A 57,671-nucleotide genomic window follows, 5' to 3' on the forward strand; every position below is an offset into this window, starting at 1 on the left:
AAATCCAAGTTATAATTTATAGTTGCAGAGGTTAAAGCTAAATTACCAGCATTTACTAAAGTTACTTGAGGTGTAAAATCTTCATTACATAATGTGGTACTATTACCAGAACCAGCATTCACGGTTGCATCGATATCAAAAGTTTCCACAGGTGGAAATTGACCCAATACCGTCGCACCAGAATTTGTAGGATCTAACCATTCTCTTAATCTTGTAGACGTAGAACTACCAAAATCCCAAGCTACTCCAAAACGACCATAAAAATCAACACCACCATTATTGTTAGTTCCAGAACATGCGGCAGATCCACCAGATAACATACCTATTAGGTGACCGTTTTCATTAAATAAACCAGAACCTGATGAAGCTGGTTCGGTAACACCTAATTCCCATTGATCTATAAACCACATTTGGGTATTATTGTTCCCATTAAAAGGTACTACAGTTCTGTAAGCGCCATCATCTTCTCTACATACTTTTTGTATATCTCCTCTAGGGTGATGGATTCCAAAGTTTATAACCGGTACATCTGTAGTCGATCTGTTCCATCCTGCCCAGACTACATCGGGATTATTGTTAAAAAATGTAACATCATTAATTTGTACTAATTCCATATCTGATTGAGAACTCGCTGCCCTCAAGGTTGCACCACTTACGGTCTGGTTAAATGTACCGTTGGTGCTATTTGTATTTGTACCACATGATGGATTAGGACTTCTCCAGTTAAATCTGAATGCCCATCCGGCTTCACCTCCACCGCAGTGATTTGCTGTTAAAAAATAAGGTGTACCATCATTACTGGTATTATTAACTAAAGTACCAGAACAAAACCCACCGCCGCTCACAAGCATACCTACAGATTTTTTAACCTCTTCTTTTCTGGTATTTATCTCAAAAGGATCTGCTCCCGTTGGTGTAATATCACAGTCAACATCGTGGTTACAAGCTCCAGAATCATTTAAGGCTTTTTGATAAGTTTCTGCTGTTCGGTATCCGTGAATCACAGACCCAACAGTTATTTTAGCGTTTCCTACAACACCAGCAGGTTGATAGTATTCAATCCAAGCTGTGTCGCCTTGCACCAACCAGGTACCAAGAACTTCTTCAGGATTATTGTTATGGTGTGTGAATGGTCGTAACAAATCTGTTTTATCGTTATTATAGACGTAGAGTTTAGCTCCCACAGGTATCTTAAATACATCGAACATAAAATTCAAAGTCTGAGCATTTTTAGACGTATAGGACATTCTCCAAATCTTGTCTCCGTTTTCAAAAGTGGTCCATTTACCTACATCATTAAAATTATGATCTACGTAAATATCGTGACCAAATCTCCAAGGCTTGGATTTATTTTGGTCATTGATCTTATCTTCGTCTTGTAGCTTTTTAAGATCAAAACCAGGTAGCTTAAATGGTTTTACGCTTTTTAAGTTGTCTTTATTCCAACTTGGTGGCTTTACATTTTCGGGTATTGTTTGACCAAAAACTGCAAAGGTCAAAAGGAAAAAAGTAGATTGTAAAATTCTTTTCATGGTTTTTTAAAGGTTACGTAATTAAAAAGTATGGTAAATTACAATCTTTACTTCATTATTTATAATAAAATGAATTTCGCCGATTATTATTCGGCGAAATTCATTTAACATCGATAAAATACACGAAAACGATTGAATTTTAATTCTATTTTTATTTAATCTTAGTTAAGCGCTTTTATTCCAATAAAAAAAGCCAGTATAAAACTGGCTTATTAATGCATGAAATTATAGTAATTAGGAGACTTTAATTTGTTTTAAAGGTTTCTGTTTTGCTTCATCACGTTTTGGCAATAGAACTTTTAACAAACCATCTTCATATTTGGCTTTAATCTTATCAGTTTCTACAGTTTCTGGCAATGAAAATGTACGTTTGAAAGACGAATAACCAAACTCGCGTCTTGTATAGTTTTCGTCAGTATCCTTATGCTCTGTGCTTCGCTCAGCAGAAATTGATAACATTTGATTATCTAAACTGATATCGAAATCAGATTTTTTTAAACCTGGCAAAGCCATTTCTACAATATAATCTTCTGCGTTGTCCAATACATTAACTGCCGGTAAAGTGATACCAGTATTAAAATTTGAAACGAATTCGTTACCAAAGCTTTTGTTAATCATATCATCCATCCAAGATGATAAACTCGGTAGTGATCTAAAACCTAGATTAGAATTTCTTTCACTACCATTCTTTACAGTCGGAATTAAATTATTCATAAGTTTTAAAATTTAAATTAAACATTAATTTACTTATGAAAATGCAAAATAAATGCCAATTGAAAACAACTGAAAATTTTTCAGAAATACTGATATTTTTTCAGCTAAATAACTTACTGTTAGATAAGTACATATTAATAGTTCAGTAATTCCCTTAAAGCGTCTTCAAACTTTCCTTTAGCTAAATACTGATCTTCTAATTGTCCAATAAACGGAATAGGTGTTTCCATACTCGCCACACGTTTTACTGGCGCATCCAAATATTCAAAACAATCTTCCATAAGCATAGCTGAAATATCACTTGCTATGCCTCCAAATAAAGAATCTTCTTGTAAAATGATAGCTTTACCTGTTTTCTTAACTGAATTATAAATAGCATCCTTATCTAAAGGTTGTAGAGTACGTAAATCTATTAAGTCAGCAGATATGTCTGCATTATTCTCTATGGTCTCTAAGGCCCAATGAACTCCAGCTCCATAGGTTATGATTGTTACGCTTTCACCTTCTTTTAAAAGTGCAGCTATACCAAAAGGTAAGGTGTAATAATCTGTTGGCACCTCTTGCCTAATGCTTCTGTATAAAGCTTTATGCTCAAAGAACAGTACAGGATTAGGGTCATTGACAGCAGTTGCCAGTAAACCTTTGGCATCATACGGGAACGCTGGGTATACTACTTTTAAGCCCGGTGTTTTGGTAAACCAAGCTTCATTGGTTTGTGAATGAAAAGGACCAGCTGCAACACCTGCCCCACATGGCATTCTCACAACCACATCCGCATGTTGTTCCCAACGATAATAAGACTTAGCTAAGTAATTGACTATAGGATTAAAACCAGAGCTAACAAAATCTGCAAATTGCATTTCTACAACAGCTTTCATACCTGCTATAGACAAGCCCATACCAGCTTCGACAATTGCAGATTCACAAATTGGTGTATTACGTACTCTGTCTCTGCCAAATTGTTCTACAAAACCTTCTGTGATTTTAAAGACACCACCATACTCAGCAATATCCTGTCCCATAATTACCAAGTCTTTGTGCCTTTCCATAGACTGTTTTAATCCTTCAGAAATTGCATCAATCAATCGTAATTCTTTTGTTTCTGAGCTTGGATGTATTTCTTGATAGTCAAATGGTTTGTAAACATCATTTAATTCCGTAGTCGGATTAGGTGTGATATCATCTTCAGCATAAGCGGATTCCAAAGACGAGTCAATTTCTGCCTTGATTTCTGCAACATATTTTTCATCAACTTCAGCAGATAATATCTTTTTGCTGAACAGATAACTTCTAAAGTTTTCGATTGGGTCTTTGGCTTCCCATTCTTCCATTAAAGCTTTAGGAATATATTTAGTACCACTAGCTTCTTCATGCCCGCGACGCCTAAAGGTTTTAAACTCAATTAAAATTGGTCTAGGTCGCTTTCTCACGCTTTCTACTAATTTTTTAACTTTAGAATAGGTCTCTATAATATCGTTTCCATCTAAAATAAAAGATTCTATACCATAGCCTTTTCCCCTATCCGCCAAATGCTTGCAATTATACTGCTCGCTTGTTGGCGTGGATAGACCGTAACCATTATTCTCAATACAGAAAATTACTGGCAATTGCCATACAGAGGCAACATTTAAGGCTTCATGAAAATCGCCCTCGCTCGTTCCCCCTTCACCTGTAAAAACAGCAGTCACCTGTCCATTTTTCTTCAATAAATTAGCTAAAGCAATACCATCTGCTACACCAAGCTGTGGGCCCAAGTGTGAAATCATACCTACAATATTATACTCTTGTGTACCAAAGTGAAATGAACGATCTCTACCTTTAGTAAAACCACTAGCTTTTCCTTGCCATTGACAAAACAAACGATGTAAAGGAATTTCTCGCGTAGTAAAAACCCCTAAATTTCTATGCATCGGCAGAATGTACTCGCTAGGTTTTAGTGCCATAGTAACACCAACAGAAATCGCTTCTTGGCCAATACCAGAAAACCATTTGGATATTTTCCCCTGGCGTAATAAAATGAGCATCTTCTCTTCAATGAGTCGAGGCTTCAACATGTTATAGTACAACTTTAAAAGTGTCTTATCGTTGAGATCTTTCTTATCGTAATCGATATTGCTTTTGGTTATGGTAGGCATAAGTTCTTATTAAGTAATACTTCAAATGTAAATAAAAATGTATCAAAATTGCAGTGTTTGCGGTCAAGTTATCAAAAATTACTATCCAATTTTTTAACACTATTTTCGTTACTTTTGTATATTGATTAAAATTTAAACGAAAACTCCAATGGATAGAATACCTAGTGTAGATTTAAAGGATTTCCTTTCAGATGACCCAAATAGAAAACAAAAATTCATCAATGAAATAGGCAAAGCATACCAAGATATTGGTTTTGTTGCATTAAAAGGGCATTTTTTAGATGATGAATTGGTAGATAAATTATATGGTGAGGTTAAGAATTTTTTCAATTTACCTTTAGAGATTAAAGAAAGTTATGAAATTCCTGGCATAGGTGGTCAGCGTGGTTATGTATCTTTTGGTAAAGAAAGTGCCAAAGGAAAAAAAGAAGGAGATTTAAAAGAGTTTTGGCATTTTGGTCAGTATGTAGAAGATGATGAAGAACGCAGAAAAGAATATCCAGAAAATGTTGAAGTTAATGAGCTTCCCGAATTTAATAAGGTGGGAAAGCAAACCTACCAGATGTTAGAAAAAACAGCTAAATATGTTTTGCGGGCTCTAGCACTTCATTTAGATTTAGAAGAAACCTATTTTGATAATTATATCCATAATGGAAATTCAATTTTAAGACCTATCCATTATCCGCCTATTACCCAAGAACCTAAAAATGCTGTTAGAGCAGCTGCACATGGTGATATTAATTTAATTACACTTTTAATGGGAGCTCAAGGTCGTGGCTTGCAAGTACAGCGGCACGATGGTGAATGGTTAGATGCTATTGCAGAACCAGACGAACTTATGATTAACGTTGGTGATATGCTATCGCGACATACCAATAACAAATTAAAATCTACAATACACCGTGTTGTAAATCCGCCTCGTGAGCTTTGGGGAACATCGCGCTACTCTATTCCGTTTTTTATGCACCCAATAAGTGAAATGAAATTAGATGTTTTGGAGAGTTGTATGGATAAGGATAATCCAAAACAGTTTGAAGACATCACTGCAGGAGAATTTTTAAATCAACGTCTTATTGAACTGGGACTTATTAAGAAGTAGTTAGTCTCTGTCTCAGTTTTAAGCCTTTTAATGGCAAACTGCGACTGCGAACTGCAATTGAAAATTAAAAACAATGGATTTACAAGACCAGTTAAAGAATTTATTTCCAGATCATGTATCAGATGAATCTACAAATGATTCACAAAAAGTTAAAAATGGCATTTGGCTTCAAGATGAACCCATTGTTTGTAAATACGAAAAACGAAAAGGAAAGCCCATAACCATTCTAGAAGGTTACAATGGTGCAACAGAAGACTTTAAAAAATTAGCAAAAGAGTTAAAGACCAAACTTAGTGTTGGAGGTAGTTTTAAAGACGATAAGATTATTATTCAAGGGGATTACCGTGATAAAATTATGGAAATGCTAAAAGAAAAAGGATTCAATGTAAAACGTGTTGGTGGTTAATTTATGACAAAACAAATTCTTCATATTACCAATGGCAATGCTTTAACCGATTATTTAAGAGAGTTAGATTTTACGGAAGATATACTGACTTGGCAAGAAATGCTTTGCGAAGGGCCAACGATTCCTGCCATAGCATCAGACAAATTTTTTGAAATACGACGGAAGTTTCTCAAAGAATATTATAATATTGAAGTTAACAGCGAAGAACTTAAAAGTGAATTATCAAAACTAGATGAAGCTGAAAAATATTCAGAAATTCACCTTTGGTTTGAGTACGATTTGTTTTGCCACATCAATCTTATAGGTATCATCAATCTTTTACATCAGAAAAATATCAGCAAACCACTTTATTTGATTTGTAGTGGCCGTGTTGAAGGAGAGAAAAACTTAAAAGGACTCTGTGAATTGTCCTCCGAGCAACTCATGGAACATTACCATGAAAGAACTTTGCTAACTAAGGACGATAAGGAATTGGCTACAACGCTTTGGAGAACATATTGCGGTAAAGATCATAATATTCTTAAGCCTTACATTGTTACTGAGTCTAACTTTAAGTACATGAGCAACTGTCTTAAAGCGCATCTAAAACGCTTTCCGCATCAAAAAAGTGGACTTAGTGTATTAGAAGACAATATTTTAAGATTGGTTAGAGATCATCAAATAAAATCTATACACCACCTTTTAGGTTACAGTCTCAATTATCAAGGATATTATGGTTTTGGCGATACGCAATTGCGACGAATCATTGATAAATTATCCATATTCTTAGATAAAACCGAAACAGGTATTAAGCTCAACAGAAAAGGTCATGAAGCGCTTTTAAGGCAATATAATTTTGCTTCAGAAATAAAAAATAATATGGTCTATGGAGGTGTTGACCGCTTGGGCTTTCAATTTAGCATAGATCAAAATAAACTTGTAAAGACCGTATTACATGTCAATTAAAAATTCAGAGTTAATATTGAATCCAGATGGTAGTGTTTATCATTTAAATTTAAAACCAGAGGACATTTCTGATACCATAATTTTCGTAGGAGATCAAGATCGTGTAGAGAAAATAACGAAGCATTTTGACAGCGTTGAGTTTAGTACTCAAAAGCGTGAATTTAAAACCCAAACCGGTTATTACAAAGACCGAAGAATTACAGTGCTTTCTACAGGAATTGGACCAGACAATATTGATATTGTTCTTAATGAACTCGATGCACTCGTTAATATTGATTTAAAAACACGCCGACCAAAAACAGAGCTAACAAGCCTTAATATTATTAGAATAGGAACCTCTGGATCCTTACAAGCAGACATTCCTGTAGATGCTTTTTTAGCAAGTACACATGGGCTTGATGTAAATGGTATGTTGCATTTTTATCAGATTGATGGTATAAGTAACCCTGAGATTGAAGATGAGTTTATTAGACATACTCGTTGGGATGAGAATAAAGCACGACCAATAATTATCAACAACAGTAAGTACTTAGAAAAGTATTTTGAAAGCGATAAGATATTTAAAGGTATGACGGGAACAGCTGGTGGGTTTTACGGCCCACAAGGTCGAGTATTACGACTTCCTCTTCACGACGCTGGTTTAAACGCTAAGCTAGATTCTTTTAGTTATAGAGGTTTTAGAATTACAAATTTTGAAATGGAAACCTCAGTTATTTATGGTCTTTCAAAATTACTGGGTCATGAAGCTTTGTCTCTAAATGCCATTATTGCCAATAGAGCTACAGGCGATTTTAGTAAAGATCCAAAGAAAACAGTAGAGAAACTTATAGTATATGCTTTAGAACGTATTGTTAATATTTAGAATATAATGCTAAGCTCAAGAAGCGAAATAAATACTGAAACAAGTTCAGTACAAGCAAATTCAGCATAAATGAAAAAAGTAAATATAGGTGGTGTACCAGAGCATTTTAATTTGGCTTGGTATTTAACCCTTAAAAATGGTGAATATAAAGCCGAAGATATAAATCTACGTTGGCATGACTACTATGGTGGTACCGGAGAAATGTGTAAAGGTTTACGCTCTGGAGACATAGATATGGCAGTAATTCTTACTGAAGGTATCGTTAAGGATATAATAGCTGGCAACCCCTCAAAAATAGTTCAAACTTTTGTCGAGACTCCTTTGATATGGGGAATCCATGTTGCTAAAGATTCAAAATTTAAAACTATTGAAGACATTAAAGGGACTAGAGCAGCGATAAGTCGTTATGGTTCTGGCTCACATTTAATGGCGTACATCAATGCAAAAAATCATGATTGGAATTTAGAAAAAGATCTCAACTTTGAGGTTATTAAAAATCTTGATGGTGCCGTAAAAGGTCTTACAGATGGTGATGCAGACTATTTTATGTGGGAGAAATTCACTACAAAACCTTTAGTTGATGATGGTACCTTTAGAAGAATAGATAATTGCCCTTCACCATGGCCTTGCTTTGTTATTGCAGTGCGAGAAGAGTTCATTGAGAACAATAACAATGATTTAATAACTATTCTACAAATTATCAACCAAACAACTACAGAATTTAAATCCATACCAAGTATTGACAGAACAATTGCAAATCGCTACGAACAAGAATTAGAAGATGTACAGGAGTGGCTTTCACTCACAGAATGGTCACAAGATATAATTGATAAAAAGACAATTGAAAATGTGCAAAAACAACTTTTTGACTTAAATATCATTCCAAAAAAAATTAGTTATAAAGACTTAACTCACATCCTTTAGTCAAGAAATCGATTGGTAAAACAGTCATTAATTAACATTTTAAATGTGATTTTCTCATTTTTTTTTAGGGTACAAAAAACGCCAAAGTACCAGTAAATATTGATAAAGCGTGTTAATTCTTCTTAAAACATTTAAAGTTAAATCTTACAGTTTATGTTTATAACTTTCACTATTTCAAATTTTTAGTTACATTTGTTTTAACCAAGTCTTAGCTATTAACAACACTATTAAGAACAAATTTATGATTATAACCATTACCTTGATTTTGTCTTTTTTGGTCTGTGTTAACTTTTTATTGCTAATTTTTAGTTGCAATAAAACTCCTAAAAAAGCTGAGAATAAAAAACCAACTGTGATACGCAATCAAAAACCTACGACAACTACTTTAGCTGCCACTCGATTACGGACACGCCAACTTGCTGCAACAGGGAGTTAGTTTTACTAAAATGTTTATTGCCAAACCAGTAACCTCTATTTGCACTCAGCGGAGATGGATGACCTGTTTCTAAAATAGAATGAATAGCCGTGTTTATAAGTTTCTTTTTCTTTTTGGCAAATCCACCCCAAAGTAAAAACACTACGTTTTGTTTTTTTTGACTAATAATTTGAATGACAGCATCGGTAAATTGCTCCCAGCCCTTGTTTTGATGACTACCAGCTTGATGGGCTCTCACAGTTAATGTAGCATTTAATAACAGTACACCTTGATCTGCCCATGGTATTAGATTTCCACTTTTAGGATAAGGAAAACCTAAATCTTGCTCAAGCTCTTTAAAAATATTAATAAGTGAAGGTGGATGAGCTATACCATCACTAACAGAGAAGCATAATCCATTTGCCTGACCCATTCCGTGATATGGATCTTGACCTATGATGACGACTTTAACATCATCAAAAGAACAATGATTAAAAGCATTAAAAATATCAGATCCTTTTGGAAAGCACTTATGTGTTGTGTATTCCATTTTTACAAATTCAACTAAATCCTTAAAATAAGGCTTGTCGAATTCAGCCTGAAGGTAAGGTTTCCAACTCTGATGTATGTCTACATTCATACCATAGATTTTACATCAAAAATAAGGATTTATTGTCGTTGGTCATATCATATTATTTAACCTAAATTTGCAACTTTAGAAGTTATAACATTCCATGATACGAATTCATGAAAAAACCTTAAAAGACTTAGAGTTTTATACGGTTTTAGAACAAATTAGCGAGTATACTATTACAGCTTTGGGAAAAGAGGCTTCCTTAGCCACACGCCCTATTGAAGTTGAAGCTCAGCTTATTCGAGAATTGGATTATGTCAATGAATATCATTCTTCATTTGACAATGAAAATAGAATACCTAATCATGGTTTTGAACCCATCTCAAAAGAACTCAAACTTTTAAATATTGAAAGCACATATCTAGAAATTTCCAGTCTTCAGAAATTGGTAAGTATTTCGCTTACGGCCAACAGTATTGTTAAGTTCTTAGAAAAGTTTAAAGACTACTACCCAAAACTGCAACAATACAGTAAGTATATAGAAATAACTACAGCCATAATCGAACAAATAGACAATGTTGTGGATCGTTTTGGTGATATAAAAGATAACGCTTCTCCACAACTAGAGGAATTGAGACGTGAAATAAACAAGCTAAAAGGGAAAATAAACAGTAGTTTTTCTTCGGCCTTAAATCGATATCATGGTCTAGATTATTTAGATGACATTAGAGAATCTGTGGTAGACAACAGACGCGTACTAGCGGTTAAAGCCATGTACCGTCGTAAAGTTAAAGGTGCTATAATGGGCGGCAGCAAAACTGGCAGTATTGTTTATATAGAGCCAGAAACTACACTACAACACACCCGAGAACTCAATAACTTAGAGTACGAAGAAAAAGAAGAAGTTATTAAAATCCTTAAAGAGCTTACAGATTTTGTTCGTTTGTTCTTACCCCTTTTAAATGACTATCAAACATTTCTAACCAAAATTGATGTTATTGCCGCTAAGGCAAAATATGCTCGCAGTATGGAAGCCATTCTACCAGAAATATCCAACGAGCGACACATTTTTATAAAAGATGCATATCACCCACTGCTCTATTTAACCAATAAAGAAAAAGGAGAAAAAACGTTTCCGCAAACTATTGGACTAAATGAAGAGAACCGAATCATCGTAATTTCGGGACCAAATGCAGGTGGAAAAAGTATTACCCTAAAAACTGTTGGTTTATTACAGGTAATGCTACAAAGTGCTATGTTGATTCCTGTACATGAGCGTAGTAAAGTTTGTTTATTTGAAAGGGTTTTGAGTGACATTGGCGACAATCAATCTATAGAAAATCATTTAAGTACGTATAGCTATCGCTTAAAACAAATGAACTATTTCTTAAAAAAGTGCAACTCTAAAACCTTATTCTTAATTGATGAATTTGGAACCGGTAGTGATCCTGAGCTTGGTGGTGCATTGGCTGAAACTTTTCTTGAAGTTTTCTACGATAGAAAAGCCTTCGGAATTATTACAACCCACTACTCCAACCTAAAATTATTGGCCAACGAGTTACCACACATGCAAAACGCAAATATGTTGTTTAACGAGCGAAGTTTGGAACCCATGTACAAATTGGTTACGGGACAAGCAGGTAGCTCTTTTACGTTCGAAGTGGCTCAGAAAAATGGCATTCCATATAGTTTAATCAATAAATCTAAAAAGAAGATTGAACGTGGCAAAGTACGTTTTGATGCTACTATTGCCAAGCTCCAAAAAGAACGCAGTAAACTAGAACGCACTGAGCAATCTTTAAAAGCTAATGAAAAAAAGAAACTTTCTGAGGCCGAAAAACTTGAAGAAACCAATGCTAAAATCCAAAAGAAATTGGAAAGCTTTCAAGAATTGTACGATACTAATCAACGCTTAATATATCTAGGCCAGAAAGTTAATGACTTAGCTGAAAAATTTCAGAATAATAAAAAGAAGCGTGAGTTAATGGCAGAATTATTTCGGTTGGTACAGATTGAGAATTCCAAACGCAAAAAGCTTTCAACCAAACAGAAGCGTGCTGAAAAAGCGAAAGAAAAACAGGTGAAAGCAGAGGCTGAAAAGAAAGTTGCAGTGATCCGTAAAAAGAAAAAAGCTGCAAAAAAGAAGGAAGTTGTTGTCGAAAAACCAAAACCTGTGTTAAAAGTTGGCGATCGTGTTAGGATGTACGATGGTAAAGCCGTTGGTAGTATTGACAATATAGAAAAAGGAAAAGCCATAGTAAACTATGGCGTTTTCACGACTAACGTAAATTTGGATTTATTAGAATTGGTTGAGGCTAAAAATAAATAACCTTAAATTATACTGCTTTAAGCTAAAGTTATCTTGATTTTTTTGTTTTCTAAAAAATACTTGAAATCCGACTGGCCCCGTTTTTACGTATGAATCTATCTACTAAAGAAATTGCATCAATGCTCAATGTACTACCGGATAGCGTATTAAAATCCAAATACCGCTTAAAGAAAAAATTGGTGTTAAGCAAAGAAGAGTATTTAACGCAATTTTTAAATACACTATAAGCATAAGGCTTATCTTTGCATTGTGATAGATAACATACCAAAAGATAAGCAATTAATTCTGTTTGATGGTGTTTGTAACTTATGCAACAGCAGTGTTTTATATGTTATAAAGCGCGATACAAATAATGCGTTTCTATTTGCTCCGTTACAGAGCGAAATTGGTGAGTCAATCATTAATGAGTTTAACATAGACACTGCTAAAACAGACTCAATTATACTTTATAAACCTAAAGAAAGAAAGATATATCACAAATCTAGTGCAGCGCTGCAAGTAGCAAAGCAGCTAAGTTTCCCAACTAAACTAATGGCTGTATTTTTCATTGTACCTAAATTGATACGCAATTGGGTATATGACTACGTGGCCAAAAATCGCTACAAATGGTACGGCAAAAAAGATGCGTGCATGATACCAACACCAGAATTAAAATCTAAGTTTCTTGAATAAAAAAAGCCTTTTAGTATCCATTCTAAAAGGCTTCTTAAATTAACAACTTACTTAAAACTAATTTAACTTAAACAAAATTCAATTCGTATAGAGGGATGATAACGAATTGGTTAATAGCACATGGTTTTGTTTGTTCAAAAATAAAGTACCATCTACTACTACATAAAAAAAATCGATATAAGTCCATTTATAATTGTTTTAAAAGTTAAAAGTGCAAATAATATCCATAAGGAGCATCAAAAGTTCAAAGCTCGCTAATTGAAACGTAGGGTTTACCTTTTATATTCAATCGTATACTCATTTTAAGTTTTGAGTTTATATACACCATAATAGTTTTGATAAAACTAAAACTCTAAGCTATTATGAAAAACGTATTAAAACTTCTATACTTTCTTTTGAGTATACAATGGATAAGTGCCCAAACAGAAAGTAAAATTACAAATGTAACTGTCTATCTCGATGGTGCAGAAATCAACCGAACAGCTCGCGTAAGTTTAAAATCTGGTACTTCAGAATTTACATTTAATGCTTTGTCACCTCATATTGAAGAAAGTAGCATACAAATTTCTGGGCTAAAAAAAGCTTCTATACTATCTATTAACTATGGCATAAATTATTTGTCTAAACAAAAGCAGAATGACTCCATCACAGCTTTAAAAGACGAACTAAAAGTACTTAAAGGTAAAATTCAAAATCAATACGATTCAATTTCTGGCTATAATGAAGAAGTGAGCCTTATTCAAAGTAATAAAAAACTTGGCAATGCAACTAAAGTGGTAAGTCTAGAGCAGTTAAAAACTTTTGCCACCTACTACAGAGAAAGAATTACCGAGCTAAAAATGGCGATTCACAAATCTAATCGTATGATTGAAAGTTATGAAAAAAAACAAGTAAATATAAAGCAACAACTCGTAGAATTTAATGTTGATGAAAAAGTGCAAACCGGAGAAATAACCCTAAAACTAAACAGTGACAAACCAATAGGTTTAGACCTAAAAATAAGTTACAATATAGAAAATGCCGGATGGTTTCCTATTTACGATTTAAAAGCCGATAAAATCAATGAACCAATAAACTTAGAATACAAAGCGCACGTTTATCAAAATTCTGGTTGCGATTGGAATGGTGTAAATCTAGTACTCTCTACTGGAGACCCAAATACCAACAATGAAAAACCAATAGTTAACCCTAAATACTTAAACTTTGTTAGTGCATATAGTAATTACCAATCGCAGCGTGCCACAAGAAATTATAATTATAAATATAATCCGTTGGTAAAGACGGTTACTGGTGTCGTAACAACTTCGAGCGATGGGTTACCTTTGCCTGGTGCTAACATTATTGAAAAAGGGACTTCTAATGGTGTACAAACAGATTTTGATGGGCGTTACACCTTAAAAACTTCTACTGGTAACACATTAATATTTTCTTATGTAGGTATGAAAACCGAAGAGCTCCCTATTCACTCCAGTACAATGAATGTAGCGCTAGATGAAAATAATACATTAGAAGAGGTTGTTGTAGTTGCTTATGGCATCAAAAAAGAGAAACTTAACGGCACCAACGCAGTACAGCAAATGATAGATGAGGATGATTTTGAAGAACAGCCTTACGTAGAACCCATAAACTATACGTTTAATGGCAATATAATTGAAACAGGAATAACAAATACCAACTTTAAAATCGATAAAACATATAGCATACCGTCCGATGGTGATGTAACCGTTATTGAAGTGGACAGGTTCAGTGTACCAGCAAATTACGAGTACTTTACAGCACCTGTTTTAAACGAAAATGTATTCTTAACTGCAAAAATCGGTAACTGGGAACAGTATAATCTGTTACCTGCAGAAGCCAATGTATATTTTGAAGGTAGTTATTCTGGTAAAACAAATATAAATCCAGGAGCAACTACAGATAGTTTAACAATTTCTCTTGGAGTGGATCCGAATATCATTGTAAAACGCACACAACGTAATGACTTTAAGAAAACCACATTTATTGGAAACAATAAAGTTGTTTACAAAGGTTTTGAAGTTGAACTTAGAAACAACAAACAATCAAAAATTCAATTAACACTTATGGATAGAGTTCCCATTACTCAAAATAAATCTATTAAACTCGATGATATTGAAACTGGCACCTCAGAATATGATAAGGAAAAAGGTATTCTGAAATGGGTTTTTAATTTAGAACCAGGTGAAACCGATAAGGTTGAGCACTCATATTCCGTAAAATATCCAAAAGGAAAACGGGTTAACCTTTAACTTATTAAAACATCACGTTTACTTATCCAAAAAAACCAGTACACTCAGTATTGGTTTTTTTGTTGAAACAATTGTAGTACCTTAGATTTAAGCTTATTTTTAAGTTAATGGTTTTTAAGCTTAGTAATTCTGAACCTCAAAGCAAAATGATGTTAATTTAACCCTAGCTTCTGTTAGTTGGGAACGAGTTAAATTCTATAAAGAGACTTGTCTAACCTCTTCTATGGTGTCAGCTAATGATAAACGGAAACATTTAGCTTTGGGGTTTTTACTCTAAAATTGAAGTCTAAACACCTAATGAGTTCATTGGCATATTTACTTTAAACTCTTCAAGATAAAATCTAAATTCGGGTTGGTGTTATCATTGGTATCATAAGCATCTGTAAAATATGTTGGCTCAAATGCTAATCCCAAATCTTGTAATTTTTTTATTGTTGGTATATATTCCTGACTTACTTTTCCTGTGAGCAATATACCTAAATCATATTTTGCTTTGGCGTATTTGTATATGTTGCGTAAGCCTCTTAGGTACAAATGATCTTTTGTAAAACCACCTCCTCTATGGACTCTAAGTGTAATTCCAAAAGCCTTATCTCTATTCAGTTTATGCTGATTGTGCAATAAATGAAACGTATCAGAAAAACTGTAACCTTTATTTAGGCTATCTACCGCAATGACCCTAAATGCCAACTCTTTTAAACGCTCAATGGTTAAACAACCACTCATAAATTCGGCATAAACAGCTAAACCTTCTTGTGTCTCAACGTTATTTGGCAATCCATTAGAAAATATATTTAGGGGTTGATCCAAGGCATTAAATGTCGTGACCATGTGTACGCCAATCTCGTGATTCGTAAGTACTTTTAGTTGATTTAAGCTATACTTATGGCTCTTTTTGAGCACCAAAGTTTGTATATTATTAAGCACCATGGCTGCTGCAGAAAGATTATTGGATATCTTTATGTTATATTTAAAACTGTAACGTTTAGAAAATTCTTCAAAATAATCTTTGGCCTCACTGGCATTGTACATAGGAAGCATTTCTTCATCAAATTCAGAGTCATCAAAACGAAAAATAAACTTCGCATTTTCAATATCCTTTTCAGTTGGTGTACCAAAGCTCTTTAAACTATTAAAGTAAAATTTTCTGCCTTGACCAATTGTCTCTACACACTCAATTAAACCCGAATATTCATAGATAATGTCTTCATACAACTGCCGTATATCTTCATCTTCTATGCGTTCCAAACGTTGCGAAAAAAACAAACGATGCAACTTATACCCGTTGAATCGTACTTTTTTATATTTAAATGCTGGCTCGTAATTATATTTTGAAGCAAAGAATTTTTTCTTTTCTGAAGCTATATTTAATGGATTGATATAATTAAGCAGTTCAATATTTCTCACTAATCGGTTAAGATTGGAATCGATATCAAATAAATCTTGAAACTCTTCCGTTGTTTTAATTTGGGACATTATTCTTTAAAGGTATTGTAAAATTCGTTAGCATGCTTTGGCAAAAGTGTTTGTAATTGTTTTTCAACAGCGGCTACCACTTCTGGATAATTTATCTGCTTATATTCATCGCAGTATACTTTTGCTATTTCGGTTGCCAAAACTAAGGTGTTCTTAAAGTTGTTGGTAATATATTTTAGGAAATATCCATTGCCTTGAAAAGTGTCATTAACCTTAGCAGTTTGTTTAATGCCATGTGGCAATTGGATACCCGCCAAAGCTTGTCTCCAGGTTTCAACTTGTACTCCAAAACGTTCATTATCAATATTGGTAGTCCCTAAATTCCAAGTAGGTACTTCCCTATCCCAACGTTGCCAATTGTAGCTGTGCATATCGTAAACGATGCATACACCAAATTTTTCTTCAAGCTTAGCAATTAAAGCGTTCACAACTTTATAAAAGTTAGTGTGCTTTTGTAAACTTTTTTCTTTTTCCTTCTTTGGTAAAGGATTTTTCCAAAGTTGCTTTCCCCAAGCGGTATCAAAAACGGCATTCTCAGGATCGCGATTAAGGTCGTATTCAAAACGAGAGTCACATCCTGCAATTACAATAGGGTGCGAAATCACCATACTCTTAGTTTCCGGGTCTTCCTCGTACCATCTGTCATATTCAGAATGTAAGCAATTGTTCCATAGGTCTTTTCGAAACTGATGACCATCATGCACAGCACCACAGGCATAAGGTACATATTTACTTATTTTAAGTGTAAATGCATAATCTTCTGAAACCGCAGAAAACGTTTCCTCGTTTTCTATTTTAGATATGATTTGTTGAACTGAAAGTCGATCCATTATACTGCTTTAAATAACCGTTTTAATGCCAACAGCATATTTTGCTCAAGAACCGTGTATTCGTCATCCACAAAAAATAACACCTTAATATCTTCGATAAGAATATCTATGTCATCTTTTCCGTAATGGTGTTGCTCTAAACTAGTCATTATCTTTTTTAGGCCTTGATAATCGTTGTCGTTTTCAAATTCTTCCTTTATATCAAGGAATGTGTCAATATCTACTTTAGATAAAATTAGTTTTTGCTCATTGGCAGTTTCCTTAAAGTCTGCATTAGCCGCAAACAATAAGATATAAGCCAACAACTCGTCTTTGGTCCAGTCGATTGATTTCATTATTATAACATTAGGGTTTAATATATATGTTCAAACTTATTTGTTGATTCTCCTTGGGTTGATAACCTATAAGTATATATTTTGCTACTTAAAGTATCTACCTTTACAGTAAATTCTATCGATATGTCTAAGCTTTTATCCCAACCATTTCCAGCTACCGCAAAATGACTGTTTCTAGAGTCTTTTTTACCGATAAAATAGGGAAATTTGTGCTTTTGGAAAAAACTAATGGTGTTATGTGATGCTTTTATATTTTGCATATAAATTGGTTGTCCTACATTATAGAACGACATGTAGAACTTACCGGAATCTTTAACATCTAAATCAGAAAATCTAATTATAGGTTCATTAGCATTATTAATGCTTGATAATCTTAGCTTTTCCTCTGAATCTAAAAGTTGTATTCCGCAAAATGTAAAGCCAATTAACGGAATATAGTTATCACATACACCATCTGCTAAATCCTTACGGCTTAGTTTAACGACTTTTAGCTTTTCTTTCTCCCGAGAAAAATGACGGTCTATATCCTTTAGTTTTATACTTGTCATAAAATTAAAAGGAACTATGGTTACAGAATCGTTTGCAATTTCGATAACTCTTGCGCAGTTGTATGTTTTTTTAGCTTTAAATCCTTCTATATTTTCAAATTGAATATAATCGCCGATCTTCAATGCATCCAATTCAGAATATACCTGTAGATTTTGGTTGGATATCCTGTTCTTTTCCCATTGGTATGTACTGTAACAATCATTGAATGCTTTAGATTTTACTACTCCAAAACAAACGACAATTAAAACTATTAAAATGATTACTTTAAATAGTCTTTTTTTTGAATTGAAAAGATTCATTTAATACCAATTATGCTTCATCAACAGCTTTACGTAATCGAGCACGTCTATCAAAAGCTTGTAACTGGTCAATGACCTTGCTTTCTAAAAAGTCAATAACTTTTTCTTCAACTCTTCGTTTATTTTTATAGACTTTGTTGATGTATGTAATTCCACCAGGAGACATCACATTGACTTCTACCAACTTTCCGCCAATAACATCTATACCTACAAAGTATAGTCCATCTTTTACCAATTTAGGCCCTATTTGCTTACACAAAGCTCTTTCTGCTTTTGTCAGCGTATGCTTGGCAATACTACCACCAGCTGACACATTAGAACGATGATCATCAGAACCTGGTATACGCTTCATCGCTCCTACAGGCTCGCCATTCAACAACAAAATCCTAACATCGCCTTGGTCTGCTCCTTCTATATAATCTTGCAAAATGACATAATTAGATCCTCCATCTCCAGTTGAAATATAGAAATCTAACAGTGAGTTAATATTATTCATGGCCGATTTTTCAATAAGAATTACACCCGAACCACCAAAACCGTTTAGAGGTTTTAGTATCATTTTATCAGCTTTTGATTCTTTAATCTGCTGCACTAAATACTTTTTGTTTTTAGATACGTGAGTATTCGGAATAATATTGCTGTGCGCATCGCCAAAAGCTGCTGTATACAATTTATTATTGGCCTCTCGCATACCCTGTAAAGAATTAACGATAAAAACATCATCCTTTACTGAATCTAAAAAATTAAGCATCAAAGGGTCTAAAGGCGGATTGGCTCTAAAGAATATAGCATCAAACCCTGCCAATGGAAGCATTTCTTCTCTAAGTTTTACTTTATTATAAAACGATTTTAGCGTAGAAGGTACTTTATCCATTCTGCCAATGACGTTACAAAATGCATTGGTAACGCTATCCCTAATGGTAAGATTAGCAGGCGTACACATAGCTACACCGTGATCTCGCTTTGCACATTCTTTTATTAAGGCCAGACTTGTATCGTTTTCCGGGTCTATATCTTCCCAAGGATACATTATAAAGCAAATATTCATCTAAATATCTTTTAGTTGATTAAGAAATTCTTTCTAAGTAAAAATAAGCAAATACTTTACGATACAAAACTACTGAAAAGTGATAATATTCTGAGACAAACCCAGAATAAGTGATTCTCAAAGCTTAAATGAACTTGTTCACTGCTTATTTTACCTCATCGTAATTGTCATCCCATTCTTTGGGCTTAGGATTATCATGAAGCTTGTCCAAAGATTTAGCCACCATCATAGAAACTGTAGCATCTCCTGTAACATTAACTACTGTTCTGCACATATCCAAAGGTCTATCGACAGCAAAAATTAAAGCCAAACCTATCGGTAATAATTCTGCAGGAAAACCAATAGATTCTAACACAATCACAAGCATTACCATACCTGCACTCGGCACTGCTGCACTTCCTATTGAAGCCAATAAAGCCGTTAACACAATTACTAATTGATTGGTAAATGTTAATCCTTCTGGCCATATGACTTGCATGATAAATACAGCTGCTATACCTTGATATAAACTCGTACCATCCATATTTACTGTAGCCCCAACTGGCAGCACAAAACCTGAGACTTCTTTATCTACACCCAAATGCTCTTCTACACGCTCCATAGTTACAGGCAATGTTGCCGCACTACTACTGGTTGAAAAAGCCAATAGCTGTGCAGGACTGATTTTATTTAAAAACCAAAACGGTGATTTTTTAGTGAATACTTTAATCAAAATTAAGTAAAACCCGATCATTAGCAAAAGACCTCCGACTACACACAGCGCATACTGCAACAGTTTCAACAGAATTTCGGTATCATCAAATGCAATAATCACATTTGCCATTAATGCGAAAACTGCATAAGGAGCAAACAACATAATGAGATCTACCATCTTCATGACGACTTCGTTGAGCGAATCAAAAATATCAATCATAGGCTTAGCTTGCTTCTCTCCAATGAGCAACAAACAAATCCCGACAAAAAGTGCAAAGAAAATCACCTGAAGCATTTTGGCTTCTCCCATAGCCTGAAATATATTGCTCGGAAATATATCTACTAAAGCCTGTAACGGACCAGCATCTTTCTGAGCACTTGCTTTTGCTAATTTATCAGTGACTCCAGCATCATTTTCGTATTTCATTTTTATTTTTTCAATAGTCTCTTGTGGCATCCCAGTCCCTGGTTTGACCAAATTTACTATTGAAAGTCCAATTATAATGGCCACCAAAGTTGTTCCTATATAAATTGAAATTGTGCGTAAACCCATATCCCTGATTTTTGAAATGTCTTTTAAATCAGAAATACCTTTAATCAAAGAAGCCAATATCAAAGGCACTGCAATCAATTTTAGGAGATTGATAAATATGGTGCCAAAGGGAGCTATCCAGTCCGTTACAAATTGTTGACCACTTACGGAATTCATTATAAATCCAAAAATGATACCGAGTACCATTCCTATAATAATCTTCCAGTGTAATGCTAGTTTTTTCATTCCTATCCGTAACCCTTTCCCAAGGAAAGGGAGTTTTGTTTAGTTAAAATCAATTTACTCTTAGATTACCACTCTCTCTTCGACAGTTCAATAAACTCGCTAAAGCACAAGCTCAATGTGACATATAGGAACTACTACCAATCTCTAGACTCTTGCCATCGAAGGAGTGTGTAATCCGCCAAAACCAAAGCAGCCATAGCTTCAACAATCGGCACCGCCCTTGGCACTACACAAGGATCGTGTCTTCCCTTTCCTTGCATTTCTACAGTTTCGCCTTTACTATTTATGGTGTCTTGTTTTTGAAGTGTCGTTGCTACAGGTTTAAATGCCACTCTAAAGTAAATATCCATACCATTAGAAATACCACCTTGTACACCACCAGATAAATTAGTCTTTGTAGTGCCATTTTCGTTAAATTGATCGTTGTGTTCGCTGCCTTTCATTTTAGCACCACAAAAACCACTACCATATTCAAAGCCTTTTACAGCATTTATAGACAACATTGCTTTACCTAGTTCTGCGTGTAGTTTATCAAAAACTGGTTCTCCCAATCCAACAGGTACGTTTTGCAATACGCAAGTTATTGTACCGCCAATAGTATCGCCTTGCTTTTTCACCTCTTGTACTTTTGCTATCATTTTTTCTGCCGAAGCTTCATCAGGACAACGAATAACATTAGATTCTATCTTAGAGAAATCTAAATCTTGATAGGGTTTATCAATAAAAATATCGCCAACAGAAGAGGTAAACGCATTAATTTTAATAGTTGTTAAAAACTGCTTTGCAATCGCTCCTGCCACAACACGACAAGCAGTTTCACGTGCAGAGCTTCTTCCTCCTCCCCTGTAATCGCGTACACCATACTTTTTATCGTAAGTATAATCGGCATGGCTAGGGCGATAAACATCCTTTATATGCGAATAGTCTTTGGATTTTTGATTGGTATTATGAATTACAAAACCTATTGGAGTTCCTGTAGTTTGTCCTTCAAAAATACCTGATAAGAATTCCACAGTATCAGGTTCTTTACGTTGCGTAACAATTTTAGATTGTCCAGGTTTACGCCTATTTAATTCATTTTGAATGGCTTCGATATTTAATTTTAAACCTGAAGGACAACCATCTATAATTCCACCAATAGCCTTTCCATGAGATTCACCAAAAGTGGTGAGCTTAAACAATTTTCCGAAGGAATTTCCTGCCATTAAAACTTATTTTACGCTAATGTAATTGTATTATCACAGAAACAAAAATCGCAATGGGATTTTTGCGAACCAAAATCAATATTTAACGAGACAACTCTCGTAACGTTAGCTTAACATTTTCCTTATGGTTAATTAATTGTGCCTTGACATCTTGTTAATATGAGTTGTTGTTATTTGTAAAAAATTGATTTTTAATAGTATTGAATCTAAAACGGAAAGTCGAAATAGCAGTAATCTCTGATGTGCACCTAGGTACTTATGGTTGCCATGCCAAACAGCTATTGACTTACCTCAACAGCATTGAACCAAAAAAACTTATTCTTAACGGGGATATTGTTGATATTTGGCAATTTAAAAAACGGTACTTTCCGAAATCTCACCTCAGCATTATTAAAAAAATAATGGATTTTGCTGCCAATGGTACCGAAGTCGTTTACATTACAGGAAACCATGACGAAATGCTACGCAAATTTACAGATACAGAGATTGGTAATATCTCGATTGTAAATAAATTGGTTTTAAATCTCGATGGAAAAAAAGCTTGGTTTTTTCATGGTGATGTGTTCGATATTTCCATACAAAATGCCAAATGGTTGGCAAAACTGGGAGGTCATGGTTATGATTTATTGATTTTGTTAAACAGTTTTGTCAATTGGTGCTTAGAAAAATTGGGTAAAGAGCGTTATTCGCTTTCGAAGAAAATAAAAAATAGCGTTAAAGGTGCTTTAAAATACATCCATGACTTTGAGCAAGTCGCTACAGATTTAGCTATAGAAAATGGTTACGATTATGTAGTTTGCGGTCATATACACCAGCCAAAAATGCTGGTGAAGGAAAATAAAAATGGTAAAACCACATATTTAAATTCTGGTGATTGGGTAGAGAATTTCACTGCTTTAGAATATCAGTTTAAACGCTGGAAAATCTATAATTACAACAAAGATAAGCTTGCTGCTTTCTATGCGGATGAAGATTTAAAAGACATGGACACCAAAGATTTAATTGCAGCAATAACAATAGTGGAAAAGCCTAAAAAACAGAAAACAAAAAAGGATTAAAACATTTCGCTATTTTGTATTTGGTTCTAATAAAACTACCTTATAATTCCTGATTTTAATTCAAAAGAAGTTTACTATATTTAGATTTAATCGCACACAGAATACCTGAAGAAGTGCAATAGATTTATTTTAGATTAAAATGCCCAAAACACTATATCGCATTTATGTTGTTGAGTTGTCAAAACGCGTGTATACGGAAAATACAAAATTTAGAGTTGCCAACCCACAGTTTAATGGTGTACTTCAATGCCTTTACGTTGGCATGACAAGTAAAACTCCCAAAGAACGCTTTTTGCAACACAAAACGGGCTACAGGAACAAGAAGGGTCATAAACTATCCTCAAACATTGTAGAAAAATATGGATTGTATTTACGACCTAGTCTTTACAATCACATCGATCCTTTCTTTTCGAGGGAAGAAGCCTTAATTGCAGAAAAGCAAATTGCTTTAGAATTACGAAGAGAACGTTATGCCGTATGGTTTAATTAATGACTAGAAAATTCTTCAAGGTCTCTTTATAAATGGCTTCGTACATGGGAACTATGCTATGTAAATCGAATTTTTGGGATTGAACTTTGGCATTGACCTTAAACTGATTTAGCATCTCAATATTCTTTAAAATCTTAATAGCATTAGCTGACATGTCTTTAACCGCATTGACATCGCTTAAATAACCAGAAAAACCATCTTCATTAACTTCTGGCAAACCTCCAGTGTTTGTAGATATAACAGGCACACCACTCGCCATAGCTTCTAAAGCAGCTAATCCGAAACTTTCGGTTTGAGAAGGTAGTAAGAACAAATCACTAAAACAAAGAATTCTATCTATCTCGCTACTGTTACCAAAAAACACGACTCTATCTGAGATTCCCAGTTCTCTTGTTAAACGTTCAGCTGATTCTTTTTCTGGCCCTTCACCTACCATCATCAATTTAGCAGGGATTTCCTTCTGAATGTTATAAAAGATCTTGATAACGTCTGGTATTTGTTTTACCTCACGCATATTACTAATATGGGTAATGATACGTTCGTCTTCATTTGCCATCATTTCGCGTTGGCAATCTGTAAAACTGTGTTGATATTTCTCTAGGTCTATAAAATTTGGAACAACATGGATATCTTTTTCAATATTAAAAAGACGCATCGTATCCTTCTTTAAGCTATCTGAAACTGAAGTCACTGCATCTGATTTATTAATACTGAATGTTACTGCGGGTTTATAAAACGGATGACTTCCAACTAAAGTAATATCCGTACCATGCAAGGTTGTAACTATTGGCACATGTATACCTTCGTCTAACAACATTTGCTGTGCCATGTATGCGGCATAAGCATGAGGTATGGCGTAATGCACGTGCAATAACTGGATATCGTGCAACTTCACCATATCCACTAATTTACTTGACAATGCCAATTCGTAAGGCTGATAATGAAATAAAGGGTATTCTGGTACGTGTACTTCGTGAAAGTGCAAATTGTTACTTAACAACTCTAGTCTTACTGGCTGACTGTAAGTTATAAAGTGAATCTCATGACCACGTTTAGAAAGCTCTAAACCTAATTCCGTGGCAACTACTCCACTTCCACCAAATGTTGGATAACAAACGATTCCTATTTTCATTTATGAATTATAAATATTTAAAAGTGATAAAGTTTTTTTAATCTTTTATTCTGAATTCAATTTATAAAGTTAGAGGTTTTAAAGGATTGAATATTAACTTTAAGTCCTTTTTAACTTACAACCCTTAGCACTACTATTATTCAATAATCGCTTCATAAATTAGGCGCTGAATTTCTGTTCTGATATTCTCCCGTAACAACAAGTTCTTACCAGCTTCAGGATACGTTCTGTTAGCTAGGAAAATATAGAGGATTTCTTCTTCTGGATCTGCCCATGCGTAAGTTCCTGTAAAACCTGAGTGACCGAAACTGGTCATGGATATACAGCCACATGTTGGACCTTCTTCACCTAATTGGGGTTTATCAAATCCCACACCTCTTCTATTATCAGCATGGCAATAGTGACATTTTGTAAACTTCTCTAGAGTTTCGTTTTTAAAATAACGCTTTCCTCCATAAAACCCTTTTTGCAAGTACATTTGCATAATCTTGGCAACATCATTTGCATTACTAAAAATACCGGCATGACCACCTATGCCACCTTGCATTGCCGCTCCCATATCATGCACATAGCCATGTACTTTTTTATATCTATAATAGTTATCCACTTCGGTTGGTACGATATCCTTTAAACTGAATTTTTTTCGTGGATTGTAAGTAGTGTAATTTGCTCCCAAGGATTTATAGTAACGATCTTGAGTGATCTCATCTAAGGATTTATCATAAAAGCCTTCTAAATAATTCTTCAATATATAATAAGGTAAATCACTGTAACGGTAACGCAAGCGAGACAACAATTCACTTTCTTTTATAATCTCTTGTATAGAATCTTGATAATCATTTCGCATAAACAGCGTATTGGTAACCTCTACATTAAAGTTATCTGTTCGCTTACTCCTGTAGTATTTAGTGTCCGGTTTTTTGGTTACTGAATCTAAAGTTGCATAGTAAAATGGTATCCATGGTTTTAATTGTGCATAATGTGATAACATTTTCTTTAAAGTGATGTTTTTCTTATTGGTCTTTTTATACTCAGGAAGCAATGTTCCGAGCTTAGAATTTAAAGACAAGGATCCTTGTTGCTCTAACTCCATTATAACAGGAAGGGTTGCCAATATCTTTGTAAGTGAAGCTACATCGTAGATATCATCAAAATCGACTTTATTCTTTTTTGAATAGGTATGATAGCCAAAGTTCTTGTTATAGATAACTTTGCCCTTTCTGGCCACTAGTAACTGAATGCCGGGTGTCATTTTTTTATCTATGGCGTAATTTGCGATGGAATCTATTCTGTTTAAAAGTTTTGAGTCAACACCTACTCGCTCTGGTAGCCCATAACTTAAGCTCATCAAAGGATTATAGGCCTCGCCTGTTCCTAAAGGAAAAAACTGTCCAGTAGTTACCGGCAATTTACCTTTAGCGCCAATAGCTCCAAAAATAAGCTGTGCCGATTTCTCTTGGGCTATTCTACTGTTTTGGTAGCTCATTACAATTCCTTCAATATTCTCAATGGATAATAAATCGTTTAAAGCATAAGGTCTGGCAAATACATCTAAAACAACAGTATTGGTTCTGGCAATCTCATAGAGCCAAGCCATTTCGCGCTGAGAGAATTTAAACTTTTCCCACGGGTTACCATTAGGTTTATGAAAACCAACAACAACAGTATTATAATTTTGAAGTTTAGAAATAAGGTCATCTAACTTATCAGCTTTTATTTCGTGAACTTTTGTGTATTTTTTCAACTCGCTGAGAAAAACAGAGCCATCATCAGTTCCTAATGATACATAAGCCATTTTTTTAGTTTCTAAATCCCTTAATGGCAATAATGATTTTGCATTCTTTAAAACAGTAATTGCACTCTCCATTAAGTTTTCGTAAAGCAAGTCATCTTTAATACGATTTAAATCTTTGGATAGGTCATATAAACCTATTGGCGAATAGTTGTCTAATCCCACCTTGTATTTTGCCATTAAAATCTTCTTTACGGAATGCGCCAAACGCTCTTCAGTAATAATACCTTCATTATATGCTTCAACGAATTTTGCAATACCCTTTTTTGGATTTTCAGACATGAGCATAACATCATTTCCTGCCATAAATGCCATTAAATCTATTTCTCCTCCTGTTGTCAAATTTTTTGGAGTAATACCATCGACACCTTTTTCCACATAATCTGCAGCTCCTTTCATGGTTAGTGCATCAGTGAATATTAACCCTTTAAAGTCTAGCTCTTTTTTGAGCATATCGGTAACAATATGCTTAGATAACGAAGATGGGAATCCTCTTCTCTTTTCTAGACTTGGTACATTGAGATGTGCCACCATTACACTTGATAAACCTTCCTTTATAAGTTGTCTATATGGGTATAGTTCGATAGAATCAATACGTTCTTCACTAAAAGAAACTGTTGGCAGGGTTTTATGCGAATCATCTTCGGTATCTCCATGACCAGGAAAATGTTTAGCGTTTGCCAATACTCCAGCACTTTGCATCCCTTTCATAAATGCTAAACCTTTGGCTGTAACATTATCTCTGTCCTCACCAAAAGAACGGTTGCCAATAATAGGGTTCTTAGGATTGGTATTAATATCTACAACAGGTGCAAAATTAAAATGTACACCCAAACGCTTACAGTGCTCACCTATTTGCCTTCCCGTTTGTTCAACCAAACTATTATCCGATATTGCCCCCAATGTCATATTCCAAGGAAAAGCATAAGTAGAATCTAATCGCATGCTCAATCCCCATTCTGCATCCATACCAACCAATAAAGGGATCTTAGACGCAGCCTGTAATTGATTGTTCAGCTTTGCTTGCCTGTAAGGACCACCATTGGAATAAATAACACCCCCAATATGATGGTTTTTTATCAAGTCTACGATTTCATTATTGACTTTATCGCTGTGTTTAGACATTACCTGAACCATATAGAGCTGTCCTATACGTTCTTTTATAGACATAGCACTATAAATACTATCAACCCACTTTTGTTGTTCAATAGGATCTTCGGAAAGTAAAGGGTTATTAATGAGTTCTTGCGAAAAGTTTATTTGAACACAAAAACATAATATAATAAGGGACAGGTAGCGCATATAAAATCTTTTATCGTTTTTTTGATATGTAACGAATACTATGCCAAAATAGCATAATTAATAAGAAGTAAAAAGACTTTATGATACTTTTATAAACCGTATAATTAACAGTTTTACAAACGGCTAAGTCACCAAATCTATGTGCCTATCGTGATAGCCCAGTAAATACAGAACACCATCTAAACCAATGCTCGATATTGAGTTTTGAGCGTTATCCTTAACTTTTGGCTTGGCATGGAAAGCTATACCGAGACCAGCCAAATTAAGCATTTCTAAATCATTGGCACCATCACCCACTGCAATGGTTTGGGCAATATCAATATCCATATCGTCAGCAAGTTTTTGAAGATATTCCGCTTTTTTATTTCCATTGACAATATCACCAATGTAGTTTCCCGTTAAAGTACCATCTTTAATCTCGAGTTGATTGGCATAAACAAAATCTATATCCAATTTCTCTTGAAGATAATGTCCAAAATATGTAAATCCACCAGAGAGAATTGCGGTTTTATAACCGTAATAATGCAATGTATCTATTAAACGTCTGGCGCCTTTAGTTATTGGAAGTTTCTCCGCAACATCTTGCAACACATCTTCGCTTAGACCTTCTAAAAGTTTCATTCGCTTCTTAAAACTTTCATTAAAATCTAGCTCACCTTGCATCGCAGACTCAGTAATAGCTCTCACTTCTTCACCAACACCTGCACGTTCTGCAAGTTCATCTATGACTTCGGTTTGTATTAATGTGGAATCCATATCGAAACAGACCAGTCGTCGGTTTCTTCTAAACATACTATCTTCCTGAAAGGCAATATCTACATCTAATTCTCTTGAAATTTCCATGAATTTTGAAGTGAATTCAGATTTATCATTCAGCTTTCCTCGAATTGATAATTGTATTGAAGCTCTTGGATATTCTTCAGTTTTGACTAAAGATGTTCTCCCAGTTAGACGCTTTATAGAATCTATATTTAGATTTTTTTCTGAAATGATTTTGGTGACTTCAGAAATCTGTTCTGCTTTTAATTTTTCGCCTAAAATAGTAACGATATAACGGTCTTTCCCCTGTAAGCTCACCCAGTGTTCGTAATCATCTAAAGAAATTGGTGAGAATTTTGCCGTAATGCCCAACTCGTAAGACTTAAACAATAAATCCTTTAACACTGCAGCTGATTTTTTCCCTGATTTTATTTCAAACATAATACCTAAAGACAAAGTATCATGAATATTAGCTTGACCAATATCTAATATCTTAGCGTCATACTCAGCCAAAACACTAGTTAAACCAGAAGTCAAACCAGGTTTATCCTGTCCTGAAATATTCAATAAGAAAATATCTGTTTCCACTTTTGCAGTTTTTAATTTCAATACGCAGTAAAAGTCAATATTCTTTCCGAAAAATAAAAATTATTAAGACTGAGAATTTTATAAAAATAAATTGAATTATCTACAAAATTCGTAATGTGAAGTAGCTATTTAATAAAACGGCTGTGCCAACTCTCGCTCGCTGGCACTTCCCAATTTTCTTTAAACTCCGCAATATTGGTAACAAGATTATTAAAAACTATAGTATTTTTTGATACCGATCTGTTTTTTGCCATTTTTTTGAAATCAATTAACGGTTTATATGCCACAAATTCACCTTGTTTAAAGGATACATTCATTTTATCCATTAGGTCTACATCATAGGCTTTTTCTAACTCTTGTATAAAGTGTACTGAAGCATCTATTGAACATCCTGTTGCGTTATTTAAGTTTTGGTTTAAAGCTATAACAATAAAACGCTTGTAAACAATCTTATAGCCAGCTTGTAAATCTTTTCCGTGAGCAGTCCAAGCTTTAATAAAAGTTTTAATTTTTGAATTCAATTCTGATATTTCATCATCAGAAAACGAACGATTAGCTTGATAGATCCATACTCTGGATTCTTCTGGTAAAGTATCAAATTCTACTAGCATTAAAGTGCTTCTATCTTAGTTATTACTTTTTTGGTGATGTACTGCTTTTCACTTAAATCGAATAATTCTATTTCTTTAAAAGTGATATTAAAAGATTTACCAAAATTAGATTTCTTGAGTAAATCGTAACCTTCAAACTCTTCGGTTATTAAGAAAATATGGTTTTTATCAAAATCGTCCTTGGCATTGATATAAGATATGGCATCATTATTCATGGACACCAATTCTACTTCTATAGAGAGGTCATTTTCTTTAGAATTGGCAAAACCGTTAATATCATCTTCATCATCATCAATGATATCCACTAATTCTTCCGAAGAAAAGATTGATAGAAAATCATCTGCACACATAGTTGCCATCATTTCACCAACGTCTTGACCAATCTCTTCTATATCATTTAAGGATTTGTTCTTATAGTATTTAGATTTGCCCTTATGTTCGTTAAAGCTTGTAATGAGGCAAAGTCCAAGAGCCATTTCTTTTTCTTCCGTACTATCTGAAGCTTTTAACTTTTTTTTGGCGATACACTCGCAGGTATCTTCTGCCATAAGGTCTACAGCCTCTTTTTTCGATTTTTTCTGAGCATTTAGGCTATTGCCAATGGCCAATACTATGGCTATTAAAATAATTTTACGCATTTAATTCTATGTGTTAGCGATTAATTCGGCAATATCCATAACCGAAATTTCATTTTCTTTTCCTTTGGCTTTAATACCATCGGTCATCATAGTATTACAATACGGACAACCCGTTGCTATAATATCTGGCTTTGTTTCTAAAGCATCTTCGGTTCTCAATATATTAATGTCCTTATCTCCTTTTTCGGGTTCTTTAAACATTTGTGCTCCGCCGGCTCCACAACATAATGCCGTACTTTTATTGCGTTTCATTTCTACTAAATTAGCTTTGGTTTGTTTTAGTACATCTCTAGGTGCTTCATATTCACTATTGGCACGACCTAGATAACATGGATCATGAAATGTAATACGTTTACCTTTATAAGTGTTGCCTTCTAAAGTTAAACGTCCAGAGCTTATTAATTCCCTTATAAACTGTGTGTGATGAACTACATCGTAATTACCACCTAAACTTGGGTATTCGTTTTTAATACAATTAAAGGAATGCGGGTCGCAAGTTACAATCCGTTTTACTTCGTAAGCATTAAGCACTTCAATATTCATAACAGCTTGCATCTGAAATAAAAACTCATTACCAGCACGCTTTGCCAGATCACCAGTATTGCTTTCTTCTGTTCCTAGAACTGCAAAATCTACATTGGCTTTATTCAATATTTTAACGAAAGCCTTTGTTATTTTCTTTGCTCTATCGTCGTAACTACCGGCAGAACCCACCCAAAATAAGATTTCTGGTTGCTTACCTTCTGCCATATACTCTGCCATTGTTGGCACTTTAAGTTGCTCGCTCATCCTTTAAGTTTAAAAGTTTAGAGTTCAAAAGTTTTATGTCAATATAACTTTTGAATATAATATTACTCATCTTTCCAATTCAATCTGTCCATTTGATTATACGGCCAAGGTGCTCCGTTGTTTTCTATATTGGTCATCATATTATTCAATTCCATTGGTGCAGCACTTTGCTCCATCACCAAATAGCGACGCATATCTAAAATAATTGATAATGGATTAATACTAACGGGACATTCTTCTACACAAGCATTGCAGGTTGTACATGCCCAAAGTTCTTCGTTAGTTATATAATCACCGAGAAGCTGCTTGCCATCATCTTTAAACTTACCGTTATTAGCATCAATGTTTTTACCAACTTCTTCCAAGCGATCTCTCGTGTCCATCATTATCTTACGAGGAGATAGTTTCTTACCGGTAAGATTAGCAGGACAAGCTGATGTACAGCGCCCACATTCTGTACAAGTATAAGCGCTTAGTAATTGAACTTGATTAAGATCCATAACATCACTAGCACCAAACTTCGCTGGCACCTCATCTTCTGTTCCTTCTGGTGCTGCTGCAAAAGGATCTGCGTTTGGATCCATCATCAATTTTACTTCGGCAGTAACTGCTTCGAGGTTGTTAACCTTTCCTTTTGGATCTAAGCTTCCAAAATAAGTGTTCGGAAACGCTAAAAGAATATGTAAATGCTTAGAGAAATATAAATAGTTTAAGAAAATTAATATACCAACAATATGCAACCACCATGCGGTGCGTTCAACGATATGAAGTGTTTCTGCTGATAGACCTTCGAACCAAGGTGCTATAAATTGACTGATGATATTACCTGAACTGATAGCTTGAAAAGATGTATCCGTTGCATTCATTACCAAAAATAAACACATCAGCACAACTTCAAAATACAGAATGATATTACCATCATTCTTTGGCCAACCCTTCATTTCAGAACTTAAGAACCGCTTTATTTTTATAACATTTCTTCGTAGCCAAAATACAATAACAGAGACCAGAACCAATACTGCAAGTATTTCAAAAGAACCAATTAAAAACCCATAAACAGATTTTGGCAATACTTTTAAACCTATACGATGTGTCCCAAACAAACCATCAATGATAATTTCTAAAACTTCAATATTGATGATTATAAAACCAACATAAACGATAACATGGAGAAAACCAGAAATTGGTCGCTTTACCATTTTGCTTTGTCCAAGGGCTATGCGCGCCATATTTTTCCAACGCTCGGATTTATTATCGCTAACATCGACTTCTTGGCCTAGTTTAATGTTTCTGATTAATTTTTTAATATTTCTAACAAAATAGCCAATACCCAAAACGAGGATAATGGTAAAAAGAATGTTTGGTAAATATTCCATATTAAAAATGGTCTAGTTTTTTTGGTCTTCGGTTGGTGGTTTATAAGGAATCTCTTTTTTAGAAAGAATTCGTCTGTATCGCGCTGGGTGCAGTTTAATGTCCAATAACAATTCTTCCATTTCTTTAGAGGCAGCTTCAAGATTATTGTAAAGTCCGTCGTCATTAAGAAGCTTTCCTATTGTTCCTTCACTATTATCAATACTAGACATTATGTCTTGAATACCTGTAAGGGTTTTATTAAGGTTATCTACAGTTTTAGACAAATTTACTTCCTTCAATTCTGCTGAAAGCTCACTTAAATCCTTGCTGGTTTTTTCAAAATTATCGAGCACCGAAGCAATTTTAGTATCATTTTCTTTAATAACGCCTTGTATAGAATAGGAAAGATTTTTAAATGATTTTAAAGTAGAATTCAATTCTGCAATAGTACTTTTTAAACCTGTTTCAGTTTCATCTACAACCAAAGCATTAAGGTTGGTCATTAATGTATCGGCAGATCTAATAGTACTGTCTAAATCTGAACTTATATCTGAAAAATTACCTTTTAAGGACGTTATAAGTCCAGGTTTTACTTCTGACGAAATAAAATCGCCAGTCTCAGCTAGTTCTCCATCATCGGCATTTATAATAGCCAATGCATTGCCACCCATTAAGCCAGTTTCGTATAAACGAATAACACTATTTTTAGAAAATTTTAGTTTCGGTGTCACCGAAAAAGAAACTTTGGTTTTACCAGTTTCAAAATCATATTTAATGTCTTCAACTTTACCAACTCTATTACCATTAATAGTCACCGCTGATGATGGGCTTAATGCATTATAGTCGAATTCGGTATAATATGTTTTGGAATTGTCGAATAGGTTTTCACCCATTAAGAATGACATTAAATATATAAAAAGTGCGATACCAGATAGTACGAGTATGGCTGTTTTAACTTCTCTAGAGATTTTCAATGGGCTAAGCTTTGATTAAAAACAAAATTAGCAATAAATATATTAATAATGTTTCTAATTAGTGGTAGTTTTCAGAGCTTCGATATATCAATTTGTTTTCCGTCTTTATAACCCACTACAAAGCTAGTGGTATAACCTTTTTGCTTAGCTTCATCCTGAAGTCGCCTTGCCTTTTCTAGATTTGAAGTGCTTCCGTAATAATATTTATAAAGCTGGCCTACCTTTTCTTTACTCAGATTAGATAATCCTTTAAAATTATAGGGTTTAGGTTCTAAATCTCTTGAACTCGCGGCTATCTGTACTTTGAAAGTGACATCTTCATAAATTAGGGGTATATTCTCAAGGGTTTCTGTAATTTCAGAATCAACACCAGTTATATTACTACCAACATTTTGATCAAGTTCTTTTTTATAAGAAAGAATCGCATCCTTGATAGCTTTTGCCATTTTAGACTGCCCAGCTTTTGTATTAAGATATGCACCTTCTCTATTATTTGTTAAAAAACCAACTTCAACTAAAACACTAGGCATATATGTGTTTCTAATAACAAGCAAACTAGCTTGTTTTAAGCCTCTACTTTTCCGCTTAGCTTTATTAATAAAATTGTCTTCAATTTTACGAGCAAGAATAATGCTCTGTTCGACATAAACTTCCTGTTCAATAGTCATGGCTATACTTGATTCTGGCGAGCTCGGATTGAAACCTTCATAGTGTTCTTCGTAATTATCTTCTAAAAAAATAACTTCATTTTCACGCTTAATAAATTCAAAATTTCGTTCAGTATTTTTTTCTCCCAGCACAAAAGTTTCAGTACCAGAAGCTTGCGAATGATGGGCGTTACAATGAATAGATACAAACAGGTCCGCATCTGCTTTATTAGCAATATTTGCCCGCTCGTGTAGTTCTACAAACACATCTGTTTTACGTGTGTAAATAACTTTTATATCTTTATTTTTCTCTAAAGCCTTACCTACTTCAAGTGTAACATTAAGGGCTATATTTTTTTCTTTATAGCCATTTCCTAAATTACCATGGTCATGCCCTCCATGACCTGCGTCTAATACCACCACAAACTGATCTTCTTGTGCTTGTAATGAAGCAAATGATGTTAAAGAAGTGATAAATGTGAGAATTAGGAATACTATTATATATTTTAGCCTCGTTTGCATATGTAATCTAACGGTTTATAGACTCTTATTATTACACGTTATTGTTAGTAAAACAGTATTTTTAAACTTTAGTGCCATATTAATATAATCACAAAAAAATAACTGTACTTTTGGCGTTTCAAAAACCGAGCCATACTTTTACAAAAATACATTTAAAAGGATTGCGTACAAATAGCTTACACATACTTTTTGCCTTGAGTTTTACAGTGTTTATCAACACTTTTAGCTTTGCACAAGAATTACCAAAAAACAACAACGAAATTCCTGCTGAGAAAAAAAATGATACTACAGTTGTTGTTAAGGATAAGATTAGCATCCCTATTGATTCGTTATTAGGACAACCAAAAAATACTGTGGTGGTAGATTCCACCGAGCAAGACTCTCTAAAGAAAGATGAGTTTTTAAAGGGCACGGTGACCTATACTGCCAAAGATTATGTTTCAGTAAATCAAAGAAAACAGAGAATTCGTCTTTATAACGAGGCTAAGGTACTATATGATGGTATGGAAATTACAGCTGGAGTTATTGTAATTGATTATAGCAAAAATTTGGTATATGCAGGTCGTATAAAAGACTCCACAGGTTATACTCAAAAACCCGTCTTTACACAAGGTGCTAATGTTATAGAACCTGACTCCATTATTTTTAACACAGATTCTCGAAAAGCACTGATTTTTAATTCCGTGACTGAGCAAAGTGGTGGAACTGTAATTGCTGAGCGCACAAAACGTGAAAATGATTCAGTATATTTTATATATAGAGGAAAGTTTACCACTTCAGAAAATTTGGATGACCCGGAATATTACATCCTAATGAATAGGGCCAAAATTGTACCTGATAAAAAAATCGTTACCGGAATGAGCCAGATGTACATCTATGATGTGCCCACACCAATAGCAATTCCGTTTGCTTACTTTCCAATGTCCAAAAAACAGACCTCTGGTATTATTTTCCCCTCTTTTGGTGAAGATACAGGAAACGATAGGGGTTATTTTTTACAGAACGGAGGTTACTATTTTGCCATTAATGATTATGTAGATTTGGCGGTTTTGGGTGATTATTATACCAACGGAAGTTACGGCTTACGTGTAGAAAGCAATTATGCAGTCCGCTATAAGTTTAGAGGTAATCTAGCATTTAGGTACGAGAATTTATTGAATAGTGAACGTGGTTTCCCGGACTTTAACCAACGAACTATCTATAACATAAGATGGTCTCACAATCAGGATGCAAAGGCAAATCCAAATTCGAGATTTTCTGCTTCGGTTAACTTGGGTAGTAGTCGGTTCTTTCAACAATCCATTAATCAGGTCAATCTAAACAATGCGCTTACAAATACATTAGCATCTTCGGTTTCCTATTCTAAAACTTTTCAAGGCGAGCCACAAGTTAATTTAAACCTTACGGCTACCCACAACCAAAATACCAATACCGAAGCTATAAATTTAACCTTACCGACCTTACAGGCTTCGATGAGTAGAGTTTTTCCTTTTGCGCCAAAATCTGGAGCCAAAAGAGGAGCGATACAAAATATTAACTTTCAGTTGAATACTAGAGGAGAATACCGTATTAACACTACCGATTCGTTATTTGGCAAAAGTGAAATGTTTGATGATGCCAAAGCAGGCATGCGACACAGTATTCCCGTAACCACCAACTTTAAAGTATTTAACCATTTTAGTGTTAGTGCCAATGCTAATTTTGAAGAATCTTGGACACTCAAAACCGTTAGACGTTTTTGGGATCAAACCAACCAAGAGGAGGTAAGTATAGACATCAATGGCTTTGACCGTTTTTTAACCTACAATTTTGGTGCAAGTATCGGTACAACTCTATATGGTATGTACAACTTTAAGAAGAAAGACAAAAATCCAAAAATACAAGCTATAAGACATGTTATGCGACCTACTATTAGTTATAGTGTCACTCCTGCTTTTGATCAATATTACGAAACCTACGATGTTATAGATGCCGATGGTAACACAACAGACCAAGTAGAATTTACTCGTTTTGAAAACTCACTATTTGGTTCTCCCGCTAATAGATACTCAAGTAACATTGGGCTTTCTTTAGGCAATAATTTTGAAGCCAAAGTCCGTGCTAAAGATTCTACCGAAACAGAACCCGAAAAAGTAATGTTATTAAGTAACCTCAATTTTGCTACTTCCTATGATCTTGCAGCAGATTCTCTAAACTGGAGTCCGTTACGTGTTTCTGGTGGCACCCAGATTCTTAATAACAAAATGAATATCAACTTTGGCATGACGCTTAACCCTTACGCCTTAGACAGTAATAACAACATCATTAATACATTTAACGTCAACAACGGAGGAAGCCTGTTTAGATTGACATCTGCCAATCTAAATATCAGTTATTCATTATCCAATGATACTTTTTCAGGTAAACCTGAAGATGATAATGAAGACGAAGAAGAAAAACGACGTGCAGCAAATGCCAATGCAAGAACCGATGATCTTTTTGGGGTGTCCCAAGATTTTGCAAATGAACGTTTAGGTGATAATGATCGTGATAAAAGCAAAGAAGAAAACAATAACGAGTTCTATAACTATAAAATCCCTTGGAGTTTACGATTGGCGTATGCAGCCAATTACAGCAATACCAGACGGCAAGATGAAATAAGTTCGCACTCATTAATGTTTTCTGGAGATGTAGATCTATCTCCCCGTTGGAGCGTTGGTATATCTTCTGGTTACGATTTTCTAAACCAAGGAGTCACGCAAACCCAATTGCGATTTGAACGTGATTTATTGAGTTGGCGTATGAATTTTTCTTGGGTTCCTATTGGAATCAATACATCTTGGAACTTCTTTATTGGTATTAAATCAAACCTACTAAAAGATCTAAAATACGATCAACGTCGCCAACCTGATAGAAATCTTGGAAATTAATTTTTCCGTAATGTTACTATTAACAGTCTTTTATTTATTAATCCTTAATAACAGAAATCAACTCTGGCAATAGTGCAATGGCGGTCAATACCACAGCATTACTTTTCTTTTTAGTTGTTGTAATGGTATTTGTTGCTTCAGTTTTGGCTACTTCTGGCTTGCGGTCAGGAATACGTACCATCACCACTGAGTTTTCTGTACCTTCAACAAAGTTTTCCTCTGCGAACTTATAAGCAATTTCAATACCGTTATCTTCGAGTGTTTTTATGCTCGATTTAAGATGTTCAATAACATAAAGTAAAGACTTAATATCTGTTGCTTTGACTTGGCTTAGTGCAATTCCGTTTAAATCAGAATAAACAACAATACTTATTTGATCCTTTTCGGTAACGCGATTTGACAATAACTTAAAAGCTTGTTTTAGAATCACCTTATCTTCCGTATTAAAATCATCGGCATAGGTTTCAATCAAAAATGTGATGTTCTTTGTTTTGGTAGAATCTGTTTTAATACTGTAATGTTCCACGACAAACGTAATGAGGTCATCTAGAGTTACAGATTCAGTTTCTACGTTTCTTTCTTGTGTATGACATACAAATGTTAATACTACAAGTATGAATGTGAATAGCGTTTTCATCGGTTTGGCGTTTAAAGTTGATATAAAATTATACGCCTTACCTGAAATATAAAATCGGTAATGAGTGAAGTTATTCTCTGAATGAGTTAACTATCCAAGAACTGCTTTTAAGGTTTCGCTACGTTGAATTTTCCCTGTATTGGTCACCTTAAACTTATCGATGGTATAGATATGTTTGGGAACTTCAAAAGTATCCAAGGTTTTTAATTTCTGAAGTTTAGACAAAATACCATCTACAGATTCAGAAGGGTTTTCGATAATGAGAATTAATCTTTCACCAAGTGTATCATCAGCTTCTCCGGCAACGATATAGCGTTCTTTTATTATGGGCTGAAGTTTTTCTTCAATTTGTTCCGGAAAGAGCTTTACCCCACCAGAGTTAATGACATTATCGTAACGACCAAGCAGCTTAAAACTGGTTTCAGATTTTAAATCCACTATGTCGTTAGTCACTAAATCTTCTTCTACAAGGTTTGGTGCACTGATAATTAAGCAATCCCTTTCATCTTTACTAAAAGTAACATTTGGCAGTGCTTTAAAGTGCGTTTCTCCATTATTAGCTAGAGATTGCAGTTGTTTTACCGCGACATGCGTTACGGTTTCCGTCATTCCGTAGGTTTCAAAAAATCTTGAACTACTATTGGAAATTTTTTCAAGCAAAGGTTTTGTCACCATGGAACCACCAACAATAATAGTTTTAATGTTCTGTACGTAATTAATGGTATACTTTAATTGTAAAGGCACCATTGCACAAAAATCGTAGTGTGTTTTATAATCGAAAATGGGTTGCGAACTTGGCTCAACAAAGTCTAATTCTAAACCTAAGACCAAAGCACGTACAAACATCATTTTACCTGCTATATAATGACTGGGCAAACAATGTAATGCGGAGTTACCGGGTTCTAAGCCAAAAAAGTCCCCTGTAGCGATAGCCGAGTTTACCATGGCCTGTTTTTTTAGCTTAATGGATTTGGGTTGACCTGTAGAACCAGACGTATTTACAATAAGGTAATCTTTGTCGCTTAACCAATCTGTCAAAAAATTTCCCGTAACCTTTTCGTAAGCCTCACCTTCTTTAATAAGACTATAAGCAACTTCCTTTAAATCTTCATGATTAAAATGTATTCCGTTATACTTAAAACGGTTATGTACCTTGTTGTACTCTGGTGTCATCTATTCAATAATTTTATAATCCTCTTTTGGTGGCTCGGTAACTTTGCCGAATAAACGGTCTTGCCAGTTTTTCCAGTTATATTTTTTGGATAAAATCAACAGCATAATTGGATATATTATTAATACAGGCATTAAGATTTCTGAAAGTAAACTCATGGATGGGTCAGCTGTACTCTTAAAAATGGCATCGGTCTGTAATGCTGTCCAATCTGCAGTTACCAATAGAGATGCTAACAAGTTATTGCCTAAATGAAAACCTAGAGCGAGCTCCAAACCATCGTCCATTAAGGTCATGATGCCCAATAATAACCCTGTGCCGACATAGAAAATCATCATTTTCCAAAAACCTACTGCTCCAACTTCTGGATTGGCAGCATGGGCAATACCAAATAAGACAGAAGTCAGTATTAGTGGAAACCATTTATTCTTTACCATAACACCTATATGCTGCATTAAATAACCTCTAAACAAGTACTCTTCTAAACTAATTTGAAATGGGAATAAGATAATACTGATAAGAAACAATATGGCAAACTTTTTAGCATCAAATTGAAAAACCAATTCTGATGAATCTATTGAATAGCCTATGAAAAAGGTTACCAATGTAAATGTACATACCATTAAAAAAGAGAACAAAATACGCTTATAATCTACCTTTGGTCGTGCCGTAGTTAGGGACAAAATACTACGTTGATGTACATATCGTACCAATATAAATAAGAGCAGTAATAAAAATACAAATGGCGCCAAATTAATAATTAAAGAGAGGTTTGCTGGCCAGTTTTTCATCATATCCATGGCTAGTTGTAAATCAGCTGGGTCGCTAATTAAATAGATTACAAAATTGGCAAGGAAAATACCAGCCACTAAAAATGTCGTTAAAATAAACATCCATAAATCGCGCTGTCCTTTATAAGCTTGTTGTATGTAATTCATTGTTATAGATTAAAATTCCAATGTTGTGTTAAATCGTAGTGCAAAGTACCATTTTTTACCCTTAATGGCGAATCAAAATTATTGACAAATAAACTCCCCGTACCCAAACCTTGAGGTAGTATGTTCTTTAAAGTATAAGTCCATTGTGCAATGGCATTGAGACCAATATTACTTTCTAGCGCACTTGTAATCCACCATTTTATATTCTGATTTTCCGCTAAACCAATCCATTCTTGACTTTCTTGAAACCCACCAACCAAACTTGGTTTTAAAATGATGTATTGTGGCTTTATGGTTTCCAATATGCTTTGTTTGTCTTTAATTTTAAAAACCCCAATCAATTCTTCATCTAGTGCAATTGGTAACGGTGTGAGTTCACAAAGTTTTGCCATAGCTTCATATTGTTTCGGCTTTATGGGTTGCTCGATAGAATGCAACTGATAATCTGAAAGTCGTTTTAGTCTTTCTAATGCTTCATAAGGAGAAAACGCTCCATTGGCATCTACTCTAAGTTCAATATCATTTATTGAAAATTCCTTTCGGATGGATTTTAAAATACTTAATTCCGTTTGAAAATCTATGGCTCCAATCTTTAGTTTTATGCAATCAAAACCAGCCGCGATCTTTTCTTTGACTTGCTTTCGCATAAAAGCTTCGTCACCCATCCAAACCAATCCGTTAATAGGTATGTTGTCAAATCCTTTGGTAAATGCAGAAGGGTAGAGTAAAAATGGCGTATTACTTTCTAAGGATCTAAAAGCCATCTCCACTCCAAATTGAATACTTGGCAGTTCAATAAGCTCACCGACTAACTTATCTAAACCCAAATTAATATTTTCACAAACCCATTTTAGCTTGTTTTCATAATCTGGCCTATCATCAATAGACAAGCCTCTTAGGATTCCACATTCCCCTATCCCAATTTTACCATCTTTTTTTAATTGAATAAACCACGTTTCCTTAGTGGTCATGACACCTCTTGATGTTCCACTTGGCTGTTTAAATTTGAGAATGTATTTATGATAACTTGCTTTCATCAATCATCAAAAATAAGCATATGGGATTAATTATCTTTTCTTTACTATAAAAATCAGGCACCAAAAAGTATGATGCCTGAATTATTAATTAATCTACGAAAGCCCATTATGGGCATCTTGTAAATAATAGATGAAATCATCTACATAAATTTCACTTTACCTGTAGTCATGTCATAAACAGCAGCTACAATCTTAATAGCACCTTTTTTCTCTAACTCTGCCATTTTCGGTGATCGCTTTCTGATATCGTCAACAGTTTTAAGCGCATTATTAGAAATCACTTTGTTGGTAAAATCCGTATTTTTAGAAGATACTTCGCCGTTGGCTTCTACAGATATCATAGATGGTTTTATTTCATCTAATAAATCTTGAAGCGAATACATTTCCATAGAAGCTGCATCAGTATTATCGATAGCATGTTTCACAGCTCCACACGATGTATGTCCCATAACTATTACAACTTTAGATCCAGCAACAGCAGTTGCAAACTCCATAGAACCAACTATATCCTTATTTTCTATGTTACCAGCCACACGTGCTACGAAAATATCACCTATACCTAAATCAAACACATCTTCAACTGGCACTCTACTATCTACACAAGAGAGTACTATCGCCTTAGGATACTGACCGATCATTGCCATACGCCGCTGTGCAGAGTGATCTCTTCTGGTAAGATTATTACTTACAAAATTCTCATTCCCTTTCTTTAGTCGTCCAATAATCTCATCTGGACTCATATCTGCTTGCTCTTCTGCTGTTAAAATACTCTTTATTGGGTTTTGTTCTATTATACTGTCAGATTCTATTTTCTCTGCATTTGATTCGGACCCGTTTGTTTTTTCGTTGCAAGCATAGCTTACCATAACCAATAATACTACTACAAAATGTTTAAGTTTCTTTTTCATGTGTATATATTTAAAGTTTAATGTTTTTTAAAAATTATGATGCATACTTATTTGCCATTGACCTTTTCCCCAGTTATCCGTCTTTTGATTCATCCAACCTAGCTGAAATCGAATTTTAGAGTTTAAAACATATCCCAAACCTAGATAGGTCCGGTTTCTATCAAACAACTCTACTTCTCCTCCATCACCGATATCTTGTTGGCCGTTAATGAATAATTCATTATACAAAGCTATATAATAGGCTTTTGGACTCAACTCCTTAGAGTTTAAAGGCACATTTAAAAAGAGGTTGTAGCGGTAACGTGTTCTAAAATCCTGATTTTCCACAAAACGTTGTTCGTACCTAAAACGATGTGTCAAATAGAATCTATTGCCTAACTTCTGTGGAATTAAGGCTTCTTGATAGATACGATTTTCAACAAAAGTATCATCACCATCACCAAATTGCCCCGTAGTAATATTTGCATATCCAAGCGTGAACATTACACCAGAATCTTTGGGTGTGAATGTTAACCCAGATCTTAGCATAAGTTGCTCCATATCACCTATACCTTGCCAATCACGATATTGAAAATCCCCTTGAATTCCCCATTGACTATCTTTAAATTGATGATTATAGAAGTACATAAACCATGCACCTGTTTGGGATTCGTCTACTTGAGCATTAATTGTACCGAATATAAAAAGGAAAGCAACAACAAAAAGTCTTAGTTTCATGTATGAATATTTTGATTGCAAATATAATAGTAATACTTTCATTTTAAATTATTATTTTGAAAATTTAACTATAAATTAACGTGTTAAAATTTCCATTTATATCCGTGAAAAAATCCTATTTTTAAAGAAAAAAAATCACTTTAAGTTTAAAATTCATGCTTTAGAGAAAAGATTTTTGAAAGTTAGTTTGTCATTCTGAATGAGGCAAGAAGAGTAAATCTTATAATTAATGGGGTTCCTCATCACTCACCTCAACAAGCTCAGCACATTACGTTCGTTGTTCTATTGAAATGACATAAATTCTCAAAATATAAAGTAAATAAAATTACAGGGTATTAACCTTTAACTAGACAATAAATGCCAGACTTCCCTAACATCATACTTTACGCCATTCCATTTTTTATTTTGGCCATGTTGCTAGAATTATATGTGACCATAAAACGGCACATTAAAACTTATGAAGCCAAAGATGCTTTTTCTTCAATCGCAATGGGATTGGGAAACGTAATTTTAGGTTTTGCTAGTAAAGCATTGGTTTTACTGACATTCTTTTGGATCTATGACAATTTTAAAATTTTTGAAATTCCTGTAGCTTGGTGGTCATTTATAGTGTTGTTTTTTGCTGATGACTTTTCATATTATTGGTTTCATCGTATTTCTCATGAATGTCGTTTATTTTGGGCTTCGCATGTGGTGCATCATTCTTCTGAGCATTATAATCTAAGTACTGCATTAAGACAAACTTGGTCTGGTGGTTTTTATACTTTTATTTTTTGGTTATGGCTACCTCTACTTGGGTTTCATCCTGCTATGATTTTATTACAAATGTCCATTAGTCTCTTATATCAATTTTGGATTCACACAGAAGCTATAAACAAAATGCCCAGTTGGTTTGAAGCTGTTTTTAATACACCTTCCCATCATCGTGTTCATCATGGCAGTAATCCTATTTATCTAGATCGCAACCATGCAGGTATTTTAATTATTTGGGACAAATGGTTTGGCACTTTTCAGCCCGAACTTAAAGATGAAAAAGTAAATTATGGTTTGGTAAAAAATATTAAAACCTTTAACCCTATAAAGATTGCTTTTATTGAATGGTGGTATATGTTTAAAGATGCTTTTACAGGAAAAAAATCATTAAAAGATCGATTTCAATATTTAGTTAAACCACCAGGGTGGAAACATGATGGTACAGGTAAAATCAGTGATGATTTAAGACAAGAGTGGTTAGATGAGAAGATTTGAAAACGGTACCTATTAAGATACGAAAAACCAACTTTAACTACGAAGTATTTTTTCCATTTTACGACCTTTTGCCAATTCATCTACCAACTTATCCAAATACCTTACTTTTTGGGTTAAGGGATTTTCGAGATCTTCAATACGATAGCCACATATAACACCTTTAATTTGATTGGCATTGGGGTTTAATTTCGCTTCCTTAAAAAAAGTTTCGAATGTAGCTTTATTATCTATAAGCTCTTGTAGTTTGTTTTCGTCGAAACCTGTAAGCCATTCAATTACTTGAAGCAACTCTTCTTTTGTTCTCCCTTTTTTCTCAACTTTATTGATGTAGTGCGGGTAAACCGACGCAAATGTCATTTTGGCTACACGCTCGTTGTGCTCTGGTGTTGCTTTCATATTATATTATTAAATCTCCATACCTTCTCCGATATCCAAAAGTTTTAATGATTTTAACTTAGAATCGAACTTAGCCTTAGCTTGCACCTTATCAATTTCTATATAGCCAAAAGTATCATAGTGATACCCCAAAACCCTATCGCAATCTACAAATTTACTTGCTTGTATGGCATCATCCACTCCCATTGTAAAATTATCGCCAATTGGCAAAATGGCCAGATCTAAATCAAATTGTTTACCGATTAATTTCATATCGTATGTCAGTGCTGTATCTCCTGCGATATATATAGTCTTGTCGGCTTGCAACACAAAACCTCCAGGCTGTCCACCATAACTCCTATCAGGAAAAGAAGATGTATGTATTGCATTAACGTACTTTAATTTACCAAATTCAAAGTTCCAAGAACCACCATGATTCATAGGATGACCTTCTAATCCTAAGTTTTGGTAATGTGTTACGATTTCATAATTAGAAATAATAACAGCTCCCGTTCGTTTTGCAATGGCTTCTACATCCAAGATATGATCTTGATGCGCATGAGTTACCAAAATATAATCGGCTTTTAAACTTTCGATATTTATGTGTGAAGCTTTCTCATTTGCAGAGATAAATGGATCAACAAGAATATGGCTATTCTCAATTTGAATACCTAGACTGGCATGACCGTAGAACGTAATTTTCATTTATATTTTCTTTAGAGATAATCTGCCTCTAAAATTAATATAAAATATAGCCAATACCTAACAAGAATGAAAAGAGAAATGTAGATAATGCCAATACTTTTAATTGACTATCAAAATCATCTGGTGTTTTGGCCACCTTAATTTTCCTTAAATGACTAATCAACGGGATAAAAGCCAATAAATACATAAAGTTAAAAGGTTTCACATAATATAAAATTGAAAATATTACAGTAATGACCATAGCACCAATGATAAGAAAGAAATGATATTTCTTTACTCTTTTAGCACCTAACTTTACGGCAAGAGTTATTTTACCAACTTTAGCATCAGCATCTAGATCTCGCATATTATTTAAATTAAGTACACCCACACTTAATAAACCCAAAGCTATAGCAGGAAGTACCACCACGTGATCGATTTTGTGCAAATACAACAAATAACTTCCGATAGTACTTACGAGTCCAAAGAACACAAATACAAAGACATCACCCAAAGCTCTATAACCATAAGGCGAATCTCCCATGGTATAGTTTAATGCTGCATATACCGAAATACCTCCGAGGAATATAAACAGTAATAAAAAAAGGAAATTAGTGGATCCAAAAGCAGCCCAAATAAGAGATAAGGTTAAAATAATGACTACAATAATATTAAATTTTATGGCATCCAGCATCTCATCTGGTGTTATCTCACCACTTTGCACAGCACGTCTTGGTCCTACACGCTCATCATTATCGGCTCCATTGATACTATCTCCATAGTCGTTTGCTAAGTTGGAAAGTATTTGTAGGCTAATTGTTGTTAATATCGCCAATATTAAAACCCACCAACTAAAATGACCATTATAGTAAGAAAAACAAGTTCCTACAATTATACCAGAAACGGAAAGTGGTAAAGTTCTGAGGCGCATGGCAGCTAGCCATGGTTTAATTTCTTTCATGCAAATTAATTAGATTAGGGTATCCATTTCTTAGGAAAGTTAGGTTTCCTTTTCTCTAAGAAAGCGTCTCTTCCTTCTTTTGCTTCTTCTGTCATATAAGCTAATCGTGTGGCTTCACCAGCAAAGACCTGTTGACCAACCATACCATCGTCTGTAAGGTTCATGGCAAACTTTAACATCTTTATTGACGTTGGTGATTTAGCTAATATCTCTTGCGCCCATTGATAGGCTGTAGTCTCTAATTCGGCATGAGGTATAACAGCATTGACCATTCCCATTTCGTAAGCTTCTTGAGCAGAATAATTACGTCCTAAAAAGAATATTTCTCGTGCTTTTTTCTGACCAACCATTTTTGCTAGATACGCAGAACCATAACCACCATCAAAACTTGTAACGTCAGCATCAGTTTGCTTAAAAATGGCATGTTCTTTACTGGCCAAAGTTAAATCACAAACCACGTGCAAACTGTGGCCACCACCAACTGCCCATCCAGGCACAACAGCTATTACTGCTTTTGGCATAAAACGGATGAGACGCTGTACTTCTAAAATATTTAATCTATGGTAACCATCTTCACCTACGTAACCTTGGTGTCCTCTAGCCTTTTGGTCACCACCAGAACAAAAACTCCAAACTCCATCTTTTGTCGATGGTCCTTCTGCGCTTAATAACACAACACCGATATTTACATCCTCATTGGCATCATAAAATGCATTGTAAAGTTCTGAAGTTGTTTTTGGACGAAAGGCATTTCTTACATTTGGACGATTGAATGCTATTCTTGCAACTCCGTTGCATTTATGATATGTTATATCTTCATAAGATTTGGCAACTTTCCAATCTATATGACTCATATTTCTCATTATTTTGACTGCAAAAATAAGGAATTAATAATAATGCAATGCGAGTTATTTTTATTTGATTTTATTATGCAAGCATAATATATTTGCAACCCCTTGTAAAATTATATAATGATTAATAGCCCTAACCTTAACAATAAAGATCATACGCTCCTTAAAACAAATTTAGGGAGTGTATATCTTTTTGACAATTACATTATCACAGATTTTAAAGAAGGTATTGATATTACTTTTGATAATTTCAATGAGGTCTCAGAGATTATAAAAGTTTACTTCGAAGACAGGCCTTTTGGATTTATTGCAAATAGAGTAAATTCCTATTCTATAAATTTAACAGATGCTTCTAAGTTTAATGCTAATTTCCCAAACTTAAAAGCTTACGCTGTTGTAGTATATAATACCATAACAGAACGTGTCTTTGAAATTGAAAATCACTTCTTTACGTTTAACAGGTCTGTTTTTAAAGAAATAGACTCAGCGGTAACTTGGATCGAAGAATCGCTTTCGCATAAAGTCTAATATCTATTTAACGTGAGTTCGATACAATAATAGAACATCTAGGATGTAAAATACTGATTGTCACTTCGAGTGATTTCTGAGGAACGAAGAAATTGTATCGAGAATTATTCAAAAAAGAACTTCTCGATACATTTTTCTCTTTTAGGTCAAAAAACACTCGAAGTGACGATTTCAACTATTTGAATAACAGTACTTTAAATTATAAGATACAAGAATCTTATGTCGAACTCACGTTATTTAAGGTAAATGCCGTCTTCCTTTATGTCTATTTGTCTATCCTTATAAAGTGACCCAATTGCCCTTTTAAAGCTCTTCTTACTCATTTGAAGCTGTTCCTTTATGTCTTCTGGGCTCGATTTGTCATGCAAAGGAATAAAGCCGTTATTATCTTTTAAACTGTTTATTATAAGCTCCGCATTGGGTTCTATATTTCTATAGCCTATTTGATTAAGAGATATATCCAGCTTGTTATCGTGACGTACTTTTTTTACAATACCTTTCAATCGGTCACCAACACTAATGTCCCTGTATATGTCATCTTTAAACACCAAACCTAAATGCTTTTTATTGACAATAACATTCATTCCGATGTCAGAAGGGTGCGAAACTATTAAATCAACCTCATCAAACTGAGCAACGGTCAACTCTTTGTTGTCTAAAAAGTGATTGGTTTTGCTCGAAGCCACTAAACGCTCAGTTTCTTCATCTAAATAACAATGTACCAAATACCAGCCACCAGCTTTCATTTTAAAGGCTTGCTCTTTAAATGGACAGAATAGTTCTTTTACCAAGCCCCAATCTAAGAAAGCTCCAAATTTTGTTACTTGATTGCAACGCAACAAAGCAAAATCCCCTTTTTTTATGTAAGGTTGATCTGTTGTTGCTACTGGTCGTTCTTCGTTATCTAAGTATACAAATACGTCAATCTTATCACCTATTTCAAATACTTCAGGTACATAACGGTTGGGCAACAAAACTTCACCCTCTTCTCCATCGCCCAAAAACAAACCTGGTTCTGTATCTCTTAAAATTTCGAGTGTATTGTATTCGCCTAAATGTATCATAATACAAAGGTATTGATATTAGTGAGATACTGAAATTTATTTCATCTATCAGCAAATAGTAATTTAAAACAAAAGAAAAGCGCTATAACAAAATTATAACGCTTTAATACTTTTTGAAATAAGTCTGCTAATACACAGATTCTTTATTAAAATGCTTTACCAATAAATAATAGACAACTGCTCTATATTTGTTTCTGTTAGATTGACCATAAGTATCCATAACAGAAGTTATACCTTTATCTAAATCAGCACCATCGCTTAATCCTAATTTTTTTATTAAAAAGTTGTTCTTTACAGTAGCTAATTCTTTTTCATCAGAACCAGATACTGTTGATGAATCTGCATTATAAATTGAAGGTCCTAAACCTACAGTAACTTTAGTCAATAAATCCATGTCAGCGTTAACGCCACATTTATCTTTTAAATCTGCCGCATACTTTGCGATTAATTCATCTCTTTTACTCATTTTAATAATTTGTTTTAAGTTTATTTATATTATCTCACTAAGGTAAGTATTTTTTAGACACGTTAAAAGTTGATTAGTCACTTCTTAACACTATTTAACCTAAAATTTATTTTATGAAAGTAAAATAATCTAATAGCACTTTATCGTTTATGGTTGAAGGTGTAAAAACCTCTAACAGCCTAGGTTGTTTTGATGCTCCGTAAAATGTTTCGAGTTTATCTTTTAGACTGGTCTCATCATCTGCTTTCACATAGTTAAACCCATACATATTACATAATTGCTCAGCGGTTAGACAATGTTTGGTTTCAAAATACGCATCAAAATTATCGGTATTTTTATGACCTGGTAAAATTCTAAAAATTCCTCCTCCATTATTATTAATAACTATTATCCTAAAATTCTTTGGTATATAATTGTTCCACAGCGCATTGCTATCATAGAAAAAACTTAAATCTCCCGTAACAAAAGTGGTTCGTTTTTTTGAAGCTACAGCTGCACCAATAGCTGTACTTGTACTACCATCGATACCGCTTGTGCCCCTATTGCAAAAAACGTCAATATCTTTTCTTAACTGAAACAGCTGTGTATATCTTATGGCCGAACTATTACCAACTTGCAACTGGCTTTGTTTTGGTATGCTCTTTAGTATTGAATTAAATACCGTAAAATCTGAAAAAGGAACCGTTTTTAAATACGCATCATGTAGCTTTCGTCGTTTTTGTCTTACGGTTAACCAAGAGGTTTTATAATCGCTCTTAGTATAGTATTCTACAAGTGGCAAAAAAGTACTGAAAAACGTATTTGGAGATAATCTTATATGCTCATTTAGACAGAAAAATGTATCGTTTGCTTTATGTAGGCCAATATGCCAGTGATAATTTGGCTTATATTGCCGTAGAAACGCTTTTATCTTTTTGGAAATTACCAATCCCCCAAATGTTAATAAAATATTGGGTTGAAGTTGTTGAAACTCATCTTCGTTTAGAGGCGCAATAATTTTATCTATCCCCGGAAAAAAATCGGGATGATGTAAATTTGAAGTCGTCTCCGTAAACACCAAAATACTATCGTCATCAGCTATTTGCTGTAACCATTCTACTTCAACGGAATTGGGCTGAAGCACACCTACTAAAATCATTTTCCGCTTGGCGTTTTGCCAAACTTCCAGTAGACTCTTTATTTCAAATTCATCTACTTTTTCAATATTACTCTTAAGTACATAAGGTTTTGGTGCAATCGATAATTCATCAACTGTTTCATACAATGGCTCATCGAATGGAATATTGATATGTACAGGTCCCATTTTTAAACGAGATATTGTTAAAGCCTCATGGATTTCAGATTCATTATAAGTTTGAATATCTTTTTGCAATCCCAAAAAGAGCTCTAATTTATGTTCTATACTTTTAAAAATAGGTAACTCTTCTTCATTCTTATACTTTCCTTCTCTTAAATCTAACTTAAGATTGGCGCTATATAGCACATGCTCACCATAAACATTTTTTTGCTTTATGGTCTGTCCATCACCTATGCCTACTAAGTGCTTTGGTCGATCTGCCGATAGTACAACTAAAGGTATATTGCTATAATAGGCTTCAGATATTGCAGGATAATAGTTTAATAACGCACTTCCGGAGGTACAAATAACGGCAACAGGTTTTTGTATTTGCTGCGCAATACCTAGAGCAAAAAAAGCGGCGCAACGCTCATCTACAATACTATAACATTCAAAATAATCATCGTGAGTAAAACCTATAGTCAATGGTGCATTTCTACTACCAGGTGAAATAACAATATGCTTCACGTTATGCGTTTTGCATAAGGTGGTTACCGTTTGGGATAAGGGAATTTTAGAGTAATTCATCAAACTGTAAAAATAAGAAATCTCTTCGTTTTAACTTAAAACGTTAACTATAGTTTTGGTTTTATTTACGGTTTCTTCCCACTCTTTTTCGGGATTGGAATCTTTAGTAATTCCACCACCAACATAAATCAATGCTTTGCTTTCTTTTATCTGTGTACAACGCAGGTTAACGTAAAAGTTAGATGCAGTTTTTACTGTAGCGTAGGCATTGTTTTCTACATTACGAGCATTTGTGTTTCTCGATCTTATCTGTTTTAAATTCAGCTCTCCCAAAAAACCTGTATAGTATTCACGGTTATAGTTTTCATTTTTGAGAATAAAATCTTTTGCTTCTTGTTTCGGAAAACCACAAACCGCTGGTGTAGGATGTAATGCTTCTATTATTGATTTTAAGCTAGAAGTATCTTTTATAAGGCTGGTAATATATGTTTTAAGATGAAGCAAATTTCCTGCTCTTACGGTCTCTACATTCGAAACATTTACTTGGCTTGTATAAGGTGCTATTTGATCTGTAATATAATCTGTAACTATTTGTTGTTCTTCGTATTCTTTATGCGTCCATTGTACATCAGAATTTTCAGAATAAGGTTGAGTACCTGCCAATGAAATCGTAGTTAAACGTTTTCCTTCTACTTTAAATAATAATTCTGGTGTGGCACCTAACCACAGCCCCACTTTAGGATGATACCAACAATAGACCATTGCATTTTTATAGGTATTAAATAGCCTTTTAAAAGTTTCCAAAGGTTTATCACTACTCAATTTTTTTTCAACTTGCCGAGACAATACAACTTTTTCTAAAGCTTTATTTTTTATGTGCTCAATTCCCTTGTTAACAAGCTTAATATGATTGTCACTATTGGTTTCATCTACTTCAATTTCAACATAATTACTAGCAGTTTTAAGGTGATTGATCTCTAATGTGTGATGTTTACAGGAATCTTGAGGAAATAAAATACTGTCATTATCTAAGTTAAATGGTGCAAATACAAATCCGCTTTCAGTAAAACTAGAAGTTGTATGCAGTATGTCATCTTCTTGCAACCAGCATTTAATAACAGAATTAATAGGCCTACTATAAACTACAAATGGCAATTGATTTTTGTACTGATTTTCTAGAGCTTCAAATAATGAATTAATAGTTGTCATCCATTACTTCTTTTTGGGTAATGAAATGGTCGACAGACGACAAATAGAGACGAGATTATCTGCTTCATCGGTAATTCTAATATCTAACAATTGTGTGGTGCGGCCTTTATGCAAAAACGTAGCCTTAGCATAAACATAGCCATCCTTTACACTTTTAAGGTGATTGGCCGTAATCTCTAATCCTCTAACAAAGTAATTTTCAATATCTGTAAAAATGTGGGATGCAAAACTACCCACACTTTCTGCTAAAGCTGCTGTCGCACCTCCGTGCAAAACACCGTCTGGTTGATGCACTTTTGGTGTTACCGGCATTCTTGCCACCAAAAAAGCATCACCATAATCTATCATTTCTATGTCCAAGGTCTCCATCAGCGTATTTTTACTCACAGCATTAACTTTGGCCAGAAATTCTTCTTTAGATTGTTGCATAGAAATACAGTATTTTTATAGTCGAAAGCAAAGATACTCATTCTTTGATTTACGATAAACGATTTATGGTTTTCGATTTAAATATCGAATATATGAAAACCCATAATGAATACTTGGTAAACCATAATCAATACCAACTGGCATAATTAAATGATAAAACAGTTTATTACAAAATTTAAATAGATGAAGTCTACTGAGCAACAGATTGGCTACCAGTCCACTAATTCTTATTCAACTTTAAACAAGCTTACAGCAGATACCAAAACAGTTTGGTTTGTTTGCCATGGTATGGGGTATCTCAGTCGTTATTTTTTGAGATATTTTAAAGATTTAGATTCTAAAGACAATTATATCATTGCACCGCAAGCCCCGAGCAAGTACTACATTCAGCCAAAAATGCATGTCGGTGCCAATTGGTTAACTAAAGATGAAACCGAAGTCGGAATGCAAAATATCCTCAACTATTTTGATGCCATTTTTGATGCAGAGCAAATTCCGAAAGATCTAAACTTCATTATATTAGGTTACTCCCAAGGTGTTAGTGTTGCAATGCGCTACATGGCAAAACGCCGATTGCAATGCTCTCAGTTGGTCTTACATTCTGGCGGAATCCCAAAAGAATTAACATCCGAAGATTTTAAATATTTATCAAAAAACACCAAAGTAAAATTAATCTATGGTACCAAAGACGAATACTTAGATGAAACTCGCATAGAGCAAGAATCGTTAAGAGTTAAGGACTTATTTGGCAATAGAGTGAGCATTCTCCCATTTGAAGGAAAGCACGTGGTTAATGTAGATTACATAAATGAATTGGTTTAATTAAAAAGATGCCTTTACACAACATGAAAGCTCCTACCCTAGAAAACGAAAGCGTAAAATTAAGTTTATTAGATCTCAGCAATTACAGTCATTTAGAAACTGTGGCTAAAGAAAAAGATCTCATCTTCTATTCACCTTCCGATATTTCTACACCAGAAAAATTAAGGTCTTACGTACAAGTTGCTGTTGATGGGTATTATCATAAAACCATAATTCCATTTATAGTTTACGACAAAAAGAAAGAATCCTATGCTGGCTCTACAAGATTTGGCCTCATTAATTGGAAAAATAAAGTATTGCACATTGGTTGGACATGGATAGGACATAGTTTTCAAGGTACAGGGTTGAATGCTAATATGAAGTTTTTGATGCTACAATATACGTTTGAAACTTTAGGTTTTGAAAAAGTAGAATTTAGAATTGATGAGCGTAATAATAAATCGAGACGCGCTGTTGAAAAATTAGGCGCAACACTAGAAGGTATCTTACGTAAAGATACCCTTATGAAAGATGGTTTTAAACGCAGTACATGTTGCTATGGAATTTTAAAAGAGGAATGGCCAAGTATAAAGACAAACCTGCAAAACACCATAAAAAATAACTAAGCATCATCCAGAAACAAAACAATCACTGAAGAACTCAATTTGTTATATGTTGACAGTCATTGCTTTCACTCTGAACGATATTGAAATTTAGCTTGTTTGCTGAAGTGTTTTGTTCTTCTCCTTAAGAATTGCCAATTGCTTCTCTAAAAACGTAATCGCTTGTTCTGTTTTATAACTTGTTTTAGAAGCAAAGTCTTTTAAGTCTTCTTTAAATTTATCTTTTCCCGATGCTGCTGCCTTGGATAAATCGTCCTTAACTTCTTTAAAGTCTTGGGTAATTTTATCTTTTACATCTTTGCCTTCTTTTTTAAGCTTGTCCCTTGTTACACTTCCTTTTTTTGGTGCCAATAAAACGGCAACACCAGCCCAAATCATTGCTCCTAAGACTAAAGCTCCTTTAAACTGAATCATATCTTTTCTTTTTTTAAGTTAAACCTGTTTACTTATAGGTAGCAAAGTTTTGTGATTTGTTACAATTGGTAAGATATACTTATTCAGTAGAATATAAATTTCTGTTTTTTTTTGTTGAAGTCAAAATTTTTTATTCTCTGTCCAGTCTACAGCCTTTTCAAACCTTTTCATATAAGTCATTAATTCGTGTTCTGTATCCTCTAATGAATCTCTGTTAGGTACGGAAGGTATATAGCAATCCTTTTCATTGTTCAATCTACAATAGTGACTGATTTCCCAAGTATAGTTTGGATTTTCTTCATTAATAATCCTGTATACTATTCCAATTATTTTAGGCTCGGCACTATTAAATATGCAATGAATTTCTTTTAACGATTCGTTTTGTTCTACCAATTCGTTCATTCAATTTCTTTTGTTTAGATATTGTTTTCAAAAATGTACAGCTTGTGGTACTAAGTCCTATTTTAATGCCTTATACAGGATGATACTAAAGCAAAGCTGATAAGCTCAGCATAAAAATTCAGTAAATATAAGCGAATTTATAGTGATAAAAGCATAAAGTCAATATGTAACATTACGTATTTTTCAATCAACATAGCAAGATTGGAAAAGTAATAGCCAACTACTATCTTTAATTTTGTCTTCATAGAACCAATACCACATGGCAGAGCAACCAAAAACAATTAATTTACTAAAAGTCAATACATGGTCAATTTTTATTTTATTGTTCAATTTTTATAGCCTGAATTAACCGAGTAGAAGTAATAAAATTATTTTTTACAAAACCAGAATCATCACCATCACCAACATAAATCCCAAAATTACCTTCGATCTTATTGTGTGGAATTGAAATAGTATTATTTGTGACAATGTTTTGAGTATTGTATTTGTCGTCCGTAAAAGGATCATTGTCTTGAACTTTTTCAATATGAATACCGTCATAGATTCTTCCATCATTAACTATAGGGTTTTCCCCTGAACGTTTAATAAATCTATGTCGATTAAAATTCATTATTGTATTAGACTGAATTGATGAATTCTTTGACCTTTCAATATAAATTCCATGAAACCTTTTGTTTAGAATTTGATTATTGTGTATTGTCATGAAGTGAGCAAAATTCACATGGATTCCATGTCCATTAGGAAAAGCATATAACCCTTCAGTATCAGTTTCAAGAAAAGGATATAGTTTATTAGCATTCCAAGTAAACGAACCATCAATTAAATTATTGCTTATTACTCCCATGTAACCACCAAAAGCTTTAATTGCTGTTCCCCCAGAGAACAGAATTGTATTATTATTTATTTTGGTTCTATCGACATTTCCTTCAAAAAATGTTTTACAATCATCAGCATAATTATTACTAATTTGATTATAATAACCTCGAACAGTAAATGCTTCCTCTGGTAATGATGGTAAACTTACACCATCAATATGACTTATTTTTACACATGTAGAGCCATTCAATGTTGAGTCACTTAAATAGCTTCCAATTGAATGAAATCTGTTTCTTTCTATTATATGTCCTCTGGTTTGAGCAGAATTAGACACATCTAGTTGTGCCTCGCGAATAATGACCCCTATATAAGAGCTAGCAAAAAGGTTATCTGTAATCTTAAGATTCGCACCTTCACCATAAATACAATATTTGAAATGAGAAAATCTACAATTGTAAACCCATGCATCTAAATCTTTGGATTTATTAGCTCGAACAAAATTTAAGGCTTTGCCAGTGGCATTAACCCCTTTATTAGTTGTAGTTTGCTTTGTGAAATTTAAATTTTCAATTATTAATCCGTATTTTTTTATATTGAATATACTTGGGATGCTATCGTTTGTAGCTATCAAATCAGATGAAATAATACTCCCTGACGAATAAGAACCTTTTCCAATTAATTTAACCGATGGTATGTCAATATCAATTTCATTATTTATTAAATACTTATTGCCTACAAATATTAATTTTCCGCCATCTTCTAAAGAATTGATAGATTTTTGTATTTGAATATCATCTTGAAGATTTCCTCCTGATGTGCTTTGATAAGAGCATTGTCCAAACCATTCTGGATGTACGGGTTGATTATATATTTTTATACTGTGATTTAATTCTGCTGTTTCAAAAATTTGATTAATTATTTTTTTTATATGACCTCTAATGTTTAAAGAAATCCCATTACTAACTACGAACTTATTTCCATCAAAAAATTTAAGTGTGACTTTTGAAGGAATATCAATATTTTGCTGAATTAAAACATCCCCCTTGATACTTATGGTTCCATACCCATTGCTAGAATTATTAAAATCAGTTATAGCATTTTGAATATCCAATTGATTTCCACCCGTAATAATTATTTCAGTTTGGGATATACAAACAAAAGGGATGATTAAGAATAGATAGTTTAAAAGGTAGTTCATATTTTCTATAGATTAGTTACAACAATTAGATAAACCCGACTGTGTTCGGCACTATAAATTTAAACCAAAAAATGTTCCTTTACTATACGTAACGTTACGTATTTTTCAATCAACATAGCAAGATTGGAAAAGTAATAGCCAACCACTATATTTAATTTTGTCTTCATAGAACCAATACCACATGGCAGAGCAACCAAAAACAAAGCATTATTATCAGCAAAATCTTAATCGTGTTGTAGATTATATCCATAACCATTTAGATACTAAGATTGATATTGCACGTTTAGCAGAGTTGTCGCATTTTTCACCCTACCACTTTCACCGTATCACACGTGCTATGCTCGGAGAACCTCTAGGTGCTTACATTGGTAGAACACGTTTGGAAACTGCCGCTAAAATGATTCGCTATACAGATAACTCCATTGAAGATATTGCGTATAGTGTGGGTTTTGAAACACCATCTTCCCTATCCAAGGCATTTAAAAATCACTTTGGAATATCCCCAAGTGTACACCGTAGCAAAAAAGAATTCATAATAAAAAAACAGAACATCATGAAGACTAAAGAATTAAACATTAAAAAACCAAAAATTTTAGACCTAGAAGATCAAAAGTGTTTGTATTACACCATGCATGGCGCATATCAAAAATTAGATTATGCATCAGCATGGCAAAAGCTTTGGGCAGAGGTAAAAGCACAAAAACTACTTACCAAGGGCATTAAACATATTGGCTTA

General features: G+C 34.0%; 54 protein-coding genes (2 of these 54 cut by a window edge). 16 read left to right on the forward strand and 38 right to left on the reverse strand.

The genetic code is table 11. From position 1 onward, the window contains the following. From KCG49_RS03680 to KCG49_RS03690, 3 genes are all read right to left on the reverse strand, one after another. A protein-coding gene (locus tag KCG49_RS03680) for a T9SS type A sorting domain-containing protein (RefSeq protein ID WP_218544827.1) crosses the window boundary here: on the reverse strand, positions 1–1,532 show its 5' portion. The gene continues 784 nt to the left of window position 1, outside the view; 1,532 of the gene's 2,316 nt are visible here — the first part of the coding sequence; it begins with the start codon at positions 1,530–1,532; the stop codon falls past the left edge of the window. Between the two features lie 234 nt (positions 1,533–1,766). Beyond that, positions 1,767–2,246: an Hsp20/alpha crystallin family protein gene (locus tag KCG49_RS03685; RefSeq protein WP_218544828.1), complete on the reverse strand. Its 480-nt coding sequence runs from the start codon at positions 2,244–2,246 to the stop codon at positions 1,767–1,769. Positions 2,247–2,380: 134 nt separating this feature from the next. Then, positions 2,381–4,381: an alpha-ketoacid dehydrogenase subunit alpha/beta gene (locus KCG49_RS03690; RefSeq protein WP_218544829.1), complete on the reverse strand. Its 2,001-nt coding sequence runs from the start codon at positions 4,379–4,381 to the stop codon at positions 2,381–2,383. Positions 4,382–4,529: 148 nt separating this feature from the next. Here KCG49_RS03690 and KCG49_RS03695 point away from each other — a divergent pair, with 148 nt between their 5' ends. The 5 genes from KCG49_RS03695 (at position 4,530) to KCG49_RS03715 (ending at position 8,617) form a co-directional block, all read left to right on the forward strand. Beyond that, entirely contained in the window at positions 4,530–5,480 is a 951-nt protein-coding gene (locus KCG49_RS03695) for an isopenicillin N synthase family dioxygenase (RefSeq protein WP_218544830.1), read from the forward strand. A 73-nt stretch (positions 5,481–5,553) separates the two neighbouring features. After that, positions 5,554–5,886 (forward strand): translation initiation factor, encoded by a 333-nt coding sequence (locus KCG49_RS03700; RefSeq protein WP_218544831.1) that lies wholly within the window; start codon positions 5,554–5,556, stop codon positions 5,884–5,886. A gap of 3 nt (positions 5,887–5,889) precedes the next feature. Further along, complete coding sequence (locus KCG49_RS03705) at positions 5,890–6,831, forward strand: DUF1835 domain-containing protein (protein ID WP_218544832.1); 942 nt, start codon at positions 5,890–5,892, stop codon at positions 6,829–6,831. Next, positions 6,821–7,693: a nucleoside phosphorylase gene (locus KCG49_RS03710; protein ID WP_218544833.1), complete on the forward strand. Its 873-nt coding sequence runs from the start codon at positions 6,821–6,823 to the stop codon at positions 7,691–7,693. Before KCG49_RS03705 ends, KCG49_RS03710 begins: the two co-directional genes overlap by 11 nt. Before the next feature lie 69 nt (positions 7,694–7,762). Then, positions 7,763–8,617, forward strand: a complete 855-nt coding sequence (locus KCG49_RS03715; RefSeq protein WP_218544834.1) for a substrate-binding domain-containing protein — start codon at positions 7,763–7,765, stop codon at positions 8,615–8,617. A gap of 380 nt (positions 8,618–8,997) precedes the next feature. On the opposite strand, the gene KCG49_RS03720 is transcribed toward KCG49_RS03715, so the two are convergent. Beyond that, positions 8,998–9,672, reverse strand: a complete 675-nt coding sequence (locus KCG49_RS03720) for a uracil-DNA glycosylase (RefSeq protein ID WP_218544835.1) — start codon at positions 9,670–9,672, stop codon at positions 8,998–9,000. Between the two features lie 94 nt (positions 9,673–9,766). Here KCG49_RS03720 and KCG49_RS03725 point away from each other — a divergent pair, with 94 nt between their 5' ends. From KCG49_RS03725 to KCG49_RS03735, 3 genes are all read left to right on the forward strand, one after another. Beyond that, on the forward strand, positions 9,767–11,935 hold the full coding sequence (locus KCG49_RS03725; RefSeq protein WP_218544836.1) for an endonuclease MutS2: 2,169 nt from the start codon (positions 9,767–9,769) through the stop codon (positions 11,933–11,935). A 249-nt stretch (positions 11,936–12,184) separates the two neighbouring features. Next, complete coding sequence (locus KCG49_RS03730; protein ID WP_218544837.1) at positions 12,185–12,607, forward strand: thiol-disulfide oxidoreductase DCC family protein; 423 nt, start codon at positions 12,185–12,187, stop codon at positions 12,605–12,607. A 362-nt stretch (positions 12,608–12,969) separates the two neighbouring features. Continuing rightward, positions 12,970–14,874 (forward strand): mucoidy inhibitor MuiA family protein, encoded by a 1,905-nt coding sequence (locus tag KCG49_RS03735; protein ID WP_218544838.1) that lies wholly within the window; start codon positions 12,970–12,972, stop codon positions 14,872–14,874. 315 nt (positions 14,875–15,189) lie between these two features. Here the strand turns inward: KCG49_RS03735 and KCG49_RS03740 are convergent, their stop codons facing one another. The 7 genes from KCG49_RS03740 to aroC form a co-directional block, all read right to left on the reverse strand. Continuing rightward, positions 15,190–16,350, reverse strand: a complete 1,161-nt coding sequence (locus KCG49_RS03740) for a peptidase MATCAP family protein (RefSeq protein ID WP_218544839.1) — start codon at positions 16,348–16,350, stop codon at positions 15,190–15,192. Beyond that, positions 16,350–17,180: an N-formylglutamate amidohydrolase gene (locus tag KCG49_RS03745; protein ID WP_218544840.1), complete on the reverse strand. Its 831-nt coding sequence runs from the start codon at positions 17,178–17,180 to the stop codon at positions 16,350–16,352. Before KCG49_RS03745 ends, KCG49_RS03740 begins: the two co-directional genes overlap by 1 nt. Next, on the reverse strand, positions 17,180–17,515 hold the full coding sequence (locus KCG49_RS03750) for a hypothetical protein (RefSeq protein WP_218544841.1): 336 nt from the start codon (positions 17,513–17,515) through the stop codon (positions 17,180–17,182). Before KCG49_RS03750 ends, KCG49_RS03745 begins: the two co-directional genes overlap by 1 nt. Before the next feature lie 17 nt (positions 17,516–17,532). Next, positions 17,533–18,363: a hypothetical protein gene (locus KCG49_RS03755; RefSeq protein ID WP_218544842.1), complete on the reverse strand. Its 831-nt coding sequence runs from the start codon at positions 18,361–18,363 to the stop codon at positions 17,533–17,535. A 10-nt stretch (positions 18,364–18,373) separates the two neighbouring features. Beyond that, a complete protein-coding gene (gshB, locus tag KCG49_RS03760) occupies positions 18,374–19,411 on the reverse strand; it encodes a glutathione synthase (protein WP_218544843.1) in 1,038 nt (345 codons plus the stop codon). Positions 19,412–19,556: 145 nt separating this feature from the next. Then, positions 19,557–20,882, reverse strand: a complete 1,326-nt coding sequence (locus KCG49_RS03765; protein ID WP_218544844.1) for a dicarboxylate/amino acid:cation symporter — start codon at positions 20,880–20,882, stop codon at positions 19,557–19,559. Between the two features lie 134 nt (positions 20,883–21,016). Continuing rightward, positions 21,017–22,087 (reverse strand): chorismate synthase, encoded by a 1,071-nt coding sequence (aroC, locus tag KCG49_RS03770; protein WP_218544845.1) that lies wholly within the window; start codon positions 22,085–22,087, stop codon positions 21,017–21,019. 200 nt (positions 22,088–22,287) lie between these two features. Between aroC and KCG49_RS03775 the strand changes: the two genes are divergently transcribed. Together KCG49_RS03775 and KCG49_RS03780 are read left to right on the forward strand one after the other, a co-directional pair. Next, entirely contained in the window at positions 22,288–23,145 is an 858-nt protein-coding gene (locus KCG49_RS03775; RefSeq protein ID WP_218544846.1) for a UDP-2,3-diacylglucosamine diphosphatase, read from the forward strand. A 139-nt stretch (positions 23,146–23,284) separates the two neighbouring features. Then, positions 23,285–23,635, forward strand: coding sequence for a ribose-5-phosphate isomerase (locus tag KCG49_RS03780; protein ID WP_218544847.1), 351 nt, complete (start codon positions 23,285–23,287; stop codon positions 23,633–23,635). Here KCG49_RS03780 and bshA read toward each other — a convergent pair. The 9 genes from bshA to KCG49_RS03825 form a co-directional block, all read right to left on the reverse strand. Next, complete coding sequence (gene bshA, locus KCG49_RS03785) at positions 23,628–24,767, reverse strand: N-acetyl-alpha-D-glucosaminyl L-malate synthase BshA (protein WP_218544848.1); 1,140 nt, start codon at positions 24,765–24,767, stop codon at positions 23,628–23,630. The two genes, KCG49_RS03780 and bshA, sit on opposite strands and share 8 nt — an antisense overlap. Positions 24,768–24,903: 136 nt before the next feature. After that, positions 24,904–27,861, reverse strand: coding sequence for a serine hydrolase domain-containing protein (locus KCG49_RS03790; RefSeq protein WP_218544849.1), 2,958 nt, complete (start codon positions 27,859–27,861; stop codon positions 24,904–24,906). A 123-nt stretch (positions 27,862–27,984) separates the two neighbouring features. Then, positions 27,985–29,208, reverse strand: a complete 1,224-nt coding sequence (serB, locus tag KCG49_RS03795; protein WP_218544850.1) for a phosphoserine phosphatase SerB — start codon at positions 29,206–29,208, stop codon at positions 27,985–27,987. Positions 29,209–29,333: 125 nt separating this feature from the next. Continuing rightward, positions 29,334–29,819, reverse strand: coding sequence for an ABC transporter ATPase (locus KCG49_RS03800; protein ID WP_218544851.1), 486 nt, complete (start codon positions 29,817–29,819; stop codon positions 29,334–29,336). Continuing rightward, complete coding sequence (locus tag KCG49_RS03805) at positions 29,819–30,457, reverse strand: hypothetical protein (protein ID WP_218544852.1); 639 nt, start codon at positions 30,455–30,457, stop codon at positions 29,819–29,821. The genes KCG49_RS03800 and KCG49_RS03805 overlap by 1 nt, the downstream gene beginning before the upstream one ends. 6 nt (positions 30,458–30,463) lie before the next feature. Then, the gene (locus KCG49_RS03810) at positions 30,464–31,246 is read right to left on the reverse strand and encodes a (Fe-S)-binding protein (RefSeq protein WP_218544853.1); all 783 of its coding nucleotides are present in this window, start codon (positions 31,244–31,246) and stop codon (positions 30,464–30,466) included. A 62-nt stretch (positions 31,247–31,308) separates the two neighbouring features. Beyond that, a complete protein-coding gene (locus tag KCG49_RS03815; protein WP_218544854.1) occupies positions 31,309–32,622 on the reverse strand; it encodes a 4Fe-4S dicluster domain-containing protein in 1,314 nt (437 codons plus the stop codon). A gap of 12 nt (positions 32,623–32,634) precedes the next feature. Next, positions 32,635–33,576: an MlaD family protein gene (locus KCG49_RS03820; RefSeq protein ID WP_218544855.1), complete on the reverse strand. Its 942-nt coding sequence runs from the start codon at positions 33,574–33,576 to the stop codon at positions 32,635–32,637. 71 nt (positions 33,577–33,647) lie between these two features. Beyond that, positions 33,648–34,745 (reverse strand): N-acetylmuramoyl-L-alanine amidase family protein, encoded by a 1,098-nt coding sequence (locus tag KCG49_RS03825; protein ID WP_218544856.1) that lies wholly within the window; start codon positions 34,743–34,745, stop codon positions 33,648–33,650. Positions 34,746–34,855: 110 nt separating this feature from the next. Between KCG49_RS03825 and KCG49_RS03830 the strand changes: the two genes are divergently transcribed. Beyond that, positions 34,856–37,654 (forward strand): putative LPS assembly protein LptD, encoded by a 2,799-nt coding sequence (locus tag KCG49_RS03830; protein ID WP_218544857.1) that lies wholly within the window; start codon positions 34,856–34,858, stop codon positions 37,652–37,654. A gap of 37 nt (positions 37,655–37,691) precedes the next feature. Here KCG49_RS03830 and KCG49_RS03835 read toward each other — a convergent pair whose 3' ends face one another. The 6 genes from KCG49_RS03835 to KCG49_RS03860 all read right to left on the reverse strand — a co-directional run bounded on the left by KCG49_RS03835 (position 37,692) and on the right by KCG49_RS03860 (position 43,062). After that, positions 37,692–38,291 (reverse strand): vWA domain-containing protein, encoded by a 600-nt coding sequence (locus tag KCG49_RS03835; RefSeq protein ID WP_218544858.1) that lies wholly within the window; start codon positions 38,289–38,291, stop codon positions 37,692–37,694. 90 nt (positions 38,292–38,381) lie between these two features. Then, on the reverse strand, positions 38,382–39,464 hold the full coding sequence (locus KCG49_RS03840; RefSeq protein ID WP_218544859.1) for an AMP-binding protein: 1,083 nt from the start codon (positions 39,462–39,464) through the stop codon (positions 38,382–38,384). Continuing rightward, the gene (locus tag KCG49_RS03845) at positions 39,465–40,400 is read right to left on the reverse strand and encodes a CPBP family intramembrane glutamic endopeptidase (RefSeq protein ID WP_218544860.1); all 936 of its coding nucleotides are present in this window, start codon (positions 40,398–40,400) and stop codon (positions 39,465–39,467) included. Between the two features lie 2 nt (positions 40,401–40,402). After that, complete coding sequence (locus KCG49_RS03850) at positions 40,403–41,437, reverse strand: o-succinylbenzoate synthase (RefSeq protein ID WP_218544861.1); 1,035 nt, start codon at positions 41,435–41,437, stop codon at positions 40,403–40,405. A gap of 140 nt (positions 41,438–41,577) precedes the next feature. Further along, a complete protein-coding gene (locus tag KCG49_RS03855) occupies positions 41,578–42,345 on the reverse strand; it encodes a carbonic anhydrase family protein (protein WP_218544862.1) in 768 nt (255 codons plus the stop codon). A gap of 27 nt (positions 42,346–42,372) precedes the next feature. Next, positions 42,373–43,062 (reverse strand): DUF2490 domain-containing protein, encoded by a 690-nt coding sequence (locus tag KCG49_RS03860; RefSeq protein ID WP_218544863.1) that lies wholly within the window; start codon positions 43,060–43,062, stop codon positions 42,373–42,375. A gap of 357 nt (positions 43,063–43,419) precedes the next feature. On the opposite strand from KCG49_RS03860, the gene KCG49_RS03865 reads away from it, so the two are divergent. Beyond that, positions 43,420–44,310 carry a sterol desaturase family protein gene (locus KCG49_RS03865; RefSeq protein WP_218544864.1) on the forward strand — a complete coding sequence of 297 codons (891 nt, stop codon included), beginning with the start codon at positions 43,420–43,422 and terminating at the stop codon, positions 44,308–44,310. A 33-nt stretch (positions 44,311–44,343) separates the two neighbouring features. Here KCG49_RS03865 and KCG49_RS03870 read toward each other — a convergent pair whose 3' ends face one another. Genes KCG49_RS03870 through KCG49_RS03885 form a run of 4 tightly spaced genes read right to left on the reverse strand, consistent with a single transcriptional unit; the run spans position 44,344 to position 47,184 of the window. Further along, positions 44,344–44,706 carry a DUF2200 domain-containing protein gene (locus KCG49_RS03870; protein ID WP_218544865.1) on the reverse strand — a complete coding sequence of 121 codons (363 nt, stop codon included), beginning with the start codon at positions 44,704–44,706 and terminating at the stop codon, positions 44,344–44,346. Positions 44,707–44,715: 9 nt separating this feature from the next. Next, entirely contained in the window at positions 44,716–45,390 is a 675-nt protein-coding gene (locus KCG49_RS03875; protein ID WP_218544866.1) for a metal-dependent hydrolase, read from the reverse strand. 34 nt (positions 45,391–45,424) lie between these two features. Then, on the reverse strand, positions 45,425–46,330 hold the full coding sequence (gene menA, locus KCG49_RS03880; protein ID WP_218544867.1) for a 1,4-dihydroxy-2-naphthoate octaprenyltransferase: 906 nt from the start codon (positions 46,328–46,330) through the stop codon (positions 45,425–45,427). Positions 46,331–46,344: 14 nt separating this feature from the next. Next, positions 46,345–47,184, reverse strand: a complete 840-nt coding sequence (locus KCG49_RS03885) for a 1,4-dihydroxy-2-naphthoyl-CoA synthase (protein ID WP_218544868.1) — start codon at positions 47,182–47,184, stop codon at positions 46,345–46,347. Positions 47,185–47,301: 117 nt separating this feature from the next. Between KCG49_RS03885 and KCG49_RS03890 the strand changes: the two genes are divergently transcribed. Further along, positions 47,302–47,709, forward strand: coding sequence for a hypothetical protein (locus KCG49_RS03890; RefSeq protein ID WP_218544869.1), 408 nt, complete (start codon positions 47,302–47,304; stop codon positions 47,707–47,709). Positions 47,710–47,942: 233 nt separating this feature from the next. Here the strand turns inward: KCG49_RS03890 and KCG49_RS03895 are convergent, their stop codons facing one another. From KCG49_RS03895 to KCG49_RS03915, 5 genes are all read right to left on the reverse strand, one after another. Then, on the reverse strand, positions 47,943–48,773 hold the full coding sequence (locus KCG49_RS03895; protein ID WP_218544870.1) for a CvfB family protein: 831 nt from the start codon (positions 48,771–48,773) through the stop codon (positions 47,943–47,945). A 127-nt stretch (positions 48,774–48,900) separates the two neighbouring features. Next, positions 48,901–49,239 (reverse strand): DUF2853 family protein, encoded by a 339-nt coding sequence (locus KCG49_RS03900; RefSeq protein ID WP_218544871.1) that lies wholly within the window; start codon positions 49,237–49,239, stop codon positions 48,901–48,903. Between the two features lie 106 nt (positions 49,240–49,345). After that, positions 49,346–51,103, reverse strand: a complete 1,758-nt coding sequence (gene menD / locus KCG49_RS03905) for a 2-succinyl-5-enolpyruvyl-6-hydroxy-3-cyclohexene-1-carboxylate synthase (RefSeq protein ID WP_218544872.1) — start codon at positions 51,101–51,103, stop codon at positions 49,346–49,348. A gap of 30 nt (positions 51,104–51,133) precedes the next feature. After that, on the reverse strand, positions 51,134–52,252 hold the full coding sequence (locus tag KCG49_RS03910; RefSeq protein WP_218544873.1) for a chorismate-binding protein: 1,119 nt from the start codon (positions 52,250–52,252) through the stop codon (positions 51,134–51,136). 3 nt (positions 52,253–52,255) lie between these two features. Continuing rightward, positions 52,256–52,681 (reverse strand): PaaI family thioesterase, encoded by a 426-nt coding sequence (locus KCG49_RS03915; protein WP_218544874.1) that lies wholly within the window; start codon positions 52,679–52,681, stop codon positions 52,256–52,258. Between the two features lie 183 nt (positions 52,682–52,864). Here KCG49_RS03915 and KCG49_RS03920 point away from each other — a divergent pair, with 183 nt between their 5' ends. Continuing rightward, positions 52,865–53,503 (forward strand): alpha/beta hydrolase, encoded by a 639-nt coding sequence (locus KCG49_RS03920; RefSeq protein ID WP_218544875.1) that lies wholly within the window; start codon positions 52,865–52,867, stop codon positions 53,501–53,503. Positions 53,504–53,526: 23 nt separating this feature from the next. Further along, positions 53,527–54,108 (forward strand): GNAT family N-acetyltransferase, encoded by a 582-nt coding sequence (locus KCG49_RS03925; RefSeq protein ID WP_218544876.1) that lies wholly within the window; start codon positions 53,527–53,529, stop codon positions 54,106–54,108. A gap of 87 nt (positions 54,109–54,195) precedes the next feature. On the opposite strand, the gene KCG49_RS03930 is transcribed toward KCG49_RS03925, so the two are convergent. The 3 genes from KCG49_RS03930 to KCG49_RS03940 all read right to left on the reverse strand — a co-directional run bounded on the left by KCG49_RS03930 (position 54,196) and on the right by KCG49_RS03940 (position 56,935). Then, positions 54,196–54,519, reverse strand: a complete 324-nt coding sequence (locus KCG49_RS03930) for a YtxH domain-containing protein (protein WP_218544877.1) — start codon at positions 54,517–54,519, stop codon at positions 54,196–54,198. Positions 54,520–54,639: 120 nt separating this feature from the next. Continuing rightward, positions 54,640–54,921, reverse strand: coding sequence for a hypothetical protein (locus tag KCG49_RS03935; protein WP_218544878.1), 282 nt, complete (start codon positions 54,919–54,921; stop codon positions 54,640–54,642). Positions 54,922–55,240: 319 nt separating this feature from the next. Further along, positions 55,241–56,935, reverse strand: a complete 1,695-nt coding sequence (locus tag KCG49_RS03940; protein ID WP_218544879.1) for a right-handed parallel beta-helix repeat-containing protein — start codon at positions 56,933–56,935, stop codon at positions 55,241–55,243. Positions 56,936–57,116: 181 nt separating this feature from the next. On the opposite strand from KCG49_RS03940, the gene KCG49_RS03945 reads away from it, so the two are divergent. Then, on the forward strand, positions 57,117–57,671 hold the 5' portion of the coding sequence (locus KCG49_RS03945) for an AraC family transcriptional regulator (protein WP_218544880.1). The gene runs 309 nt beyond the window's last position; 555 of the gene's 864 nt are visible here — the first part of the coding sequence; its start codon is at positions 57,117–57,119; its stop codon lies off the right edge, out of view.

This window comes from Winogradskyella luteola (genome assembly GCF_019203985.1).
Taxonomy (GTDB): Bacteria; Bacteroidota; Bacteroidia; order Flavobacteriales; family Flavobacteriaceae; genus Winogradskyella; species Winogradskyella luteola.

Coding starts and splice junctions, on each gene's coding strand:
- KCG49_RS03685 (WP_218544828.1), bottom strand. CDS start 2,246: ATGAATAATTTAATTCCGACTGTAAAGAATGGTAGTGAAAGAAATTCT.
- KCG49_RS03690 (WP_218544829.1), bottom strand. CDS start 4,381: ATGCCTACCATAACCAAAAGCAATATCGATTACGATAAGAAAGATCTC.
- KCG49_RS03695 (WP_218544830.1), top strand. CDS start 4,530: ATGGATAGAATACCTAGTGTAGATTTAAAGGATTTCCTTTCAGATGAC.
- KCG49_RS03700 (WP_218544831.1), top strand. CDS start 5,554: ATGGATTTACAAGACCAGTTAAAGAATTTATTTCCAGATCATGTATCA.
- KCG49_RS03705 (WP_218544832.1), top strand. CDS start 5,890: ATGACAAAACAAATTCTTCATATTACCAATGGCAATGCTTTAACCGAT.
- KCG49_RS03710 (WP_218544833.1), top strand. CDS start 6,821: ATGTCAATTAAAAATTCAGAGTTAATATTGAATCCAGATGGTAGTGTT.
- KCG49_RS03715 (WP_218544834.1), top strand. CDS start 7,763: ATGAAAAAAGTAAATATAGGTGGTGTACCAGAGCATTTTAATTTGGCT.
- KCG49_RS03720 (WP_218544835.1), bottom strand. CDS start 9,672: ATGAATGTAGACATACATCAGAGTTGGAAACCTTACCTTCAGGCTGAA.
- KCG49_RS03725 (WP_218544836.1), top strand. CDS start 9,767: ATGATACGAATTCATGAAAAAACCTTAAAAGACTTAGAGTTTTATACG.
- KCG49_RS03735 (WP_218544838.1), top strand. CDS start 12,970: ATGAAAAACGTATTAAAACTTCTATACTTTCTTTTGAGTATACAATGG.
- KCG49_RS03740 (WP_218544839.1), bottom strand. CDS start 16,350: ATGTCCCAAATTAAAACAACGGAAGAGTTTCAAGATTTATTTGATATC.
- KCG49_RS03745 (WP_218544840.1), bottom strand. CDS start 17,180: ATGGATCGACTTTCAGTTCAACAAATCATATCTAAAATAGAAAACGAG.
- KCG49_RS03750 (WP_218544841.1), bottom strand. CDS start 17,515: ATGAAATCAATCGACTGGACCAAAGACGAGTTGTTGGCTTATATCTTA.
- KCG49_RS03755 (WP_218544842.1), bottom strand. CDS start 18,363: ATGAATCTTTTCAATTCAAAAAAAAGACTATTTAAAGTAATCATTTTA.
- gshB (WP_218544843.1), bottom strand. CDS start 19,411: ATGAATATTTGCTTTATAATGTATCCTTGGGAAGATATAGACCCGGAA.
- KCG49_RS03765 (WP_218544844.1), bottom strand. CDS start 20,882: ATGAAAAAACTAGCATTACACTGGAAGATTATTATAGGAATGGTACTC.
- aroC (WP_218544845.1), bottom strand. CDS start 22,087: ATGGCAGGAAATTCCTTCGGAAAATTGTTTAAGCTCACCACTTTTGGT.
- KCG49_RS03780 (WP_218544847.1), top strand. CDS start 23,285: ATGCCCAAAACACTATATCGCATTTATGTTGTTGAGTTGTCAAAACGC.
- bshA (WP_218544848.1), bottom strand. CDS start 24,767: ATGAAAATAGGAATCGTTTGTTATCCAACATTTGGTGGAAGTGGAGTA.
- KCG49_RS03790 (WP_218544849.1), bottom strand. CDS start 27,861: ATGCGCTACCTGTCCCTTATTATATTATGTTTTTGTGTTCAAATAAAC.
- KCG49_RS03800 (WP_218544851.1), bottom strand. CDS start 29,819: ATGCTAGTAGAATTTGATACTTTACCAGAAGAATCCAGAGTATGGATC.
- KCG49_RS03805 (WP_218544852.1), bottom strand. CDS start 30,457: ATGCGTAAAATTATTTTAATAGCCATAGTATTGGCCATTGGCAATAGC.
- KCG49_RS03810 (WP_218544853.1), bottom strand. CDS start 31,246: ATGAGCGAGCAACTTAAAGTGCCAACAATGGCAGAGTATATGGCAGAA.
- KCG49_RS03815 (WP_218544854.1), bottom strand. CDS start 32,622: ATGGAATATTTACCAAACATTCTTTTTACCATTATCCTCGTTTTGGGT.
- KCG49_RS03825 (WP_218544856.1), bottom strand. CDS start 34,745: ATGCAAACGAGGCTAAAATATATAATAGTATTCCTAATTCTCACATTT.
- KCG49_RS03835 (WP_218544858.1), bottom strand. CDS start 38,291: ATGAAAACGCTATTCACATTCATACTTGTAGTATTAACATTTGTATGT.
- KCG49_RS03840 (WP_218544859.1), bottom strand. CDS start 39,464: ATGACACCAGAGTACAACAAGGTACATAACCGTTTTAAGTATAACGGA.
- KCG49_RS03845 (WP_218544860.1), bottom strand. CDS start 40,400: ATGAATTACATACAACAAGCTTATAAAGGACAGCGCGATTTATGGATG.
- KCG49_RS03850 (WP_218544861.1), bottom strand. CDS start 41,437: ATGAAAGCAAGTTATCATAAATACATTCTCAAATTTAAACAGCCAAGT.
- KCG49_RS03855 (WP_218544862.1), bottom strand. CDS start 42,345: ATGAAAAAGAAACTTAAACATTTTGTAGTAGTATTATTGGTTATGGTA.
- KCG49_RS03860 (WP_218544863.1), bottom strand. CDS start 43,062: ATGAAACTAAGACTTTTTGTTGTTGCTTTCCTTTTTATATTCGGTACA.
- KCG49_RS03865 (WP_218544864.1), top strand. CDS start 43,420: ATGCCAGACTTCCCTAACATCATACTTTACGCCATTCCATTTTTTATT.
- KCG49_RS03870 (WP_218544865.1), bottom strand. CDS start 44,706: ATGAAAGCAACACCAGAGCACAACGAGCGTGTAGCCAAAATGACATTT.
- KCG49_RS03875 (WP_218544866.1), bottom strand. CDS start 45,390: ATGAAAATTACGTTCTACGGTCATGCCAGTCTAGGTATTCAAATTGAG.
- menA (WP_218544867.1), bottom strand. CDS start 46,330: ATGAAAGAAATTAAACCATGGCTAGCTGCCATGCGCCTCAGAACTTTA.
- KCG49_RS03885 (WP_218544868.1), bottom strand. CDS start 47,184: ATGAGTCATATAGATTGGAAAGTTGCCAAATCTTATGAAGATATAACA.
- KCG49_RS03890 (WP_218544869.1), top strand. CDS start 47,302: ATGATTAATAGCCCTAACCTTAACAATAAAGATCATACGCTCCTTAAA.
- KCG49_RS03895 (WP_218544870.1), bottom strand. CDS start 48,773: ATGATACATTTAGGCGAATACAATACACTCGAAATTTTAAGAGATACA.
- KCG49_RS03900 (WP_218544871.1), bottom strand. CDS start 49,239: ATGAGTAAAAGAGATGAATTAATCGCAAAGTATGCGGCAGATTTAAAA.
- menD (WP_218544872.1), bottom strand. CDS start 51,103: ATGAATTACTCTAAAATTCCCTTATCCCAAACGGTAACCACCTTATGC.
- KCG49_RS03910 (WP_218544873.1), bottom strand. CDS start 52,252: ATGACAACTATTAATTCATTATTTGAAGCTCTAGAAAATCAGTACAAA.
- KCG49_RS03915 (WP_218544874.1), bottom strand. CDS start 52,681: ATGCAACAATCTAAAGAAGAATTTCTGGCCAAAGTTAATGCTGTGAGT.
- KCG49_RS03920 (WP_218544875.1), top strand. CDS start 52,865: ATGAAGTCTACTGAGCAACAGATTGGCTACCAGTCCACTAATTCTTAT.
- KCG49_RS03925 (WP_218544876.1), top strand. CDS start 53,527: ATGAAAGCTCCTACCCTAGAAAACGAAAGCGTAAAATTAAGTTTATTA.
- KCG49_RS03930 (WP_218544877.1), bottom strand. CDS start 54,519: ATGATTCAGTTTAAAGGAGCTTTAGTCTTAGGAGCAATGATTTGGGCT.
- KCG49_RS03935 (WP_218544878.1), bottom strand. CDS start 54,921: ATGAACGAATTGGTAGAACAAAACGAATCGTTAAAAGAAATTCATTGC.
- KCG49_RS03940 (WP_218544879.1), bottom strand. CDS start 56,935: ATGAACTACCTTTTAAACTATCTATTCTTAATCATCCCTTTTGTTTGT.